The 57,671-nt window shown below is 68.2% G+C and carries 53 protein-coding genes, 1 tRNA gene, 1 pseudogene and 1 other annotated feature (1 of these 56 running past the window's edge); of the genes and pseudogenes, 34 read left to right on the top strand and 21 right to left on the bottom strand.

The window, feature by feature from the left end; genetic code table 11:
- Positions 1-124: 124 nt before the first annotated feature.
- The 17 genes from AC1Q49_RS07535 (at position 125) to der (ending at position 16,688) form a co-directional block, all read left to right on the top strand.
- Positions 125-289, top strand: a complete 165-nt coding sequence (locus AC1Q49_RS07535) for a hypothetical protein (RefSeq protein WP_191009711.1) — start codon at positions 125-127, stop codon at positions 287-289.
- Positions 286-1,113, top strand: a complete 828-nt coding sequence (locus AC1Q49_RS07540) for a TlyA family RNA methyltransferase (RefSeq protein WP_492491387.1) — start codon at positions 286-288, stop codon at positions 1,111-1,113. Before AC1Q49_RS07535 ends, AC1Q49_RS07540 begins: the two co-directional genes overlap by 4 nt.
- Complete coding sequence (locus tag AC1Q49_RS07545) at positions 1,110-2,063, top strand: NAD kinase (protein ID WP_492491389.1); 954 nt, start codon at positions 1,110-1,112, stop codon at positions 2,061-2,063. The genes AC1Q49_RS07540 and AC1Q49_RS07545 overlap by 4 nt, the downstream gene beginning before the upstream one ends.
- Positions 2,060-3,763: a DNA repair protein RecN gene (gene recN / locus AC1Q49_RS07550; protein ID WP_492491391.1), complete on the top strand. Its 1,704-nt coding sequence runs from the start codon at positions 2,060-2,062 to the stop codon at positions 3,761-3,763. The genes AC1Q49_RS07545 and recN overlap by 4 nt, the downstream gene beginning before the upstream one ends.
- A gap of 6 nt (positions 3,764-3,769) precedes the next feature.
- Positions 3,770-5,479, top strand: coding sequence for a CTP synthase (pyrG, locus tag AC1Q49_RS07555; RefSeq protein WP_492491393.1), 1,710 nt, complete (start codon positions 3,770-3,772; stop codon positions 5,477-5,479).
- Positions 5,472-6,128: an NUDIX domain-containing protein gene (locus tag AC1Q49_RS07560; RefSeq protein ID WP_060960705.1), complete on the top strand. Its 657-nt coding sequence runs from the start codon at positions 5,472-5,474 to the stop codon at positions 6,126-6,128. The genes pyrG and AC1Q49_RS07560 overlap by 8 nt, the downstream gene beginning before the upstream one ends.
- Positions 6,125-7,054, top strand: a complete 930-nt coding sequence (gene xerD / locus AC1Q49_RS07565; protein WP_492491460.1) for a site-specific tyrosine recombinase XerD — start codon at positions 6,125-6,127, stop codon at positions 7,052-7,054. The genes AC1Q49_RS07560 and xerD overlap by 4 nt, the downstream gene beginning before the upstream one ends.
- 55 nt (positions 7,055-7,109) lie before the next feature.
- Positions 7,110-7,724 carry a vitamin K epoxide reductase family protein gene (locus tag AC1Q49_RS07570; RefSeq protein ID WP_492491395.1) on the top strand — a complete coding sequence of 205 codons (615 nt, stop codon included), beginning with the start codon at positions 7,110-7,112 and terminating at the stop codon, positions 7,722-7,724.
- A gap of 80 nt (positions 7,725-7,804) precedes the next feature.
- Positions 7,805-9,064 carry an aminotransferase class V-fold PLP-dependent enzyme gene (locus tag AC1Q49_RS07575; protein WP_492491397.1) on the top strand — a complete coding sequence of 420 codons (1,260 nt, stop codon included), beginning with the start codon at positions 7,805-7,807 and terminating at the stop codon, positions 9,062-9,064.
- A gap of 1 nt (position 9,065) precedes the next feature.
- Positions 9,066-10,166: a hypothetical protein gene (locus tag AC1Q49_RS07580; protein ID WP_492491399.1), complete on the top strand. Its 1,101-nt coding sequence runs from the start codon at positions 9,066-9,068 to the stop codon at positions 10,164-10,166.
- Positions 10,167-10,304: 138 nt separating this feature from the next.
- Positions 10,305-11,138 carry a ParA family protein gene (locus AC1Q49_RS07585; RefSeq protein WP_061782522.1) on the top strand — a complete coding sequence of 278 codons (834 nt, stop codon included), beginning with the start codon at positions 10,305-10,307 and terminating at the stop codon, positions 11,136-11,138.
- Complete coding sequence (locus AC1Q49_RS07590) at positions 11,122-11,976, top strand: segregation and condensation protein A (protein ID WP_060960701.1); 855 nt, start codon at positions 11,122-11,124, stop codon at positions 11,974-11,976. Before AC1Q49_RS07585 ends, AC1Q49_RS07590 begins: the two co-directional genes overlap by 17 nt.
- Positions 11,966-12,574 (top strand): SMC-Scp complex subunit ScpB, encoded by a 609-nt coding sequence (gene scpB, locus AC1Q49_RS07595; protein ID WP_061782523.1) that lies wholly within the window; start codon positions 11,966-11,968, stop codon positions 12,572-12,574. Before AC1Q49_RS07590 ends, scpB begins: the two co-directional genes overlap by 11 nt.
- Entirely contained in the window at positions 12,574-13,344 is a 771-nt protein-coding gene (locus AC1Q49_RS07600; RefSeq protein WP_492491462.1) for a pseudouridine synthase, read from the top strand. The genes scpB and AC1Q49_RS07600 overlap by 1 nt, the downstream gene beginning before the upstream one ends.
- Before the next feature lie 11 nt (positions 13,345-13,355).
- Positions 13,356-14,477: a prephenate dehydrogenase gene (locus AC1Q49_RS07605; protein ID WP_492491402.1), complete on the top strand. Its 1,122-nt coding sequence runs from the start codon at positions 13,356-13,358 to the stop codon at positions 14,475-14,477.
- The gene (gene cmk / locus AC1Q49_RS07610; RefSeq protein ID WP_492491404.1) at positions 14,474-15,175 is read left to right on the top strand and encodes a (d)CMP kinase; all 702 of its coding nucleotides are present in this window, start codon (positions 14,474-14,476) and stop codon (positions 15,173-15,175) included. The genes AC1Q49_RS07605 and cmk overlap by 4 nt, the downstream gene beginning before the upstream one ends.
- Positions 15,165-16,688: a ribosome biogenesis GTPase Der gene (gene der, locus AC1Q49_RS07615; protein ID WP_060960696.1), complete on the top strand. Its 1,524-nt coding sequence runs from the start codon at positions 15,165-15,167 to the stop codon at positions 16,686-16,688. The genes cmk and der overlap by 11 nt, the downstream gene beginning before the upstream one ends.
- Positions 16,689-17,210: 522 nt before the next feature.
- On the opposite strand, the gene AC1Q49_RS07620 is transcribed toward der, so the two are convergent.
- Both AC1Q49_RS07620 and AC1Q49_RS07625 read right to left on the bottom strand, forming a co-directional pair.
- Positions 17,211-17,945: an anaerobic ribonucleoside-triphosphate reductase activating protein gene (locus AC1Q49_RS07620; protein WP_205283138.1), complete on the bottom strand. Its 735-nt coding sequence runs from the start codon at positions 17,943-17,945 to the stop codon at positions 17,211-17,213.
- The gene (locus AC1Q49_RS07625) at positions 17,915-19,828 is read right to left on the bottom strand and encodes a ribonucleoside triphosphate reductase (RefSeq protein ID WP_492491407.1); all 1,914 of its coding nucleotides are present in this window, start codon (positions 19,826-19,828) and stop codon (positions 17,915-17,917) included. The genes AC1Q49_RS07620 and AC1Q49_RS07625 overlap by 31 nt, the downstream gene beginning before the upstream one ends.
- Positions 19,829-19,995: 167 nt before the next feature.
- Here AC1Q49_RS07625 and AC1Q49_RS07630 point away from each other — a divergent pair, with 167 nt between their 5' ends.
- Positions 19,996-20,889: an NUDIX domain-containing protein gene (locus tag AC1Q49_RS07630; protein WP_492491409.1), complete on the top strand. Its 894-nt coding sequence runs from the start codon at positions 19,996-19,998 to the stop codon at positions 20,887-20,889.
- Positions 20,890-20,916: 27 nt separating this feature from the next.
- On the opposite strand, the gene AC1Q49_RS07635 is transcribed toward AC1Q49_RS07630, so the two are convergent.
- Together AC1Q49_RS07635 and AC1Q49_RS07640 are read right to left on the bottom strand one after the other, a co-directional pair.
- The gene (locus AC1Q49_RS07635) at positions 20,917-21,312 is read right to left on the bottom strand and encodes an RNA-binding S4 domain-containing protein (protein WP_492491411.1); all 396 of its coding nucleotides are present in this window, start codon (positions 21,310-21,312) and stop codon (positions 20,917-20,919) included.
- A 31-nt stretch (positions 21,313-21,343) separates the two neighbouring features.
- Entirely contained in the window at positions 21,344-21,922 is a 579-nt protein-coding gene (locus tag AC1Q49_RS07640) for a GNAT family N-acetyltransferase (RefSeq protein ID WP_492491413.1), read from the bottom strand.
- A 176-nt stretch (positions 21,923-22,098) separates the two neighbouring features.
- On the opposite strand from AC1Q49_RS07640, the gene AC1Q49_RS07645 reads away from it, so the two are divergent.
- Positions 22,099-22,172: transfer RNA gene (locus tag AC1Q49_RS07645), tRNA-Pro, on the top strand.
- Between the two features lie 323 nt (positions 22,173-22,495).
- Here AC1Q49_RS07645 and AC1Q49_RS07650 read toward each other — a convergent pair.
- From AC1Q49_RS07650 to AC1Q49_RS07660, 3 genes are all read right to left on the bottom strand, one after another.
- Complete coding sequence (locus AC1Q49_RS07650) at positions 22,496-23,509, bottom strand: hypothetical protein (RefSeq protein WP_492491415.1); 1,014 nt, start codon at positions 23,507-23,509, stop codon at positions 22,496-22,498.
- Between the two features lie 110 nt (positions 23,510-23,619).
- A complete protein-coding gene (locus AC1Q49_RS07655; protein WP_492491417.1) occupies positions 23,620-24,780 on the bottom strand; it encodes a DNA cytosine methyltransferase in 1,161 nt (386 codons plus the stop codon).
- Between the two features lie 31 nt (positions 24,781-24,811).
- Positions 24,812-26,827, bottom strand: a complete 2,016-nt coding sequence (locus AC1Q49_RS07660; protein ID WP_492491419.1) for an ATP-binding protein — start codon at positions 26,825-26,827, stop codon at positions 24,812-24,814.
- A gap of 229 nt (positions 26,828-27,056) precedes the next feature.
- Here AC1Q49_RS07660 and AC1Q49_RS07665 point away from each other — a divergent pair, with 229 nt between their 5' ends.
- The 15 genes and pseudogenes from AC1Q49_RS07665 to AC1Q49_RS07735 all read left to right on the top strand — a co-directional run bounded on the left by AC1Q49_RS07665 (position 27,057) and on the right by AC1Q49_RS07735 (position 44,889).
- Positions 27,057-28,049 carry a PD-(D/E)XK motif protein gene (locus AC1Q49_RS07665; protein WP_492491464.1) on the top strand — a complete coding sequence of 331 codons (993 nt, stop codon included), beginning with the start codon at positions 27,057-27,059 and terminating at the stop codon, positions 28,047-28,049.
- Positions 28,046-31,087: a Z1 domain-containing protein gene (locus AC1Q49_RS07670; protein WP_492491421.1), complete on the top strand. Its 3,042-nt coding sequence runs from the start codon at positions 28,046-28,048 to the stop codon at positions 31,085-31,087. Before AC1Q49_RS07665 ends, AC1Q49_RS07670 begins: the two co-directional genes overlap by 4 nt.
- 12 nt (positions 31,088-31,099) lie before the next feature.
- Entirely contained in the window at positions 31,100-31,534 is a 435-nt protein-coding gene (locus AC1Q49_RS07675; RefSeq protein WP_295778926.1) for a very short patch repair endonuclease, read from the top strand.
- 47 nt (positions 31,535-31,581) lie between these two features.
- Positions 31,582-33,519: a hypothetical protein gene (locus tag AC1Q49_RS07680; RefSeq protein ID WP_492491424.1), complete on the top strand. Its 1,938-nt coding sequence runs from the start codon at positions 31,582-31,584 to the stop codon at positions 33,517-33,519.
- Between the two features lie 105 nt (positions 33,520-33,624).
- On the top strand, positions 33,625-34,287 hold the full coding sequence (locus AC1Q49_RS07685) for a hypothetical protein (RefSeq protein WP_492491426.1): 663 nt from the start codon (positions 33,625-33,627) through the stop codon (positions 34,285-34,287).
- Positions 34,256-35,499: pseudogene (locus AC1Q49_RS07690) on the top strand (IS3 family transposase). The gene AC1Q49_RS07685 and the pseudogene AC1Q49_RS07690 overlap by 32 nt, the downstream one beginning before the upstream one ends.
- Positions 34,526-34,631, top strand: a sequence feature (AL1L pseudoknot). Its footprint overlaps the pseudogene before it by 106 nt.
- Before the next feature lie 131 nt (positions 35,500-35,630).
- A complete protein-coding gene (locus tag AC1Q49_RS07695; RefSeq protein WP_191008741.1) occupies positions 35,631-36,647 on the top strand; it encodes a hypothetical protein in 1,017 nt (338 codons plus the stop codon).
- 223 nt (positions 36,648-36,870) lie between these two features.
- A complete protein-coding gene (locus AC1Q49_RS07700) occupies positions 36,871-38,100 on the top strand; it encodes an ABC-three component system protein (protein ID WP_191008740.1) in 1,230 nt (409 codons plus the stop codon).
- Positions 38,097-38,597, top strand: coding sequence for a three component ABC system middle component (locus AC1Q49_RS07705; RefSeq protein ID WP_191008739.1), 501 nt, complete (start codon positions 38,097-38,099; stop codon positions 38,595-38,597). The genes AC1Q49_RS07700 and AC1Q49_RS07705 overlap by 4 nt, the downstream gene beginning before the upstream one ends.
- The gene (locus AC1Q49_RS07710) at positions 38,594-40,600 is read left to right on the top strand and encodes a DUF3732 domain-containing protein (RefSeq protein WP_191008738.1); all 2,007 of its coding nucleotides are present in this window, start codon (positions 38,594-38,596) and stop codon (positions 40,598-40,600) included. The genes AC1Q49_RS07705 and AC1Q49_RS07710 overlap by 4 nt, the downstream gene beginning before the upstream one ends.
- 96 nt (positions 40,601-40,696) lie before the next feature.
- Positions 40,697-41,635 (top strand): AbiTii domain-containing protein, encoded by a 939-nt coding sequence (locus AC1Q49_RS07715; protein WP_191008737.1) that lies wholly within the window; start codon positions 40,697-40,699, stop codon positions 41,633-41,635.
- Positions 41,636-42,192: 557 nt separating this feature from the next.
- Positions 42,193-42,432, top strand: a complete 240-nt coding sequence (locus AC1Q49_RS07720) for a helix-turn-helix transcriptional regulator (protein WP_167626542.1) — start codon at positions 42,193-42,195, stop codon at positions 42,430-42,432.
- A gap of 4 nt (positions 42,433-42,436) precedes the next feature.
- On the top strand, positions 42,437-43,618 hold the full coding sequence (locus AC1Q49_RS07725; RefSeq protein WP_060960683.1) for a tyrosine-type recombinase/integrase: 1,182 nt from the start codon (positions 42,437-42,439) through the stop codon (positions 43,616-43,618).
- Between the two features lie 82 nt (positions 43,619-43,700).
- Positions 43,701-43,931: a hypothetical protein gene (locus tag AC1Q49_RS07730; RefSeq protein WP_375992805.1), complete on the top strand. Its 231-nt coding sequence runs from the start codon at positions 43,701-43,703 to the stop codon at positions 43,929-43,931.
- Complete coding sequence (locus AC1Q49_RS07735; protein ID WP_060960681.1) at positions 43,924-44,889, top strand: hypothetical protein; 966 nt, start codon at positions 43,924-43,926, stop codon at positions 44,887-44,889. Before AC1Q49_RS07730 ends, AC1Q49_RS07735 begins: the two co-directional genes overlap by 8 nt.
- A 9-nt stretch (positions 44,890-44,898) precedes the next feature.
- Here AC1Q49_RS07735 and AC1Q49_RS07740 read toward each other — a convergent pair whose 3' ends face one another.
- The 14 genes from AC1Q49_RS07740 to AC1Q49_RS07805 all read right to left on the bottom strand — a co-directional run.
- Positions 44,899-46,152, bottom strand: coding sequence for an AlbA family DNA-binding domain-containing protein (locus AC1Q49_RS07740; protein WP_375992801.1), 1,254 nt, complete (start codon positions 46,150-46,152; stop codon positions 44,899-44,901).
- Between the two features lie 147 nt (positions 46,153-46,299).
- Positions 46,300-46,869, bottom strand: coding sequence for a hypothetical protein (locus AC1Q49_RS07745; RefSeq protein WP_174524690.1), 570 nt, complete (start codon positions 46,867-46,869; stop codon positions 46,300-46,302).
- Between the two features lie 8 nt (positions 46,870-46,877).
- Positions 46,878-47,306 carry a single-stranded DNA-binding protein gene (locus AC1Q49_RS07750; protein WP_060960679.1) on the bottom strand — a complete coding sequence of 143 codons (429 nt, stop codon included), beginning with the start codon at positions 47,304-47,306 and terminating at the stop codon, positions 46,878-46,880.
- A 53-nt stretch (positions 47,307-47,359) separates the two neighbouring features.
- A complete protein-coding gene (locus AC1Q49_RS07755; RefSeq protein WP_492491432.1) occupies positions 47,360-49,132 on the bottom strand; it encodes a type IV secretory system conjugative DNA transfer family protein in 1,773 nt (590 codons plus the stop codon).
- Positions 49,129-49,647 carry a hypothetical protein gene (locus AC1Q49_RS07760; protein ID WP_060960677.1) on the bottom strand — a complete coding sequence of 173 codons (519 nt, stop codon included), beginning with the start codon at positions 49,645-49,647 and terminating at the stop codon, positions 49,129-49,131. The genes AC1Q49_RS07755 and AC1Q49_RS07760 overlap by 4 nt, the downstream gene beginning before the upstream one ends.
- A gap of 68 nt (positions 49,648-49,715) precedes the next feature.
- The gene (locus tag AC1Q49_RS07765) at positions 49,716-51,209 is read right to left on the bottom strand and encodes a putative type IV secretion/conjugal transfer ATPase (protein WP_060960676.1); all 1,494 of its coding nucleotides are present in this window, start codon (positions 51,207-51,209) and stop codon (positions 49,716-49,718) included.
- Positions 51,206-51,685 (bottom strand): hypothetical protein, encoded by a 480-nt coding sequence (locus AC1Q49_RS07770; protein WP_060960675.1) that lies wholly within the window; start codon positions 51,683-51,685, stop codon positions 51,206-51,208. The genes AC1Q49_RS07765 and AC1Q49_RS07770 overlap by 4 nt, the downstream gene beginning before the upstream one ends.
- 53 nt (positions 51,686-51,738) lie before the next feature.
- Positions 51,739-53,202 carry an SCO6880 family protein gene (locus AC1Q49_RS07775; protein ID WP_060960674.1) on the bottom strand — a complete coding sequence of 488 codons (1,464 nt, stop codon included), beginning with the start codon at positions 53,200-53,202 and terminating at the stop codon, positions 51,739-51,741.
- The gene (locus AC1Q49_RS07780) at positions 53,199-54,590 is read right to left on the bottom strand and encodes a conjugal transfer protein TrbL (RefSeq protein WP_082808095.1); all 1,392 of its coding nucleotides are present in this window, start codon (positions 54,588-54,590) and stop codon (positions 53,199-53,201) included. The genes AC1Q49_RS07775 and AC1Q49_RS07780 overlap by 4 nt, the downstream gene beginning before the upstream one ends.
- A 33-nt stretch (positions 54,591-54,623) precedes the next feature.
- The gene (locus tag AC1Q49_RS07785; protein ID WP_060960673.1) at positions 54,624-54,893 is read right to left on the bottom strand and encodes a DUF6112 family protein; all 270 of its coding nucleotides are present in this window, start codon (positions 54,891-54,893) and stop codon (positions 54,624-54,626) included.
- A 95-nt stretch (positions 54,894-54,988) separates the two neighbouring features.
- The gene (locus tag AC1Q49_RS07790; protein WP_492491436.1) at positions 54,989-55,255 is read right to left on the bottom strand and encodes a DUF6112 family protein; all 267 of its coding nucleotides are present in this window, start codon (positions 55,253-55,255) and stop codon (positions 54,989-54,991) included.
- 10 nt (positions 55,256-55,265) lie between these two features.
- Positions 55,266-56,426, bottom strand: coding sequence for a M23 family metallopeptidase (locus tag AC1Q49_RS07795; RefSeq protein ID WP_060960712.1), 1,161 nt, complete (start codon positions 56,424-56,426; stop codon positions 55,266-55,268).
- A 12-nt stretch (positions 56,427-56,438) separates the two neighbouring features.
- Positions 56,439-57,119: a hypothetical protein gene (locus AC1Q49_RS07800; protein ID WP_231735175.1), complete on the bottom strand. Its 681-nt coding sequence runs from the start codon at positions 57,117-57,119 to the stop codon at positions 56,439-56,441.
- Positions 57,116-57,671, bottom strand: partial view of a ParB/RepB/Spo0J family partition protein gene (locus AC1Q49_RS07805; RefSeq protein WP_060960671.1) — the 3' portion only. It continues 452 nt past the right edge of the window; only the last 556 of its 1,008 coding nucleotides appear in the window; its start codon lies beyond the right edge, outside the window — the gene reads right to left on this strand; the stop codon is at positions 57,116-57,118. The genes AC1Q49_RS07800 and AC1Q49_RS07805 overlap by 4 nt, the downstream gene beginning before the upstream one ends.

Raw genomic sequence — 57,671 nt, forward strand, 5'->3', positions numbered from 1 at the left:
GGGAGAGTAGGACACCGCCGGACTTCATTTCAGGAAATGGCCACCCAACGCTGGGTGGCCATTTCCCGTTAACAGACGCGTCGCGTGACGCGGCCGTCGTCGTCGCGGCGACTATCGTGGAGGTATGTCGATGGATGGCGACGACCAGCAGCTGCGCCGCGAGGATCTGCTCTCCGCCCTCGAGGTGATCGAGGAGCAGCCCCTTCGCGAGCGCGCCGCCGCCTACGCCGCCCTGCACGACGAGCTGGCGCGCCGCCTCGAATCCGGCCCGCGCGACGGCGGCCAGTGACGGTGCGGTTGGATGCGGCCCTCGCCGCGCGAGGGCTGTCGCGTTCTCGCACGCAGGCCGCGCGGGACATCGAGGCCGGTCTGGTCACCGTCGACGGTGTGCCGCTCGTGAAGCCGTCGACGCCGGTCGCGGACGATGCGGTCCTGGCGGTGGCCGGTGCGGACCACTACGTGAGTCGTGCCGCGCACAAGCTCATCGCGGCCCTCGACGCCTTCCCGATCCGCGTCGACGGACGGCGGTGCCTCGACCTGGGGGCGTCTACGGGCGGCTTCACGCAGGTGCTCCGCGAGCGCGGGGCGGCGCACGTCCTCGCCGTCGACGTCGGACACGGGCAGCTCGCGGCCTCCGTCGCGGCCGACCCCGGCGTGACGGTCATCGAGGGCTTCAACGTCCGCTACATGACGCCGGCAGCGCTGGCCGCCGCATCCGGCGACGATCGTGTGCCCGAGGTGGTGGTGGCCGATCTCTCGTTCATCTCGCTGGGGCTCGTCCTCCCGGCGATCGCGACGCTGGTCAGCGCCGCCACCGACATCGTGCTGCTGATCAAGCCGCAGTTCGAGGTCGGTCGGACGGGGGTGCGTGAGGGCCTGGTCACCGACCCGGCCGCCCGCGCCGACGCCGTCGCGGGCGTGCTGTGGGCGGCGTGGGACGTGGGGCTCGGCACCGCCGGCCTCATCGCCTCGCCGCTGGCAGGCACGCACGGCAACCGGGAGTACCTCGTGCACCTCCGGCCGATCGCCGCCGCCTCTGTCGACCGCCCGGCGACGCCCGGCAATCCGACAGAATGGCTGAGGACGATCGATGAGCTGACGGGAGCGGTATGACCGACGCGACACGTACGCGCGACATCCTGGTGGTCGCCCACGCCCGGCGAGACGACACCGTCGCGGCCGCTCGTCGCGTCATCGCCGCGCTGACCTCGGCCGGTGCGCGGCCGGTGCTCGCCGTGGACGATCCCGAGCTGGTCGCGGCCCTGACCGATCTCGGTCCGCTGGCGGCCCTGGGCACGGATGTGCACGTCGCCGACGTCGAGCTCGCCATCGTGCTGGGCGGTGACGGCACCATCCTGCGTGCGGCCGAACTGGTGCGCGACGGCACGGCGCCGATCCTCGGCATCAACATGGGCCATGTCGGCTTCCTCGCCGAGATCGAGCCGGATGACATCGACGACGCCATGCGCCGCATCATCGCGCGCGACTATCAGGTCGAGGAGCGGATGACCCTCGCCGTGCGCGTGAAGGATGCCGACGGCGCCGTGATCTACGACACGTGGGCGCTCAACGAGGCCACCGTCGAGAAGGCCGCGCGCGAGCGCATGATGGAGGTCGTCATCGAGATCGACCGCCGCCCGCTGTCGAGCTTCGGCTGCGACGGCGTGGTCATCGCGACTCCCACGGGCTCGACGGCGTACAACTTCTCCGCCGGAGGGCCGGTGATCTGGCCCACCGTCGAGGCGATCGCGGTGGTCCCGCTCTCGGCGCACGCCCTGTTCGCGCGCCCCCTGGTCGTCGGCCCCGAAGCGACGGTGGCGATCGAGGTCCTCGCCCGCACCGACGGCACCGGCATCCTCTGGTGCGACGGGCGGCGGTCCCACGACCTGCCGCCGGGCGCGCGCGTGGTGGTGAGCCGATCCGCTCAGCCGGTGCGGCTGGCGCGTCTGCACCCGGCACCGTTCACCGATCGGCTGGTGCGCAAGTTCCAGCTCCCTGTGACCGGCTGGCGGGGCCCCGCCGAAGGGTCGGCGGCCGTCGCGACGGGGGAGGGCTCGACGTGATCGAGCAGATGACGTTGCGCGATCTGGGCGTGATCGCTCAGGCGACCCTCCCGATGGGGCCGGGGTTCACCGCGATCACCGGTGAGACCGGTGCGGGCAAGACCATGGTGGTGACCGGACTCGGGCTGCTCCTCGGCGCCCGCTCGGACTCGGGCGTCGTGCGCGCGGGGGCCGCTCAAGCGGCCGTGGAGGGCGTGTGGGTCGTGCCGGATGCCGGTGCCGTGGCCGACCGCGTCGCGGAGGCGGGCGGCGAGGTGGAGCCGATCGGCGACGGCCTCGCCGAGCTCTACCTGGCGCGCACCGTGACGGCGGAGGGTCGCAGCCGCGCCAGCGTCGGCGGGCGTACGGCGCCGGCCGGCGTGCTCGCCGACCTCGCCGAGCAGCTCGTCGTGGTGCACGGCCAATCCGATCAGCTGCGTCTGCGCTCCGGCGCCGCCCAGCGCGACGCCCTCGACCGCTTCGGCGCCGCGGAGATCCTCCCCGCGTGGGAGGCGTACCGCGAGGCATACACCGCGTTGCGCGAGCTGTCGGCCCAGATCGCGGACATCACCGGCCACGCGGCGGAGCGCGCCGCGGAGGCCGAACGGTTGCGCGCGGAACTCACGGAGATCGAGCAGGTCGATCCGCAGCCCGGCGAAGACCTCGAGCTGGCGCAGCGCGCCGAGAGACTGGCCAACGTCGAAGAGTTGCGACAGGCGGCCGCGATCGCCCACGATGCCCTCTCCGGCGGCGGTGAGGCGCCGGATGTCACGCTGCTCGTCACGGAGGCGCGGCGCGCACTCGACCGGGCCGCGCGCAGCGACACGATCCTCGCGGGTCACGCGGCGAGCCTCGACGACATCTCGTACCGCGTGGCCGACCTCGCCACCGAGCTGAGCGCGTACCTCGCCGACCTCGACGACTCGGGGCCGCACGAGCTCGCCGCGGTCGAGGAGCGCCGGGCCGCCGTCACCGCCCTGGTGCGCGCGCACGGCACCCTCGACGCCGCGCTCGAGCTGGCGCGCACCGGTGCGTTCCGTCTCGCCGAGCTCGACGACGACGGTGAGCGCATCGCCCGCCTGCGGGAGGAGGAGGCCGAGGCCTCCGCCGCCCTCGATGCCCTCGCGTCCCGCCTCACCGCCGCGCGCCGCGCCGCGGCCGTGCGCCTGGCCGACGCGGTCACGGAGGAGCTGCACGCGCTCGCCCTTCCCGACGCGCGCGTCGTCGTCGCCGTCGAGGAGGCGGCCCCCACGGCATCCGGCCGCGACGACGTCACGATCCTGCTCGCGCCGCATCCGGGCGCGGAGCCCCGTCCCGTCGCCAAGACCGCCTCGGGCGGCGAGCTCAGTCGCGTCATGCTGGCGATCGAGGTCGTCATCGCGGGCTCCGGCGGGGTTCCGACGTTCGTGTTCGACGAGATCGATGCGGGCATCGGCGGCGCGGCGGCGATCGAGGTCGGTCGACGCCTCGCGCGGCTCGCCGAGACGAGCCAGGTGATCGTCGTGACCCACCTCGCGCAGGTCGCCGCGTTCGCCTCCAACCACCTGAGCGTCGTGAAGTCCGGCGACGGCTCGGTGACGGCGTCGAGCGTGCGTGCGCTCGTGGGCGCCGATCGGGAGGCCGAGATGGCGCGCCTGCTGTCCGGCCTGTCGGATTCGACCACCGCTCTCGACCACGCCCGGGAGCTTCTGAGCCTCGCCCACTCCGGGCTGATAGGATGAAAGCCCGTGACGGACACTCATTCAGCAGGTAAGACGGCGGGCAAGACTTCGAACGACACCACCAAGCACATCTTCGTGACGGGCGGTGTCGTTTCGTCGTTGGGGAAGGGCCTGACCGCCGCCTCCCTCGGGAATCTGCTGACGGCGCGCGGATTGCGCGTGGTGATGCAGAAGCTCGACCCGTATCTCAACGTCGATCCCGGGACGATGAACCCGTTCCAGCACGGTGAGGTCTTCGTCACCGACGACGGCGCGGAGACCGACCTCGACATCGGCCACTACGAGCGCTTCCTCGACATCGAGCTGAGCCAGGCGGCCAACGTGACGACGGGCCAGATCTACTCCCAGGTCATCGCGCGCGAGCGCCGCGGCGAGTACCTGGGCGACACGGTTCAGGTCATTCCCCACATCACCGACGAGATCAAGCGTCGGATGCGCCTGCAGGCCGACGAGACGCCGAAGCCCGACGTGATCATCACCGAGATCGGCGGCACCGTGGGCGACATCGAGTCGCAGCCGTTCATCGAGTCGGCGCGCCAGATCCGCCACGAGCTCGGACGCAAGAACGTCTTCTTCGTGCACGTCTCCCTCGTGCCGTTCATGGGCGCCTCGGGCGAGCAGAAGACCAAGCCCACGCAGCACTCCGTGGCGGCCCTGCGCTCCATCGGCATCCAGCCGGACGCCCTCGTGCTGCGCAGCGACCGTCCCGTCACCGAGTCGAACAAGCGCAAGATCGCGCTCATGTGCGACGTCGACGAGGATGCCGTCGTCAACGCGATCGACGTGCCCTCGATCTACGACATCCCCACCATGCTCAACGAGCAGGGACTCGACAGCTACATCGTCGACGCGCTGGGTCTGTCGGGCAAGGCCGCCGAGGTGGACTGGACGCGCTGGAGCAAGGTGCTCGACGCCGTCCACAACCCCAAGCACGAGGTGACGATCGGCCTCGTCGGCAAGTACATCGACCTGCCCGACGCCTACCTGTCGGTCACGGAGGCGCTCAAGGCCGGAGGCTTCGCACAGGAGACGAAGGTCCAGGTGAAGTGGATCGCCTCCGACCTCTGCGAGACGCCGGAGGGCGCCGAGAAGGCGCTGGGCTCCCTCGACGGCATCGTCGTGCCCGGCGGTTTCGGCATCCGCGGCATCGAGGGCAAGCTCGGTGCGCTGCGTTTCGCGCGCGAGCAGGGCATCCCCACGCTCGGCATCTGCCTGGGCCTGCAGTGCATGGTGATCGAGTACGCTCGCCACGTCGCCGGCATCGAGGGCGCCTCCTCGAGCGAGTTCGACCCCGACACCACGCACCCCGTGATCGCCACGATGGCCGAACAGGTCGACATCATCGACCGGGGCGACCTGGGCGGCACGATGCGTCTCGGCCTGTACGAGGCCGAGCTCGCCGAGGGGTCGCTGGCCGCCGAGGTCTACGGCGCGGGCCGCGCGAGCGAGCGCCACCGGCACCGCTACGAGGTCAACAACCGCTACCGCGACCAGATCGCTGAGGCGGGCATGTGGTTCTCGGGGCTGTCGCCCGACCACGGGCTCGTCGAGTACGTCGAGCTGCCGCGCGACGTGCACCCGTACTACATCGCGACCCAGGCCCACCCGGAGCTGCGCTCGCGCCCGACCGAGGCCAACCCGCTGTTCCGCGGACTCATCGCCGCGGCGCTGGAGCGGCACCGCGCCAGTGAGCTGTTCGAGGTCGAGCGTGACTGACGCGTCACCGCTCGCGGACGACCCGGTCGAGGCCGCGGTCGTCCGCACCGAGACGCCGTTCGTCGGACGGGTGTGGAACATCCGCCGCGACGAGGTCTCCTACAACGGCGAGTCCATCGTGCGCGAGTACATGGACCACACCGGGGCCGTCGCGGTGCTCGCGCTGGACGATGAGGACCGCGTGCTGCTGATCAAGCAGTACCGGCATCCGGTGCGTCTGCGCGACTGGGAGATCCCGGCGGGCCTGCTCGACATCGCGGAGGAGTCGCCGCTGGTCGCGGCGCAGCGCGAGCTGGCCGAGGAGGCCGACCTCGTGGCGGCATCCTGGCACGTGCTCGGGGAGTTCATGACCTCGCCCGGCGGCAGCGACGAGGCCATCCGCATCTACCTCGCACGCGACCTGCGCGCGGCCGACGAGACGTTCGCCCGGGAGGCCGAGGAGGCCGACATCGAGGTGCGCTGGGTCGCGCTCGACGAGGTCGTGGACGCCGTCCTCGACCGGCGCGTGCAGAACCCGTCGCTCATCGTGGCTGCCCTCGCGGCGCAGGCGTCGCGCGCGCGGGCGTGGTCGACGCTGGCGGCGGGAGACGCTCCGTGGCCGCGTCGCCCGCGGGCCATCGGCGAGAGCGGACCCGCGGTCTCGCGGTGAAGGTCGACCGCGCGATCGACGCCTACCTGAGGCACATCACGATCGAGCGCGGCCTGTCGGAGCACACCGTCGCGGCGTACCGCCGCGACCTGTCCGGCTACCGCGCGTGGCTGTCCGCGCAGGGGGTCGAGGAGACGGCGGAGGTGACGCCGGCGCTCGTGGCGGCCTTCGCCGCGGAGCGTGCGTCGGCCGTGCCCCCGCCCGCGGCGACGTCGCTGGCGAGGCTGCAGTCGTCGGTGCGTGGGCTGCACCGCTTCCTGGTGCGCGAGGGGGTCGAGCAGGCCGACCCGAGCGATCGGCTGCGGCCGCCGAAGACGCCGCAGCGACTGCCGAAGGCGCTGTCCATCGACCAGATCGAGGCGCTGCTGGATGCCGCGGGCCCCGCGCCCGGAGCCACCGGCGACACCGACATCATCCGGCTGCGCGACCGCGCCTTGCTGGAGCTGCTGTACGCGACCGGCGCGCGCGTCTCGGAGGTCATGCAGCTCGACGTCGACGACGTCGCGGGCTCGGGCGGCGAGGTGATCCGCGTGCGCGGCAAGGGGCGCAAGGAGCGGATCGTGCCGGTCGGCTCGTACGCGCGGGCGGCCCTCGACGCGTATCTCGCCCGCGCCCGCCCGGAGCTGTCGCGGCGGGGTCGCGCGACCGCGCGCCTGTTCCTCGGTGCGCGCGGCGCGCCGCTGTCGCGGCAGGGGGCGTGGCTGATCATCCAGGACGCGGCGGGGCGCGCCGGTCTCACGGCGCACGTGTCGCCGCACACCTTCCGACACTCGTTCGCGACGCACCTGCTGCAGGGCGGCGCCGACGTGCGGGTCGTCCAGGAACTCCTCGGCCACGCGTCGGTCGCCACGACCCAGATCTACACCCACGTCACGGTCGACGCACTGCGCGACGTGTATCTCACCTCCCACCCCCGCGCCCGCTGATTTTCTCCGGCGCATCGGGCGCTTCCCGCCGCGGACAGCGAGGGACGATGGCGGGATGAACCGCGAGAGCATCCCCGCCGTGCACCGTCCCGGACGCGCGCTGTCCGTCTGGTGGATCGTGGCCGGTGCGACCGGCGGCATCGTGGCGTTCCTGCTGTACCTGGAGTACATCGGCCAGCTGACGGGGGCCACGCCGCTGATCAGCTGCAGCATCAGCCCGATCGTCACGTGCGGCCCCAACCTGCTCTCGCCCGGTGGCAACCTGCTGGGGTTCAGCAACTCGATCATCGGCATCATGCTCTTCTTCGGCCCCATCTACGCGGGTGCCGCGGCGTTCGCCGCCCCGGCGGGTCTGCGGTCGTGGTTCTGGCGCGTGTACGGGCTGTTCGTGGCGGGCGCCTTCGTGTTCGTGCACGTCCTGGCGTACCGGAGCGTCTTCGAGTACGGCTCGCTGTGCCCCTGGTGCATGGTGATCTGGCTCGTCACGATCCCGCTCTTCTGGACGGTCGCCGGCTGGACGCTCCGCGACGGGGTGTGGGGGAGCGCGCCCGGTGCGCGACGCGTCGGAGCGGCGGTGCTGTCGTGGCTGCCGCTGATCGTGGTGGTGGACTACCTGGTGATCGCCGTCGCCGCCCAGCTGCGGCTGGACGTCATCGGCAGCCTCTTCTGAGGCCGGAGCCCGGTCGGCGCTCGATCTTTCACGGCGGAAGAGGCGGCGCACGGCCGGGTGGTCCGACCACAATGGGCCGCATGGATGCCGCCGGTCGCCCCGAACGCAAGGGCCTGTTCGGCAGACGCGGTCGCGGCGCCGACGCGCAGCGAGACGCCGCCGCCGAGGCCCGACCCGGGTTCGCCTATCTTCCCGAGGGCGAGGTCTACCTCGATTCCGCGTGTCAGACGCTGCGGCCGCAACCGGTCATCGACGCCGTGCAGGACTACTACCTGCACAGCAACGCCTGCGGCGGGCGCGTGCGGTACGACGCCGGCCGGCGGGTGGATGCCGAGGTGGCGCGCACCCGCGAGCGGACCCTGGCCGCGCTCGGGCTCACGTCGCGGCGGCACGCCTGCGCCTTCACGCTGAACACGACGTACGGTCTCGGGCTGCTCCTGGCGAGTCTGCCCGCGGGAGGGTACGCCCGGATCGTCACGACGGCCACCGAGCACAACGCCGTGTTCCTGTCGACCATCGCGGCCGCGCGTCGCCGCGGCATCCCGCGCATCGTCCTGGAGCGCGACGACGAGGGCCGCGTGCTCACCGACGAGGAGGGCCTTCGGGACGCGATCGTCGTCGTGTCGGCGATGGACAACGTCGCGGGCGTCGTCACCCCGGACCTGCCGGAGCTGATCGCGTCGGCGCACCGCGTCGGCGGCATCGTCATCGTCGACGCCGCCCAGGCGGCCGCCCATGCCCTCGAAGCCCTCCGCGGTCTCGACGCCGACGCGGTCTGCTTCTCGGCGCACAAGATGTACGGTCCCTCGCTCGGCGTCGTCGTCGCCACGCGGGAGCTGCTCACCGCGTTGGATCCCGTCATCGTCGGCGGCGGCCAGGTGAGCGCCGTCTCGGCCGACGACTTCACCCTGCTGCCCGATCCGCACACCCGCCTCGAGCCCGGCCTGCAGGCGTGGGCCGAGATCATCGGTTTCGGCGCCGCCCTCGATTGGCTGGCCGGGTTCCGCAGCGCCGCCGGCGAGTCGCTCGAGGTGCACGAGCAGCGTCTCGCGACGCGCCTGTACGACGGGCTCGCCGCTCTGCCGCGGCTGCGCATGATCGGCGACGCGCCGACGCCGGTGATCTCGATCCTCCCGGAGCGGGTCGACGGACACCGGCTGGCCGCGTTCCTGGCGCACGCCGGCATCTCCGTGCGCAGCGGAGCGTTCTGCGCTCACCACTGGCTGATCGAGCGGCGGGGGTTCGGACCCCTCGTGCGCTTCAGCCTCGGGGCGCACAACACCGACGCCGACGTCGATCGCACGCTCGAGGTCATGACCGCGATGATGGCGGGGTTGTGACGTGGTCTGCATCGTCGCCTTCATCGTCGTCCTGGTGCTGTCCGCGGTCTCCGCGAAGTACCGCCGGCTGCTCGGCAAGGCGTGGGGGTGCGCGTGGCGCCGGGTGACGCTGCGCCCGTGCGACACCACGTTCCGCGACGACGTCAAGAACTCGCTGCTGGCTCCTCTGGCGGTGCGCGCGCCGCGGCTCGTGCGCCCGGCGAGCATCGCCATCGAGGTCGTCGCCTGGATCATGGTCCTGAGCCTCATCGTCAGTCTCTATCTGCTCGGCCGCAGCGGACTCAACCTCTTCGTCTACGGGACGTGCGACAAGCAGAACGCCCAGGCGTGCACGCTCGCCGCGCAAGCCTGCTCGATCGACGCCGTCGAGCCGGGCTTCTGGGAGTCGATCGGCACCGGCGACGTCCTCGGCGCGTTCGGCCGCGAGTTCGCCTCGGTCGGCGACACGATCGCCACCGTCCCGAGCCGGCTGCGCACGTGGGATGCCGCGGACTTCGCGTCGCCCGACGCCACCTACCTCGGTGGTCGCGTCGACGGACGGCCGACGGCGCTCGACGTCCTCGACCCCGGATGCCGCTTCTGCGCCGAGCTCTTCCGCAACATGCGGGAGGCGGGCTTCGACGAGACGCACAACGTGACCTACCTCGTCTATCCGATCCGCGGCGGCTTCGGTGACAAGTTCGCCAACTCGCACCTCATCGCGACCTACCTCACGGCCGTGCGCGCCTTCGAGGCGCAGCGGACGGCGGCGGACGCCGCGGCCGACACGGCGGAGGTCGAGACGGGCGACTGGTTCATCCTCGAGCAACTGTTCACGACCGAGACCGCCGACGGTCAGCCGACGCAGGAGTGGATGAACGCCGCGTCCGCGGAGGCGGCGACCGCCCGCCTGCACGAATGGCTCGGCCTCGACGGCTACACCCCCGCGCAGATCGAGCAGATCGCGCAGCTCACCACGTCGCCCGAGGTCGCGGCATCCCTCGCGCACACCCGCGACGTCGTCGAGGATCAGATCCGCACCGTCTCGATCCCGTCGCTGATCGCGGGAGGCGGCTTGCACGCGGGCCTCATGGACGTCGACACCCTGCGGGGCCTCGGCTGAGCCGACCCCACCCTGTGCGAGAATCGAGGAGCACGGCGGCGCACGTCCGCCAGGCCCTGGGAAGGGCATCACGGAGCAGGAGTGTCGGTGGCGGATAAGACGCGGGGGACGAAGAAGGCCCTCTCGGAGGACGTTCCGATGGGACCGACCGGTCGGCCGTACCACGGCTTCCCGACCCCGCCCGCGCTCACCGGTCACGGACCCGCCCGCATCATCGCGCTGTGCAACCAGAAGGGCGGCGTCGGCAAGACGACGACGACCATCAACCTGGCCGCCTCCCTCGCGCAGTACGGGCGCAAGGTGCTCGCGATCGACTTCGACCCGCAGGGTGCGCTGTCGGCCGGTCTCGGCATCGCCACCCACGACATCCCGACGATCTACGACCTGCTGCTGGACACCAAGCGCGACCCGCACGAGACGATCGTGCACACCTCGGTGGACGGTCTCGACGTCATCCCCGCCAACATCGACCTGTCGGCCGCCGAGGTGCACCTCGTCAACGAGGTCGCCCGCGAGACGATCCTGGCGCGCGTGCTGCGCAAGGTCGCGGGGGAGTACGACGTCATCCTCATCGACTGCCAGCCCTCGCTCGGCCTGCTCACGGTCAACGCCCTGACGGCGAGCCACGGCGTGCTCATCCCGCTGGAGTGCGAGTTCTTCGCGCTGCGCGGAGTGGCGCTGCTCATCGAGACGATCGACAAGGTGCGCGACCGCCTCAACCCCTCGATCGAGCTGGACGGCGTGCTCGCCACGATGTACGACCCGCGCACGCTCCACTCGCGCGAGGTGCTCGAGCGTGTCGTCGAGGCGTTCGGCGACGACGTCCTGGAGACGGTGATCGGGCGCACGGTGAAGTTCCCCGACGCGTCGGTGTCGGGCGTTCCGATCACGACGTTCGCCCCCGAGCACGCCGCCGCCCAGGCCTACCTGCGCCTGGCGCGGGAGCTGGTGGCTCGTGGCGCCGTCGCCTGACGAGCCGGACGTCGCGGCGGCCGCGCCGGTCGCAGATGCGGCCGCGGAGGCCGACGACACCGGATTCCGCGTCTCGCTCAGCAACTTCGACGGTCCGTTCGACCTGCTGCTGACGCTGCTCGGCAAGCACGAGCTCGACATCACCGAGATCTCGCTCAGCAAGGTCACCGACGAGTTCATCGCGTACCTGAAGGGCCTCGACTCCGATGACGATCTCGATCAGGCCTCCGAGTTCCTGGTCGTCGCCGCGACGCTGCTGGACATGAAGGTCGCGGGGCTCCTCCCGCAGGGCGAGCTGGTGGATGCGGAGTCGGTCGCGCTCCTCGAGGCACGCGATCTGCTGTTCGCCCGTCTGCTGCAGTACCGCGCGTTCAAAGAGGTCTCGGCCTGGTTCGAGCGCAGCCTCCGGCGCGAGGACCGGCGCCACGTGCGCGCCGTGCGCCTCGACGAGAAGTACCGCCGCGCGGTGCCGGAACTGGTCTGGACGCTGTCGAAGGAGGACTTCGCGGCGCTCGCGATGCTCGCCTTCGCGCCCAAGGAGATCCCGCACGTCGGGCTCGACCATCTGCATGCGCCGCTGGTGTCCATCCGCGAGCAGGCCGCGATCGTCGTCACCCTGCTGCGCGACGCGGGAACCCTCAACTTCCGGGAGCTCGTCGCCGGGGTCGCCCAGACCGGCGTCGTCGTCGCCCGCTTCCTCGCGGTGCTGGAGCTGTACCGCCACGCCGCCCTCTCGTTCGAGCAGCTGGAACCGCTCGGCGAGCTCACCCTGCGCTGGACCGCCGAACGCTGGTCCGAAGAGAACCTCGCCACCCTGGGAGCCGATTATGACCGCTGACACCGAGACCGACACGAACGCGCCGCCGCGCTCGCAGGAGCCCGCCGACGTCGCGCGCCGGATCGAGGCGATCCTGCTGATCGTCGACGAGCCGCAGAGCCTCGTCGCGCTCGCCGCCGCCGTGGGAGCGCCCGTGCCCGCCGTCCGGCAGGCGGTGGCGGGCCTGGTCGCCGACTACGACGGCGAGACCGGCGGTCCGCGTCGCGGCTTCGAGCTGCGCGAGGTCGGCGGCGGCTGGCGCCTGTACGTGCGCGATGAGCACGACGACCTGATCGCGGACTTCGTCGGCGGACAGGCCCCGTCGCGCCTGTCGCAGGCGGCGCTGGAGACCCTCGCGGTCATCGCCTACAAGCAGCCGGTCACCCGCAGCCAGGTCGCCTCGATCCGCGCGGTGAACGTCGACTCGGTCGTGCGCACCCTGCTGGCACGAGGGCTGATCACCGAGCTGTTCACCGATCCGGAGACCGGTGCCATCAACTACGGGACGACCGAGGCGTTCCTCGTGAACCTCGGCATCAACGGGCTCGACGAGCTGCCGCACATCTCGCCGCTGCTCGACGACGGATCCGACGGCTTCGACGCGGAGGTGCTCCGATGATGACGAACACCCCGGATGCCGAGGGCGTGCGGCTGCAGAAGGTGCTCGCGAACGCGGGCGTGGCCTCGCGCCGCGTCTGCGAGCAGTACATCGTCGAGGGGCGCATCCGCGTCAACGGCGAAGTGGTCACCGAGCTCGGGCGGCGCATCGACCCGGCATCCGATCTGGTCGACGTCGACGGCACCGCCATCCAGCTCGACACCACGAAGCGCTACGTGATGCTCAACAAGCCCACCGGTGTCGTGTCGTCGATGAAGGATGAGCAGGGCCGCCCCGACCTCCGCCGCTTCACGAAGGACTGGGACGAGCGGCTCTACAACGTCGGGCGACTGGATGCCGAGACGTCGGGGCTGCTGGTGCTGACCAACGACGGCGAGCTCGCGCACGTGCTCGCCCACCCGTCGTTCGGCGTCACCAAGGTGTACATCGCCAAGGTGACCGGTCGCGTGACCCCGCAGACCATCGCGCGGCTGACGAAGGGCGTCGAGCTCGACGACGGCCCGATCGCCGCCGACAAGGCGCGCCTGCTCGACACCTCGGGCGACACGTCGCTGGTCGAGCTGACGCTGCACTCGGGCCGCAACCGCATCGTGCGGCGCATGATGGCCGCCGTCGGTCACCCCGTCGTCGAGCTCGTGCGCCGACAGTTCGGACCGCTCCACCTGGGAACCCTCCCGGCGGGGCGGGCGCGGGAGTTGACTACAGTGGAACGCGGCGCGCTGCTCACGGTGGCGCGTCAGGCGGCGCCCACGCCGCCCGGGGACAGCTGAGGCGGAGAACAGTGACCGAACAGGCCGTTGCCGATGCACGCGCGCGTGCGGCTCGCACCTCCGGCACGGTCCGGATCGTCGGTGCCGGGCTGCTCGGCGCCAGCATCGGCCATGCGTTGCGCGCGCTCGGTGTCGACGTCGCGCTCGCTGACGCGTCGCCGGCGCAGCTGCGGCTCGCCGTCGACTACGGCGCGGGTCGCGCGGCCGCCGACGGTGACCGCCCGCTGCTCGTGGTGGTCGCGGTTCCGCCCGACGTCGTCGCCGACGTCGTCGAGCGCGAGCTCGCCGCGTTCCCGGATGCCGTCGTCACCGATGTCGCGAGCGTGAAGCTCGACCCGCTCCGCGAACTGCGCCGACGCGGCGTCGACCTCACGCACTACATCGGCTCGCATCCGATGGCCGGGCGCGAGCGGGGCGGCGCCATTTCGGCGCGCGCCGACATCTTCGTGGGCCGCCCCTGGGTCGTGTGCCGTGACGAGGAGACCCCGGCATCCGATCTCGCGCTCGTCGAAGGGCTCGCGCTCGACCTCGGCGCGACGCCCATCGAGATGACGCCCGACGAGCACGACCGCGCGGTCGCGCTCGTGTCGCACGTGCCCCAGCTGGTGGCGTCGCTGCTCGCGGGCCGGTTCGTCGACGCGCCCGACGGCTCGTTGCGGCTGGCCGGACAGGGCGTGCGCGACACGACCCGCATCGCGGCCTCGGCACCGGAGCTGTGGGTGCAGATCCTCGGTGCGAACTCCGCACCCGTCGTCGACGTGCTCGACGCTCTCTCCGACGACCTGCGCGCCGTCGCGGACGCCCTGCGCGCCCCCGAGGCCCCCGGCGCGCGGCGTGCCCTCGCCGACACCATCCGCCGCGGCAACGACGGCGTAGAACGCCTGCCCGGCAAGCACGGCCAGAACCGGCGTTTCGAGAGCCTCGTCGTCATGGTCGACGACACCCCGGGCCAGCTCGGCCGCCTGTTCGGAGAGCTGGGGGAGCTCGGCGTCAACGTCGAGGACCTGCGGCTGGAGCACTCGCCGGGCGCCCAGTTCGGTCTCGCCGAGATCAGTGTCGACCCGACGATCGTGCGTCAGGCCGAGGAGGGCCTCGTGTCGCGCGGCTGGAAGATTGCGAGCCTGCCCTCATGACCGTCACGATCGCCATCGACGGGCCCGCCGGCTCCGGCAAGTCGAGCGTCTCCAAGCAGGCCGCGCGCGCCCTCGGCTACGGCTACCTCGACACCGGGGCGGCCTACCGCGCCCTCGCGTGGCACGTGCTGACGCGCGGCACCGGGTCGGCCCAGGACACCGCTGACGAGACGGCCGTCGTGGCCGCCGCATCCGACTTCCCCTACGCGATCTCGCTCGACCCCGACGACTACTGGGTGCGTGTGGGCGACGCCGACGTGACCGCCGCGATCCGCGAGCCGCGGGTGACCGACGCCGTGAGCGGCGTCGCACGCGTACCCGCCGTGCGGGAACAGGTCAACGCGCTGTTCCGCCGCCTCGTGCGCGAGTCGGGTCGCCCGGGCGTCGTGGTCGAGGGCCGCGACATCACCACGGTCGTCGCGCCCGACGCCCCGGTGCGCATCCTCCTCACCGCCGCCCCCGAGGTGCGCGCCGCGCGCCGCAGCGCGGAGCTGAGCGCGCACGACGCCGACGCGGTCGCCGCGGCGCTGCACCGACGGGATGCCGCCGACAGCACCGTGGTCGACTTCCTCACCGCCGCAGACGGCGTGACGGTCGTCGACTCCACCGAACTCGATTTCACGCAGACCGTGGAGGCCGTCCTCGACGTGATCTCCGCGGTCGCCCCCACTGCACAGGAGAATCCCGATGGCCGCTGAAGACGACTACGAGGCCGGACCCGACCAGATCGAGGAGAAGCTCGCGAACCTCGATGAGGAGCTCGCCGAGCAGCGGGCCGCGGCGCTGCGCGCCTCCCTGTCCGACTACGAGCTCGACGACGAGGACGATGAGCTGCTCGCGGGCTTCACCGCCGGCGGCGAGGTCGTCGAGATGCTGCCGGCGCTGCCGGTCGTCGCGATCGTAGGACGGCCCAACGTCGGCAAGTCCGCGCTGGTCAACCGCATCCTGGGCCGTCGCGAGGCCGTCGTGGAGGACACCCCCGGTGTCACGCGCGACCGCGTGACGTACAAGGCCGAGTGGATGGACCGCCGCTTCAGCCTCGTCGACACCGGCGGGTGGGAGCCCGACGCGCGCGGCATCGACCGCTCCGTCGCCGCGCAGGCCGAGGTCGCGATCGAGCTGTGCGACGTCGTGCTGTTCGTCGTCGACGCGATGGTCGGCGCGACCGCGACCGACGAGGCCGTCGTCAAGCTCCTGCGCACGACGAAGAAGCCGGTCTTCCTCGTCGCGAACAAGATCGACGACGCCCGGCAGGAGCCCGAGGCCGCGGCCCTGTGGAACCTCGGTCTGGGCGAGCCGCACCCCGTCTCCGCGATCCACGGCCGCGGCGTCGCCGACCTGCTCGACGAGGTGATGAAGGTGCTGCCGGAGGTCTCGGCGGTCGCCAAGGGCGAGCTCGGCGGGCCGCGTCGTGTCGCCATCCTCGGTCGCCCCAACGTCGGCAAGTCGTCGCTGCTGAACAAGGCCGCCGGCGAGGAGCGCGTGGTCGTCAACGAGCTCGCGGGCACGACCCGCGACCCCGTCGACGAGATCGTCGAGCTCGGCGGCAAGCTGTGGCGCTTCGTCGACACCGCCGGCATCCGCCGCCGCGTGCACCTGCAGCAGGGCGCCGACTTCTACGCGTCGCTGCGCACGTCCGCGGCGCTGGAGAAGGCGGAGGTCGCCGTCGTCGTGCTCGACGTGTCGCAGTCGATCAGCGTGCAGGACCTCAACATCATCGACCTGGTGCTCGAGTCGGGCCGTGCGCTCGTGCTGGCGTTCAACAAGTGGGATCGCCTGAACGACGACGACATGGAGAACGCCGACCGTCGCCGCTACCTCGAGCGTGAGATCGAGCAGGACCTCGCCCACGTCACGTGGGCGCCGCGCGTCAACATCTCGGCGCGCACCGGCCGGCACCTCGACAAGCTCGTCCCGGCGCTCGAGACGGCGCTCGAGTCGTGGGATCAGCGCATCCCGACCGGCAAGTTCAACGCGTTCCTGGCCGAGCTGGTGGCCGAGCACCCGCATCCGCTGCGCGGCGGCAAGCAGCCGCGCATCCTGTTCGGCACGCAGGCCGGCACCCGTCCGCCGACGTTCGTGCTGTTCACCACTGGCTTCCTCGACCCCGGCTACCGGCGCTTCATCCAGCGCCGTCTGCGCGAGATCTTCGGCTTCGAGGGCACGCCGATCGTCACCAACATGCGGGTGCGCGAGCGTCGCCAGCGCTGAGCCGGCTGGGCTGCTGCGGGCGGTCTGCGCCGGGGACCGAACTGCAAGGCCTCTGCGCCGACACGCGGTGTGGGGCGCGGATGCCGCGGCGTGTCGCCCCGCATCCCTTGCAGTTCGGGCGGGTGGGCGGACGAGCCGCGCCCCGAGCGGGTTCGGCCGAGCCGGCTGGCCTGTCGGCTCGCGGGGGTTGATCACGACTGGTGGGTCGTACCGGTCGTCGAGTGGACGGCGCCGGCCGGTCCGACCCGAACTGCAAGGCCTCTGCGCCGACACGCGGTGCGGTGTGCGGATGCCGCGGCGTGTCGCCCCGCATCCCTTGCAGTTCGGGAGGGTGGGCGGACAGGCGTGCGGGCGGACAGGCGGCCGGGCGGAGGTCAGGCAGTTCGGGCGGCGCTGACCCGGTACGCCGGCCCGCGCCCGCGCCCCCGCCCGCGCCCGGCCAGCGCGACGGCGCCACGCGCGCTCGACCCCGGTCCCGGTCGTTGAGCGAGCGGCGCAGCCGCGAGTCGAAACGCGGTCCCGTCAGCGGATGACCAGCGAGCGGAACCGCTCTGTCGGCAGGTCGTCGAGCCGGAGCGCCGGTGCCTCGGCATCCGCCACGCGGGGGAGCGGCTGTCGGGCCCCCGTCTCGCGGAACCGCTGCACGGCCCAGTGGTCGACGCCCGCGTCGGCGAGCCGGCATCCGAGCTCGCGCAGCCCCGCGTCGTCGATCGCCGCGGGGTGCACCGTGGTGCGCACCTCGTAGTCGAGCGGGTGGTCGGAGCCGGCCCGCAGCAGCCGATTGCCCAGCACCAGCTCGAGCGAACGCCACGCGTGGCCGCCGCTGGGGCCGCGACCGGTGACGGCGGCGTAGTCCTCCCGCGAAGCCTTGATGTCCAGGCCCACCCAGTCCACGAACGGCAGCGCCTGCGCGAGCAGCCCGGGATACGCCCCCGCCGTGTGCAGCCCCACCCGGAACCCGAGCGCGCGCACCATCCGCATCGCCGGGACGAGGGCGCGCTGCAGCGTCGGCTCGCCGCCGGAGAACACGACGCCGTCGAGCAGCCCGATGCGTTCGCACAGCAGGTCGGTGACGTCGGCCCAGGTGACGGCGCCCTCGGCGCGCGGGTCGATGAGGGCGGGGTTGTGGCAGTAGAAGCAGTTCCACGGGCAGCCCTGCAGGAACACGGTCGCGGTCATCGTGTCGGGCCAGTCGACGGTGGAGAACGCCGTGACCCCGGCGATGTTCAGCTCACTGGCTGCAGCGGTGCGGACCATGACCCCTCCTGCGGTGTCGCGGATGCCGTCGCCGGGCCGTCGTGGGGCGCGACGAAGTACGTCCTCTCCTGAGCTTCGCCCTTCTTGCCGATGTTGAACCCGGCGATCGGCCGGAAGTAACCCATGACGCGCGTCCACACCTCGCACACGGCGTCGCAGTCGGGGCAGGTCTCGTGCTCGCCGGAGCGGTAGCCGTGGCGCGGGCAGATCGAGAAGGTCGGGGTGATCGTCAGATACGGCAGGCGGAAGCGCTCCAGCGAACGGCGCACCAGGTCACGGCAGGCGGATGCCGAGGGCAGCGCCTCGCCGAGGTAGAGGTGCTGCACCGTGCCGCCGGTGTACTTCTGCTGCAGCGGCTCCTGCATCGCCATCGCGAGGAACGGGTCGCTCGTGTAGCCGACGGGCAGCTGCGAGGAGTTCGTGTAGTACGGGTTCGCCCGGGTGCCGGCGTGCCGGATGCCGGGGTCGGTGCCGTCCGCGCTCGTCGCGGCATCCTGAGCGGAGCCGAAGCGGGCGATGTCCTCCTTGGCGAAGCGGTACGTGGCACCCTCGGCGGGGCTCGCCTCCAGGTTGTACATGTGTCCGGTCTCCTGCTGGAACGCGGTGATACGTGCGCGCACGTGGTCGAGCAGGCGCGTGGCGAGGGTGGCCCCGGCATCCGTCGTGATGTCGTGCGCGTCGCGCGTGAGGTTGCGGACGTACTCGTTCACGCCGTTGACGCCGATGGTGGAGAAGTGGTTCTCGAGGGTGCCGAGGTAGCGCTGCGTGTAGGGGAAGAGCCCGCCGGAGAGATGGTGGCCGATCACCTCGCGCTTGGCCTCGAGGCTGTCGCGGGCGATGTCGAGCAGTTCGTCGAGGCGGGCGAGCGCCGCGGTGTCGTCGCCCGTGCCGGTGGAGTGCAGGAAGCCGAGGCGCGCGCAGTTGATCGTGACGACGCCGATGGAGCCGGTCTGCTCCGCCGAGCCGAAGAGGCCGTTGCCGCGCTTGAGGAGCTCGGTGAGGTCGAGCTGCAGGCGGCAGCACATGGAACGGATCATGTGCGGGTCGAGGTCGGAGTTGAGGAAGTTCTGGAAGTAGGGGAGGCCGTACTTCGCGGTCATCGCGAACAGGGCCTCGACGTTCTCACCCTCCCAGTCGAAGTCGCGGGTGATGTTGTAGGTGGGGATGGGGAAGGTGAAGGCGCGGCCGTCGGCGTCGCCCGTGGTCATGACGTCGATGAACGCGCGGTTGATCATCGCCATCTCCGGCGCCAGCTCGCCGTACGTGAACTCCTGCACCCGGCCGCCGAGGAGCGGATGCTGCGCGCGCAGGTCGTCGGGGCACACCCAGTCGAACGTGAGGTTGGTGAAGGGGGTCTGGGTGCCCCAGCGGGAGGGGACGTTGAGGTTGAAGACGAACTCCTGCATCGCCTGGTGCACGTCGTCGTAGCTCAGCGCGTCGACGCGCACGTACGGGGCGAGGTAGGTGTCGAACGAGCTGAACGCCTGCGCACCGGCCCACTCGTTCTGGAGCGTGCCGAGGAAGTTGACGAGCTGGCCGAGCGCGCTGGAGAAGTGCTTCGGCGGGGTGCTGGAGATCTTGCCCGCGACACCGTTGAAGCCCTGTTCCAGCACCATCCGCAGCGACCAGCCGGCGCAGTAGCCGGCGAAGACATCGAGGTCGTGGATGTGCAGGTCGCCCTCGCGGTGGGCCGTGCCGGCGGCGGAGTCGTAGACCTCGTCGAGCCAGTAGTTCGCGACGAGCTTTCCGGCGGAGTTGAGGATCATGCCGCCCAGCGAGTAGCCCTGGTTGGCGTTCGCGTTGATGCGCCAGTCGGAGCGGGCGAGATACTCGTCGATCGTGGCGCGGGCCGAGACGACGGTGTCGCTGGGGGAGGAGGACATGGGGATCCTGCTTTCGATATCTCGTGGGGTGGGCTTGGTCTGACCACAATATGTGGGGTCTGCGGGGGCTGTCGCGCCCAGATGTGGGCGTGTCGGAGAGTGATGCACCGTGCAAAATCTCGTCACGCGGAGGCGGCGGGATGCCGGGGGTGTGACAGGCTGAACGGGTGACGATCGTGCCTCCTGCTCCCGGCGAGCCGCGCCGACCCGACGGGCCGCGCGATCCCGGCGACGCCTGGGTCGTCGCCGACGACGGCGCCCGGTACTGGGGCCGGTTCGGGGCCGCGGGTCTGCTCGCGGTCGACGCCGAGCGAGGGGTGTTGCTGCAGCACCGGGTGGCCTGGAGCCACTTCGGTGACACCTGGGGGCTCCCGGGAGGCGCGCGGCACGAGGGCGAATCGGCGTGCGACGGGGCGTTGCGGGAGTCGGCGGAGGAAGCCGGGGTTCCCGCGTCGGCCGTGCGGCCGCGGTTGATCAGCGTGTACGACGTGGGCGTGTGGACGTACGCGACGGTGGTCGCCGACGTCGTCGAGCCGTTCACGCCGGTGATCAGCGATCCCGAGAGCCGCGAGCTCGCGTGGGTGCCGGTGCAGGCCGTGGACTCGTATCCGCTGCACCCCGGCTTCGCCGCGTCGTGGCCGATGCTGCGCGGACTGCTCGACGTGCGTCCGGCTGTGGTGGTGGATGCCGCGAACGTGGTGGGATCCGTGCCCGACGGCTGGTGGAAGGATCGTGCGGCGGCGACGGGGCGACTGCTCGAACGGTTGCGTCCGCTGGTCGTCGAGGGCATGGCTGCCGCTCGGCTGGAGCTGCCGGGAGATGTCTGGTTCCCCGAGGTGCGCGTCGTGGTCGAGGGTCAGGCGCGGGCCGTCGACGACGTTCCCGGCATCGCGGTCGTGCGCGCGGCCGGAGAGGGCGACGACGCGATCGTCGCCGAGGCGGCGGCGCTCGCCGCGGCGGGACGGTCGGTCGTCGTGGTCACGAGCGACCGTGAGCTGCGCGAGCGTGTCGCCGCCCACGGCGCGGTCAGTCGGGGACCGTCGTGGCTGGACGCCGTCTGACCGTGCTCCGTCTGACGCGCGCCGCGGTCAGGAGTCGCTCTCGTCGTCGGGGCCGCTGAGCGCATCCCGCCCGCGGAGGCGATCGATCTCGCGCCGTTCGCGCTTGGTGGGACGGCCGGCACCGCGATCGCGGACGGCGAGCTGGGCGACGGGCTCGCGCGGCGGTGTGCGGTCTTCGGCGGCGAGTGCCGCGACGGGCGCGCCGACGCGCTTGGTGAGCAGCTGGCGCACCACGAGGATGCGGTCGAATCCCGCGATCCGCACCCGCAGCTCGTCTCCGACGCGCACGGCTTGCGCGGCTTTGGCCTTCTCGCCGCCGATGCGGACGTGGCCGGCGCGGCAGGCGGTCGTCGCGGCGGAGCGGGTCTTGTAGACGCGGACCGCCCAGAGCCACGAGTCCACGCGGACGGACGGTTCGCTCACCTCTCGATTCTGCCGTGTCGAAGCCGCGAGGTCACGCCACCGTCAGCGAGACGATCGGGCGCGCCGGTTTCGGGCGGGCGACTTCGACGAATCCGGCATCCACGAAGCTCGAGAGGGCGCCGTGGAACAGGTTGTTCGACGACGTCTTGCCGGCATCGGTGTCGACCGGGTAGCCCTCGATGACGCGCGCGCCGTGTGCGCGGGCGTGGTCGACGGCCGCGTCGAGCAGGCGGTTCGCAAGGCCGTCGCCGCGGAACTCCCGTCGGACGACGAAGCAGGTCACCGCCCACACCGACGCATCGTCGAAGGGCTCCGGCGACTGCTGGAACGCACGCGTCGCGGCGAGGCGGGGCTGCGCCGGGCGCGGCGACACCTTGACCCAGCCGGCCGCCTCACCGTCGACGTAGGCGATGAGCGCGGAGGCGGGTGTGGCGGCGAGGTCGCCGCGGAGCAGCTCGCGCCGCTCGGCGGACGTCGCGGACTGGAAGTCCTTGTTGCGCAGCATCCACCACTGGCACCAGCAGGAGGCGCCGTCGCCTCCGCCGGTGAGGGCGTGCTCCACATCGGCGAAGCGATCGGCGGATGCCGGGACGATCTCGATCTGGCTCATGACCAGACCGTACTCCCGGTCACGGACACGCGTTCGCGAGCACTCCGGGAAACCGGTAGGATAGGGGAGTTGTCCGCGAGCGGACGACAGACCGGGATGTGGCGCAGCTTGGTAGCGCACTTGACTGGGGGACACGTTGTCCTCGACGGTCACGAACAGCCTCGAAAATTCAACAACGGGATGTGGCGCAGCTTGGTAGCGCACCTGACTGGGGGTCAGGGGGTCGCAGGTTCAAATCCTGTCATCCCGACAGAAAAGCCCAGGTGAGAGCACGTTTCTTGCCTGGGCTTCGTCGTTGGTGTCTGAGGGTTCACGGGGACCTTCGGGGGCCGGGTTCCGTTGCGTCGCGATAGGCATGAGCGAGTGCGTTGCCACGCGCCGGGACACAGCCGGGACACCGGGGCCCTGTTCGACGCTCGCGAGACGGATCAGCGCTGCGGTGTGGGGCGTGCCTTGCCGGAAGGTCGGGAGGGCGCCTGCCGCTGTTCTTGGGCGTCGAGGAATGCGTGGGTTCGGTCAGGTCGCTACAGCTGACCGAGCCGGGTGCGCCGCCGCTTCCGGGGCGGGGCGAGTTCACCTCCTCTCGACGTGTGCGGTGGGGTCGGTTACCGCTTGCCCGGATCCGTCGGGGGCGGCGCCGCTGGTGGTGGTGAGGTGCGTGGCTCCGCCGCGGCCTGCGGGGACGGTGACGCCTGCTGCGCCGGCGCCGACGTGGTCGGCTGGGAGGGGGAACTTGACTGGGACCGTCGCTGCGCGGGCGGCTGGGACGGGGCGTTCGCCGGAGGCTGCGAACGCCACCTCGTCGCGTCGAACCTCGACGTAACGCCGCCCGTCGTCGATGCCCACCCCGACGGCGGCGCGCACGGCGATGCCCTCAGACGCCGCTCCTTCGACCAGCGCGTCGACCAGCCGCAACGCACGCTCCCGCGCCGCACCCCGGACTTGGAACTGCTCGCTTGCATCCAGCTCGACGGCCGGCGTCGTGTGCTCGCCGCCGCCGCGCCGCGACTTCTGCGCCTGCCGGAACCAGCCCGGGAGCCTCTCCATCCGGACAAGCGCTCCGTGCTGCGCCTCGCGACGGAACGGGCAGACCGCGACCCTCATCCGAACGGGGATGCGGGCATCGCGCTCCGCGTCAGCCACCCGCCTCCGCAGCAGATTTAGCTTCTCCGTTGGGATCTCCACACCGGCAGGACCGGCTTCGACAAGCTCGTCGATGAAGCGCTCCGTCACGCCCGGCTTGTGCGGACGGTCATGCCGCTTCCGCGGTGCCTCCTCCACGGGTGGCGCAGCCGCCTCGCTCGGCATCGGCGACGCCGGATCGGTCGAGGAGAGAGCTACTACGACGGGTTGTGAGTCCGGCTCCGGAGGATACCGTCCGTGCTCGATGTAATAGACCCCGTCCGGTTCGATCGATGCCCTCCACTCGGCGCCGTGGCCGGACACGCGTATGAGACCTCTGCTGTGCAGGGCGCGCGCGGTCACCCGATGAGACCAGCCCTCGCGCACGCCGGACTGGCAGCCGTCTCGAATCCAGGTGAGCACCTCGAGCTGAACGGAGTTCAAGGGCACGGGGGGAGCGGCCATACTTCGATTCTGCACACCCATGCACGCCGACCGCTCAACGTGCGCCAGCGTCGGCGGTACTAACCGGTCGAGGCCGGGTGGGTCACTGGCCAGGGTGGCTCGAAGCGGTGTCAGAGGGCGTTTGCGAGCATGCCTGCGATGGCAGCCCCCAGGGCGATCGGCACAGCATTGCCGATCTGGCGGGCGATCGCCGTACGTGAACCGATGAAGCGATGATCAGGCGGGAACCCCTGCAGCAGCGCCGCCTCATAGTGGGTGATCGCTCGGTCTTCTGTCGGATGAAGGTATCTGCCCTTCTCCGGTTTGAAGAACTCTGTCCTGATCGTCACGGAAGGTCGCTCCCAACGCAGTCGACCCATGACGTCAGCCGATCCCGTCTTGTGGTTCACCCAGCACGGTGCCAGCAGGTCTTCTGGGAGATCGAAGCGGTTCCCACCCTCGGGGATCGCAGCGAACCGGCGGCGGGAGATGTCCGCGTAGTTGCGACTCCAGTGAAGCTGTCGCGGATGGAACGAGCCAGCGAAGGTCTTGCCTGAGAACGTGGTCCTGTATGTGTCGAACTCATCGTCGCGGTCCGGCACGAGGGGCACGCCCGCCAGGGCGTCGGCGACGGTTCGGTACGGAAGCTTGCCGTCGGTCTCCGGTGAGGCACTGTGGCTGGGCGTGGGGAATCCCGGGAAGCCCAGGTCGCGCCTGTAGCCGATCAGGACGGCGCGTTTGCGGGCTTGCGGGGCGCCGAAGTCTGCGGAGTTGAAGATCGCGTGTCGGAAGCTGTAGTTGCGCAGTTTTCCCTGGCCGTAGGTTGCCCGCTTGAACCGCTGGAACTGTGGTGACCGTGCGAATTCGGCGACGTTCTCGACGATGAAGTACTTGGGCTGCGTGCGGACGATCGTGGTGGCGTACTCACGCCACAAGTGGTTGCGTTCGTCCTCGATCTCGCGTTTGCCCAGTGTGGAGAAGCCTTGGCACGGAGGACCGCCGACGATCACATCGATCTCCGGTGACTCACCTGTCGCGAGCCAATCCTGGATCGAACCCGCGTACACGATGCCTTCGCCGAATGTGGCCTCGTACGAGGCTGCGGCAGCGAGGTCCCACTCGACCGCTCGGACAGAACGGAACCGTGTGGACGCCTGATGGAACCCAGCCGTGAGCCCTCCCGCTCCGGCGAACAGATCGAGTACGCGGATCGCGCCTTCGGTCGGGGCGTTCTCGGGCACGGTGGTGTCGCCATTCGAAACGGCGGCATCATACGCCAGAGGGGTGCTCATTCTAGTGAGTTTAGCCGGCTCGACCCGCGCCTCAGCCATCATGGTCTCCATCCGGCGTGGCGCGGCGCAGGCGCCGGATCAGAGACCGTTTGACGAAGACGGGTCGGCTCGGGTGGTCGAGGAGCTGCCAGCCCACGGCGAGCGGTGTTCTGCCCGTGTCCTGAGCGATCCGCGCGATCGGGGTTCCTGACCGGTACGCGGCGACGATCCGGTCCCGTTCTCCGGGCGTGTACACCAAGCCGTGCCGAGGAGACAGGGACTCGTCATCCAGTGGTTCGTCCAGACCGAGTACATGCAGACACAGGACACGGGCGACCGCGCGGCCATCCGCGGAGAGCTGCTGCGCTGTCTCGGCGATCGTCGCACCTTTGCTGTAGAGCTCCGCGATGATCGAAGGGTCGGCTCTCGTGACTTCGGGAGAGCTCTCCGCTGTCTCGCCGACTTGTTCCGGTAGGAACGCCAGTGCGGTGTGATCGGCTGGCTCCGCCGAGACGGGGAAACCATCCGATGCGGCGGAGGTGAGATGCCCGACTTCGTCGAGTCCGCGAAGCGGTGGCGGCGAGGCATTGTCATCCACTGATGGGGTGCTTCTGTAGCCGTCCTCACCGATCTGCTCGAGCAGGGCGTCCATCAGGATTGACTGCCAGGCTTCGATCTCCTCCTTCGTGCCTCTTCTCACATGCTTGCTGGCGAAGCGGTCTTGGAGCAGGAGGTAGGTCAACGTCTTCAGCAGCGGCGCGTCGCCGGTGACACCGCCGATCGCGGTCCGGTAGCCGTCGTTTAGCCAGATTGTGCGGGCTTCCGGGTCGAAGAGGAACACCCGTCCCTCTTCGAGCTGACGCCATCGCATCGCGATGGGCTGGACGTCTTCGCGCTCGCCGATGCGCTCTCGGACGTTCTCCGTCAGGCTCTCAGAGAGTCCTTCGCTCATCGGGATGAGGGGCTTGATGCCGGTCCTTCGCTTGTTCGCGCGTTGGAACGTGTCTCGCGCATCCTCGAGGAACCGTTCGAAGCCGATCCCGTTGGTCGATCGTGCCCGTTGGAGGGCGAGTCCGAATCCTTCGAACGGCCTCACACCGTGCTTCTCGTGGTTGATGCGGAGGTGGGTCTCGAGGGCGGGGGTGAGGTCGATTGCTACGCGCGCGAGTTGGAGTCGGCGATCGGAGTGGGCCTGCTCCAACCATCCCGCGGCGTGGAGGAGACGATCGTTCCGGTAGATGTAGAAGCCCTGCCATTCCCGCCGAGGGCGCCCGAGTAACTCGGCCGAGGCCGACTTCGAGTTCGGCGGAAGTATGTGCAGGGCCGCTGTGAGCTCACATCCGTCGTCGGTCACCCCGGTCACAGAGACCGGGTAGTCGGCGTGGCCCGAGGTCTGGAAGCCGAACGGATCGACCGGTTCCACATTTCGTCGCACGCCGACGAGTGCGATGGCATCGTCGAATACCTCCACACCGATCCGCAGACGACCAGCGGACAAGAGCCGGTGGAACGTGAGCCCGAGTTCGGTCCGCAGAGAACCCACGAGCCGTTCGAGCCACGTCTGCCGTTCGGTCGGGCTCGACGCCCGGGACACGTTCTCCACCCCGCTCCACTCGACGACCGTTCCGGTGCTGTCGAGAGATCCGGGGTCGTCCTCGAACCCGGTCCATGCCGCCTGGTCCGTCAGTACCTCGCCCTGGAAGCCTTGCCGTCCGATGCGTATCGCGCGCGGTACGTCACCTTCGCCCAATGTGAACACGGTCAGCGTTCGCGATTGACTGAGGGAAGCGGCCTTCAAACCCATCCCGAAATGACCGTGGTCGGTGGCGGCGTACTCTCTGCGTTCACCGAGACGCATCGCGAGCTGAAGCTCATCGCCGGACATCCCGTCGCCGTTGTCCCGCACTCGAACGGTGTGCAGTAGCGAGTCGGTAGTCACGAGACGGATTGTGACCGTGCCCGCATGGGCGTCGATGCTGTTGTCGATGAGGTCCGCGAGCGCTGTGGTGAGGGTGTGATCACGGCCGATCGCGGTCAGTACGCCCTTCTCCGGGGGCAGCTCGACCACGCGCGACACGTCGTCTGCGCGGGTCGTGCTTCGTTCCCCCAGCATGCTTCGTCATGGTACCGCCCACCGGCGACATGCCCCTGTCCGCCCGACTCGACACGTGCGCCAGCCCTCTACTCTGGATGGTGTGGGCGGCGACGCCCGCGCCCTGCCTCACGGGTCGCTCCGACTGTAGCCCCTCGGCGGGGTCAGAACGCCATGGGCGACCGCGACGAACGAGGTGGAGCAGATGATCGGTGGAGAGGAGATCGGCCACCTCACCGCCGATGACGTCGAGAAGTACTTTCACCAACCCCTTCCGGCGATTCGCAGGCTGTCCGCACAGCCACCCACCTACCTGCTGATCGACCCCGCGACTGAACGGATCCGACTCAGAGTCCCGCCGGAGTCCGGAGTTCCCGACGTGACTACTTTCGATCGGATCACGTTCGACGTCGTCCAGGAGCTCGGTGAGGACGATGAATGGTTCGAGCTCACCATCGACGCTACGGAGAATCATCACGAGGCGTACCTGGTGATCGCCGCGATTGTCGATCTCGTCGTCAACGGGACCTCATTCACCGACGCCGTTGCAGACGGTCTCCGTTCGTTCCAGGAACTGCTGCTTCGCAAGCGACGGCTGACGGACGAACAACAGATCGGCCTCTTCGGCGAACTGCTCTTTCTCGAGCACGCCCTCACGCACGTCACCGCGCCCGATGTCGTCAACGCATGGGCCGGCGCCGACCGGGAGGAACACGACTTCCTGTTCGACGGGTTCAGCGTCGAAGTCAAGTGCACCCGAAGCGAGGGCAGAATCCACCTCATCGCATCGGCGTCGCAGCTGCAGCCCTCGCCTGATCGTCCGTTGTATCTCCTGTCCGTCCAGGTCACCGCTGCAGGTGCCGCATCGCAGGGGAGAGCGCTCGGCGACCTCGTCGCCGGCATCCGAGAGGATCTCTCCGAGCAGAGCCGGCACCTCTTTGACAAGAAGCTCGAGGATGCCGGCTGGCGCGACGACGACACCGAGCTGTACCCACGACGCTGGTCTCTGCGTTCAATCCCACGCACCTTCCTCGTCGACGATGACTTCCCGGCGCTCACCTCGAAGCGCATCGCCGACTTCGTGCCTCAGTCATCGCATGTCGTCGGTGTGCAATACCGTCTGGATCTCACCCAGTTGGAGGCCGCGGCCGCAATCCCCGAGCTCGTCGACGAGTTCTGCAAGGAGCCACAACCATGAGCGACGAAGAATTCAGACCCGCGATCGAGGGCGCGCTTGCCGGCATGGCACCGCTCGGCCCGCGGGCGCTCCTGGCGGACGTGAATCGCAACCTGGAACCGTTCCAGGTCACGCTCGACGAAGACGGCCTGCTCGCACGGATCCTGGCGGAAGGAGCACCGGAGTCCACCACCTTCCATCTGCAGCTCCTCCAATGGGACGCGGCCGAGGCCACGATCTGGACCGGCGAGACCGCCAAGGACACGGTCGAGCGCCGCTCACTGATCTTCGATCGCCTCGGTCTGAGCCACACCGCGCGAACACATATCGATGAGACCTTCCCCGTGCGAGGACTCGGCGCCGTGCTGATCGCCAACCCGGAATGGGAACCCTGGTACACGACCGAACGAGCCACCCGCCACCAGTTCTACTGGAACGCGTACAAGAGCACGTTGACCATCCCCGCTGAGTCGATCAAGGAACTCGATGCCGCGACAACAGCCATCGTGGCACGACTCAACGACCCCACATCCGCATCCCCCTACCAGAGCAAAGGGCTCGTAGTCGGGCACGTGCAGAGCGGAAAGACCGCGAACTTCACCGGTGTGATCGCCAAAGCCATCGACGCCGGCTACCGGCTCATCATCGTCCTCACCGGCACCTACGACATCCTCCGCAATCAGACCCAGCGACGACTCGACAAGGAACTCATCGGCCGGGAGAACATCCTGGGTGGCGTCGACGAGAAGGACACCGCCGCCATCATCAAGGTCGACTACGCGAACACCGAAGACCGCGACTGGCTCGAAGACAAGTTCCTCCGCCACGGCGTCCGCCCCATCGACGTCCCCGACGTGCCATCCATCCGCAGGCTCACTACCTCCTCTGGCGACTACAAGGCGCTCGCCGCCGGCCTGCCAGCCCTCGACTTCCAGCAAGGGCACGAGATCCAGCACCGCGCGAAGCCGCTATGGCATACCGACAACCTGTTCGGCACCGACGTGCGACTGGCCGTGGTCAAGAAGAACAAGGGCGTGCTCGAAAAGCTCGTCTCGGACCTGACCAAGCTTCACATCAATCTGGGTGACATCCCCACGCTGATCATCGACGACGAGGCCGATCTCGCGTCCGTCAACACCACCATGCCCGGCAAGATCGACTCGGAGGGCAGACAGGCTCGCACCGCGATCAACAAGAAGCTCTCCGAGCTGCTCGCGCTGCTCAAGCGATCGCAGTACGTCGGCTACACCGCGACCCCGTTCGCCAACGTGTTCGTGGATCCCACCGACACCGAAGACATCTTCCCCCGAGACTTCATCCTCTCTCTCCAGCCGCCGCCGCAGTACATGGGAGGTGTGTCCTTCCACGACCTCCGCGCCCTACCGGAGGGCAGTGAGGACGATCCCGCCCTCTCGAACCGTGCCGCGTTCGTGAGGGACCTCGACGACAGGGACGAGGATGAAGAACTCGCGGAGGCACTGGACGCGTTCGTCGTCACCGGCGCCATCAAGCTCTGGCGCGAAGCCAACGGACAGGGAACCTTCTATCACCACACGATGCTCGTCCACGAGTCCGTGCGAACCGAGGAACACAGGGAACTCCGGGAGCGCATCGACGCGCTCTGGCTCAAGAACGCGTACAGCTCTCCGAAGACGAAGGAGCGGCTCCGTGAACTGTACGAAAACGACTTCCACAGGGTCTGGGCGAGCCGAAATACCGCCGAGTGGGGCGCCACGCTCCCGGACGACTTCGACGCCGTCTGGACGTACGTCGGACAGGCAGTCGACCGGATGACCGTGAAGCGCTCTCCCGTGGTCGTCGTCAACGGAGATAAGAACGCCGACTATGAGCAGCTCGACTTCCAAGGCGAGCGGGTGTGGCGCATCCTCGTCGGCGGTGCCAAGCTCAGCCGAGGGTTCACCGTCGAAGAACTCACCATCACCTACTACCGTCGGCGCGCTCTCGCGGCCGACAGCCTCATGCAGATGGGCCGATGGTTCGGCTATCGCAAGGGATACCGCGATCTGGTCCGTCTTTACATCGCCCGCAGGGCCACCGACAACCGCGGACGAGAGTACGACCTCTACGGCGCGTTCGAGAGCATCCTCCGCGACGAGGAGGACTTCCGTGCTCAGCTGCGGACGTTCGCTCAGATGACGAACGACGGACACCCCGTGGTCCGCCCGATCGACGTCCCGCCCCTGGTGTTTCAGGAACTCCCGTGGCTCAAGCCGACAGCACGAAACAAGATGTACAACGCGGAGCTCGACGTACAGGGGCAGGGCGGAATCGTCCAGGATTTCCCTCGTCAACCCGACAGGGACGCGAACGCCAACCCGACGCACTTCAACCTCGTACGCGACTGGGTGGAACGGCTTTCGGAGCCCGTGCAGTTCACCTACCGGGAGTTGTCCAACGGGCTCGAGGCGTTCGACAACGACCAGCTGGACGACACGAACTCCGCCGAACGCCCCTTCCTCGCACGATATGCGATCGTCCCCGCGGCTGAAGTCCGCGAGCGCCTCGCCGGCTTCCAATGGACACCCGGCTTCAACTTCGCGCCCCACCTCCGCTTCATGGACCAGGCGATCGAAACCGGAACCCTGACCGACTGGGCGGTACTCGTCCCCGAACTGTCTGGCAATCAACACCGGAACGTCGACGGCGTCTCGGTCGCAATGGTGAACCGCATCCGCCGCGGAGATCGCGCCGGATTCTCCGGAAGCTCCTTCCGGCAACGTCACGCGCTGCAGCACATCGCGGGACACCCTCGACTCCGATTTGGCGGGCCTGTCGCGGACGATCTGTCGCAGCCCGGGACTCGTGGAGCAGTCCTCCTTACCTTCGCCGCCGATCCGGTCCAGCCCGCCGGGCTCAGCCCAGCGGAGAAACGAGAACGCGCCGACCACAAGAAGTGGCCGCAGGATGTGGCGTCCGCCGACGTTGCAACCCTGTTCTCGATGGTGCTGCCTTACGCGTCGGCACCTGAAGGCAGGCTCGGCTTCCGCGTTCGACAGGAAGGCAACATCCCGATCGTCGACGTTCCGAAGAAGAAGTAAAGGGGACTCACCATGGGCGGCACGTCATGGGCCTCGTCAGAGGGTGTGCGGCGCTCGATGGTCGCGAACCGCGGACGCGACACTGGTCCCGAACTCGCAGTCCGACGGATTCTCCACGCGAAAGGTCTGCGCTATCGCGTCGACTTCGCCCCGCTCGGGGGCCGTAGACGAGCCGACATCGTCTTCACACGTCCGCACATCGCGGTCTTCATAGACGGATGTTTCTGGCACGGCTGCCCCGACCACTACACCGCGCCTGTCCGCAACGGCGATTTCTGGGCGGAGAAGGTCCGGTCCAACGTGTCGCGAGACGCGGAGACAACTGAGGTTCTCAGCGCGGCGGGGTGGTTGGTGCTCCGATTCTGGGAACACACAAGTGCACCGGACATCTGCGATCGGATCGTCCTGAGTTTGGACCATCGTCCGCCCGCCCGGACACTCTCGTGACGCTGCCACCACGCGCCATTGAGAGACTCTTGGCGCCGATACGCGGTGTGTCGGCTCTGCCTCGCTCCGCCCGTGATTATCACACCGTTCCTATTGATGAACCGCCCTGGCGGTGGCATGCGGATGCCCTTGCGGACGCCATCACATCGCTGAGCCAGGACCTCCTACCTCCCGGAGATGGTTACAAACAACTGCAGGGCTGGGTCGATCAGTTGTTGCAGCGACGCGACCGTGCTGTCAGTCTGCTCTTTTCGCTCGAACCGTTCGCACCATATGATCCGCTCCGGGCAGATGAGCTGCTGGACCTGCTCGACGAGCTCCCGGCGCACCTGATCACCGCGATCGAAGCCGATGGCCCGGTCAGTGCGGGTATCGGAAGCGCACTTGCCGACGCAGCCGACTGGTGGTCCTCCCGCAAGTCCGGTGGGGACGGCCAGTGCCTGCGACGAGCTTTCGGAATGGATATCCCGCCAGCCGGAACTCAGGGTTCCTTTCGAGCGGAACGGGTCCTGCAGCACTATGCGTATCGAGGCTCAGACCTGCTCATCCAGCTGATCCCACACCTTGTTTCACTAGGCATACCGCACGTGACTGACGTGCTCGCCGGCGTGTACGCAGTCGGCCAGATCGTCGACTGCGACGACCCGATCGCTGCGTACGTCGCCACAAACACGTTGGTCAACAGGTATCTCGCCGCCGATCCCACGATTGCTGATCAATTCCGAGAGCATCTGCGGGCGGCGGAACCCGCACTGCACCGAGCTCGCTTGGCCGCTACCCGCGCTTATGAGAGCGTGCTCACGCAGACGGACGACTCGGAAGCGCGAGCTCTGGCGCTCGCCGATGCTTACAAGAGGACGATTGAGGGTCCCGTTCGTCAGTACAGCTGGGCGGCCCACTGTCTCCGAGTAGGGGAGTGGAGCACGCCTCCAATGCTCGCGAACCTGAGGGAGCGGCTGGTTAGTGAAGGTGGGGCGTTGGGGGCGCTCGTGAGTAGTGTCGTGTTGCCCGACATGCGAAACAGCGAAACCCACGAGACCCTCATTTGGGACGGATTCACCGACCAGTTCGTCACCGAAAGCGGCCGCGTAGACGTCGTGCACGTCGCGGCAGCTTTGAGCCTTGCCACCTCGTTCGTGCAGGGTTCGGAGGCCGGGCTCGCAGCCATTCGCGCTCTCCACATCAGAGCCGATGCCGGGACTCTCCCGTCCGCGGAAGAGGAAGGCAGGATGCCGGCCTGGGATCGTGCGCGTGCGTTTTTCGGCACCAACCGAATGACTCTCCTCGAGGCGCGGCTAAACACGCCCCATGCCCATTTCCGCGTCCAGCAGGTCGAACACCGCGACATCAACCCGTGTTTCCAGGCGCTTGTCCTCGCTCGACGCCTCCTTCCCCGAACGGAGAGATTCGAAGTCAGCACGGTCGAGAGCACCGGTCCACTCATTACGGTCGACGCAAGCGCACTCGACGCAACGATGCCGTCCTGGGACTTCGCCGTGTCCCACCTCGATCAGATGCCACTCTCGACCTTCCTGCCTGCGAACCTGGACGCGCGCACGAGACTGGAGCCGAAACCCCTTGCGTTGCGGTCGGCCTCATGGATCGCAGTCGACGACGCTGTCGGCGTAATCGACGGAAGCCCGGAACGCTGGGATGATGACATCAGACGATTGATCGACACTCGCCTTCGAGTTGTCGAGATCGCCGTCGCATCCACAAGGCGATGGATCGATGTGCCGAACACGAGACTCGAAAGCGTTCAGCATTCGATCGCGGAGCTACGCATCTGGATCGCCGACGAATCTCCCCTTCAAGCCGCGCTGGCCGATGAGCAGCCATCCATGTCTCGACTCCGTACACAGTGGAATCAGTGGGGCCCTGTAGTGCGCCATCCGCTGATACCCGAGGTGCCGCCCACCGGTGAGTTCCAAGCGCTGCCCGCGCTCCGATCGACACCGGACTCGATGCACTATCGCACCCTTTGACGACCAAGGGAGTGGCTTCGTGTGGGCGAGCCGCCTGGTGCGAAGCATCACCTTCGTCAGCGGGGTTCGTGGAGAATCGAAGGACACGGTCCTACGGTTAGACCTGTGATGCTGAAGGCGCCAGTTGCTGACGAGATGGTGTGGGCCAGTGTCACGCGCCCTCCGGTTCCGCTCGTTTACCTCGACCTGAACCACTACATTCAGCTCGCGAAGGCGCGACTCGCCGAAGCGGGCCACGTGAGCGAGAACGGGCGTCCCGTCGTCGTGCTCGCCGGATACGCAGACCTTCTGGCCGCCGCCCGTCGCGCGAAAGAGGAGGGGCGAGCGCAGTTTCCGCTATCCGGCACCCACTTCATGGAAGTCGCGCACCGCGTCCCGAGCCCACGGCAACGTAGCCACGTAGCCGACGTCATGGCGGAGCTCTCCGACTTCACATACCTCCTCGGCCGTCCCTGGTTGGTGCAGATGGAGATTGCGGCGGGCCTGGACAACTTGTACGGGACCGAGCCGAGTTACGCTCCCACCCCACTCCTTGAGGGCTCCGCGCTGTGGGCATTCGGTCAGCAGGGCGGGTTCAGATTCATCGACAAAGCCGGCAACGACCTCGGACCCCAGATCCGTAAGGATCTCGGCGACGCCGCGTACGAGGCGCAACTGGCCAAGATGAACCACATGCGCGAACGCAAACTGAATCGGCCTGACTTTCGTTCCGTTCTTCAAGCAAGGATGGAACTCGATGAACAGGAAGTACTCGCCGGAGATGCGTGAGCGGGCGCTCAGGATGCTCGCGGAGACGCGGCCGTGGCACTCGACGATGATGAGCGCGGTCCGTCACGTGGCCGGTCTGCTCGGGATGAGCCCCGAGACGCTGCGGCTCTGGCAGCGTCGCTACGAGGTCGACGCCGGCGTGAAGCCCGGGCTCACGACCGATGCGGCGGCGGAGATCAAGCGGCTGCAGAAGGAGAACGCCGAGCTGTGGAAGGCGAACAAGATCCTCAAGGCTGCGAGCGTGTTTTTCGCGAAGGAGCTCGACCGTCCCTGACCGAGATGATCCGGTTCATCGACGAGTACCGGGATCGTTTCGGGGTCGAGCTCATCTGCCGTGTCCTCCGACCGGCAGTTCAAGGGTTCCTCACTTCCCGCGGCTATCGCGCCGCCGTCGGTCGTGCGCCGTCAGCGCGTCGGCTGCGCGACGACCTCCTCGTGCCGGAGATCGCCCGGCTGCATGCGGAGAACTACGGCGTCTACGGGCGGCGGAAGATGCATGCGCTGATGCGCCGGCAAGGTTGGGACATCGGCCGCGACCAGACCGAGCGGCTGATGCGGCTGGCCGAGGTGCGCGGGGTGAAGAAGTCGAAGCGGGTGTTCACGACGAAGACCGATCGGACGCAGTCGCTGCCGCAGGATCTCGTTAACCGGAGATTCACGGCCGACGGCCCGCGCCGGCTCTAGGTCTGCGTCTGCGACGTGACCTACGTCGCGACATGGTCTGGGTTCGCCTACGTCGCGTTCGTCACCGACGTCTACTCGAGGCGGATCGTGGGATGGAACGTCGCCGCCACGCTCAAGGCCGAGATCCTGCCGCTGCAGGCCCTCGATTTGGCCGCGTGGGACGCTGGCGGCGAGCTCACCGGGCTGACCCACCACTCGGACCACGGCTCGAACTACATGGCGATGGTCTACACCGACCGTGTCGTCGAACTCGGCGCCGTCCCCTCCACCGGAACCGTCGGCGACTCGTTCGACAATGCGATGGCCCAGGCAGTGAACAACCTCTACAAGACCGAGCTCATCCGTCAGCGCGGCCCCTGGCGGACAGTCGAGCAGGTCGAGCTCGCGACCCTCGAATGGGTGTGGTGGTGGAACAACCAGCGCCTCCACGGAGAGCTCGACATGCGCACCCCGATCGAGGTCGAGGACGCGTACTACGCTGACCAAGAATCAGGCCAACCGGCACCTGCCGGACAAGCCTCCCGATAGGAACGAAAGTCAGGCCGATTCAGATCGCGTTACCGGCGCCAGCGGGCGGCGAATCAGATATGTATCCGAGAGGCTGAAGACGTCGGCAAGTCTGACAGCAGAGCCACGGTTGCGGACGTCAGTATAAGGGCGTGCTGCGCGTCTACCTCGACCAGAACAAGTGGATCGACCTCGCTCGCGCAGCGACAGGTCACCCCCAGGGCACAGCGTTCATCGAGGCTCTGGCTGCCGCACGCGCCGCGGTAGTAGCAGGCACGGTGGTGTTCCCCCTCGATCTGTACCGCTACTGGGAGACGAGCAAGCGTAGCCACGATCGATCTCGGAATGACGTCGTAGATGTGATGCGCGAACTTGCTCAGCAGCAGACCATGGCGCTCCCTCTGGGGATCCTGGATATGGAACTGGATGCTGCGCTACAGCGCCGCTTCGGACGCCCTGAAAGCTTGCGCCAGCAGACGGTCTTCGGAACCGGGCTACGGCACATCACCGGAGACCGGATCAACTGGCCCGAGCCCGACTACAGTGCCTTGCCGGGCGGTGGTGCATCGATTCCTGGCGATCGACGATCGCACTTGGAACTCGCTCTCATCGAAGTGATCGAAGAACACCTGCATCGCGCTGGTCCCGACACGTTCCGCGCTGCGGGCTTCGATCTTGCCGCCGCCGACCACGGCAAGCGCTTCGTCGAGTTCGAGAACAAGGTTGCCGCCTCCATCGCGGAATACGGGCTGACGGGAGGAGCCGTCGACCAAGCGGTTCGCGGCGCAGACCTCGGAGACATCCGACCGGCGGTGACCCAGGCGCTCGGGCGCATCGGTGTTACCTGGGACGAGTTTGTCGACCACGCCACCGTTGCTGACCTGATGAGATTCATGGACGACCTGCCCACTCGTTACGTCAGCAACGTCATGCGCTCCGATAAGCACCGCCAGACCGAGCAGAAGTGGGAGCCGAACGATTTCATCGATGTTGTTGCCCTTCCTGTCGCGGCGGTGTACTGCGACGTTGTCGTCACCGAGCGGCAGTGGGTCCACCGGCTGCGTCAGGGCCACGTTGATCAGCGTTACGACACCGTGCTGCTCAGCAACACAGCGGACCTCGTCAACGTCCTCGCAACGGAGGCTGACTCCACGCAAGCTTCCGTCTAGCGCGATCTCATGCACGCGTGCCCTCGCCGCAGATCGTGAGGATCACCCCTCCGGTGTCGGCGATGGTCTCGGCATGCTGTGTGGGAGTCGAGCGACACGATGAAGCGACCGCGGAAGCAAGAAAAGGGACGCTAGGGGAGCTGTCTGCAATAGTTCGGGGCGGCAGCGACACGCACCAGTGAGGGACCGCGGCATGACGGAGCTCGCTGCTACCGTCATGCTCATGAGCATCGCCGCCCCCAACCGATTCAGCGCGGCCGGGTCTGCTCTCGGCTATCTCGCGCAGGTTGAGTATGCTCTGCTGATCCCGCTACAGCGAATGGAGGGCGAGGTCAGTTTCCGCATCTCGCTAGAGACGATCGACGACATCACCTTCGAAGATGACGGCGACGCTCGCGAGCTCTGGCAGATCAAGCACCATGTCAATAGCCGAGGCTCCCTGAGCGACGCCAGCACCGACCTTTGGAAGACCCTGCACAATTGGATCGAGTCCGACGGCGACAACGCGGCCTTCTTCCTCCTGACTACCACGACCGCGCCACCCGGATCCGCCTCCAGTCTGCTCGCCCCTGACCGTAGCGATCGCGACGTCACCGCGGCGCGGGCGAAGCTTGATACGGTCGCCCGCGCGGGGGGCAATCAGGGGCACGCCGCTTACCACGCTAAGTATCTCTCGCTGAATGAAGATCAGCGGCGGGCGTTGCTGGCCCGGGTCACCGTGCTTGACGCCGCCGTCGACGCTGCGACCCTCACCGAACGGCTTCTCGGCACAGTGCGAAAGACCACAACGGCGCCGCGACGACTGCCGCTCGTGGAGCGCCTGCGTGGCTGGTGGCACGGACGGGCGATGAACCATCTCACCCGTGTCGCCGGTGGGACGGCGGATTGGATCGACTTGGAGGAGATCGAGGCACGTCTGCTGCTGATCGCCGACTCCCTGCGCGACGACAACCTTCCGCTCGACTTCGGGGATGCCCCTCAGCCGACCGAACAGGAAGTCCACGAGGATGACCGGATCTTCGTCGAGCAGCTCAAGCTCATCCTGCTGCACCATGACCGGATTCGGCATGCCGTCTACGATCACAACCGCGCCTTCCTGCAACGCTCCCGCTGGCAGCGCGAGCAACTGCTGAACATCGGAGAACTCGACACCTACGACCGACGCCTTATCGAAGAATGGAACCGGGTGTTCCTCCCAGTTAGCGAATCCGTCCCGGAACAAGCCGACGCCGACGCCGACAAGCACCGCCGCGCTCGAGAGCAATACATGATCCTCCAGGGACGCGACCTCCCCGAGATTCGCAGGGATGTCCGCTCCGGCTACATCCCGCTCGGCTCGCTCCACATCCTCGCCGACAGGCTCGAGATCGGCTGGCACCCCGACTGGGTCGAGCTGCTCCGTCACCGCCTCGATGAAGTCCGCCTCGCTGGCGCAGCCGAGGGTGCCGCATGACCGTCGCTGCCGTCCCCGCCGCGCTGGACTCCGAATCCAGCGCGCTATTCAACCCCGCTTTCTGCTCGGTACTACTCCAGCGTGCGTGCACCGAGTACGCGGCGAAGGCGCAGCAAGCGCTCCCCATCGTCTACGCCTTCCTGATCTTGCCCAGCGCATTGCACAAGCCCACGCGGGACGCCCTTCCTGGGAGGACCTCAGCATCGATGTGGCCGTGGCTGCGTGACCACCCGCTGCTGCTGATGGACCTTCCCGACCGGGCTCGCAGCTTCCGCCCCTACACCGCCGCCGCTATCATCTATGGCCTTACTCACACGATCCTCAACAGTGGCCCCGGGACGATCGCCGCGGGGACGCTCAGTCGCCGGCGCGCTAATCTTCAGCCCACCGCGGACTGGATCGCGTGTCAGAAGGCTGCTGGCTTCCTCGGCAAATGGTTCGCCGGCACCGATGCCGACGAGCCCACGACCCTCGCCCAGTGGGGAGTGCGACCATGATGCAACTGGACACCCTCGTCCTCTACAGCCGAACCGGGCAAACCCGAGAACTCCAATTTCGGCCCGGCGAGCTCAACATCATCAGCGGCGAATCCGGTACCGGAAAGAGCAGCCTGATCGGCATCCTCCGCTTCCTCCTCGGAGGCGACAGCCCCCACGTGCCGCTCGGTCCCATCCAGAGCGCCGTCGCCTGGTACGGGCTGCTCGCTAACGTCGATGACACCAAGTTCTTCATCGGACGCCCCGCACCTGCGCACGGGGCAACCACCGCACAAGTGATGCTCATCGTCGGCCAGGACCAAGCCCCGCCCTTCGAAGAGCTCGACACCAACTCGAACACCGACGACCTGGTCGACTACCTCGGCGGCCTCATCGGCATCGAGGAGAACCTGCACGTCCCTGCCGAAGGGCAGACTCGCCGAGCCTTGGCGGCCAACCTGCGCCACGCGCTCTACTACGTCTTCCAAGGTCAAGGGGAAGTCGCTAACCCCGACATCCTTTTCCACCATCAGAACCGCGAATTCCAGAAGCAGGCCATCCGCGACACCCTGCCGTACTTCCTCGGCGCACAGGACCCAGACGCGCTGCGCAAGCGAGAGGATCTCGCCGCACTGCGCCGCGACATCCGGCGACACAGCCTCCAGCTCGACGAAGCCCGCCTCACCCGGCAGCTCGGCGTAGGCCGCGCCGCCGGGCTCATCGCCGACGCGAAAGACGCCGGACTGCTCCCTATCGACACCGTCCCCACCGACGCCGGTGAGGCGTTCCGGCTGCTCACCGAGATCCTGAACGCCGAGGAACCGCCACCCAGGGTGGACACCGTCGACAGTGCCTCCGAAGCCAACGGCCTCCTCGAACGGCGCACCACGCTGCGGAACAGTGTGCGCGAGCTCAACGACAAGATCCACGGCCTCGAGGAGTTCGCCAGAGTCGACTCCGACTACAGCGACGAGCTCAACGAGCACCGTGCCCGTCTGGCCTCCATCGGCTTGATCCCCGACGCGATCGACGAGCACCCCGCGTGCCCGATCTGCCAGACACCGCTGAGCGATCCCGGCGTCCATGATGCCCTCGAGCACAACCTCGGACGAGTCTCCCGCCGGCTCGAGCTCGCTCAGCGCGACCAACCCCGCGTCAGCGCCGCGCGCGCCGGCCTCGTCCAAGAACGCGCGCAAGTGCGCGCCGAGCTGACCGACATCGAGGCCGCCCTTGACGCCCTGGCCCGAACCGATGACATCCGCGCGGCAGCGCAACGCGCCTGGGACCACCAGAGCTTCGTCCGCGGCCGCATCGCCCAGTACCTCGACACCACGACCCTGGAGACGGACGACACCATCCAGTCGCTGGAGCGCACGATCGAAACCCTCGAAGCGCAGGCCGAGCGGCTCTCAGACGCCCTCGACCCCGAGGCGCTGCGATCGCGAGTGGACTCACAGCTGGCCATAGTCGGACGGCGGATGACAGAGCTTGCGCGATCCCTACCTCTCGAGCATTCCGACCACAGCGTTCGCATCGACCCCTACCGGCTCACGGTGGTCGCCGACACACCAGAGGGCCCGGCCTACATGGACGCCGGAGCCATCGGCAGCGGCATGAGCTGGGTCGGCTACCACCTGACCGCCTACCTCGCCCTTCAGCACTTCTTCATCGAAACGAACCGCCCAGTGCCTCGCTTCATCGTCCTGGACCAGCCCAGCCAGGCGTTCTTCCCCCGCGACCGCGAAAGCGGCGGCGACCTCACCGAACTCAACGACACTGACCGCCACAACACGCGCAAGCTCTACAAGTTGATGTTCGACACCGTTCAGGAGCTGGATGGCAAGCTCCAGATCATCGCCTTCGACCACGCCGACTTCAGCGACGACTGGTTCCAAGACTCCATCATCGAAGCCTGGCGGGACGGTGACGCCCTCGTCCCTCGCGACTGGATCCAGACCGCCACCACCGAGCAGCGCGCCCTCCCAGAGGGAGTCAGCGATGAAGAGACCTTAGCCGACGGATGAGCGCAGAACTCCACTTCGCGCGAAGGGCAACACCGTGCCCCAGGACTCGAGTCTGCCGATAGAGTCAGCCTCGACTCACAGAGGGAGGAAGCCGACATGACCGACTCTCTGCTGCGTGCCCTCCGCGAGACGGCGCTCGATGAGTCCGAGCCGCTCGCCGGCCTGCTGCGCAAGTGCCTGCTGCTCGGCGCCGAGACGGGGTCGGACTCCCTGCGCCAATGGGCACGGAACGAGCTGAATGGCTACGAAGAAGGCGTCGACGTACCGCCCTACCGGAGCCTCCCCACTCCGCCGATCTCCGTCAACTCGATCAGCGGCAACACCCACGTCCAGGGCCAGAAGTTCCATCGCATCGAGCTGCCTCAGAAGGCTCAGAAGGGTGTGCCCGAGCACTTTCCGTTACGGCAACCCGTTGAGGAGCTCGAACGACTAGTGACCCTGGGCGATGTCTCATTCACGAGCGCCGGCCTGGCGTATGCGCAGATGGTGTGGAACCAGGAGCTCGAATCGCCTTTCCAACAAATCATCGGTATGTCCTTCACGATCTCCGGATCGGCCATCGCTGGCGTGCTCGGCCAGATTCGAACCCAGCTCGTCGACGTCATAGCCGACCTGACGGCCTCCACCCCGCTCACCGAACTGCCTCGCAAGGATCAGGTTGATGCCGCCGTGAGTCAGCACATCGGCACGCAGTACAACACGACGATCCACGCTTCCAACGGCCCGACGGCGATCGGTACCGAGGCTCGTGCCAGTACTAAGGGGATCAGTCTCAAGGAAGCGATTCAGCTGCTCGACGGCGTGCGCGCAGCCGCCGAGCAGGTCCCCGGCACCGACAGTGCCGAGCTGCTCCGTGCGGTTGAGGAACTGCGCGCTGCAGCCGAGCATGAAGCGCCGGAAACGGGTGAGGTTGTCAGGAAGGTCGGCAAACTGCGGGCCGCCGCCGACAAGATCGGGCTGCCCGTGCTCACCGCTGCCGTCGGCGGAGTCGTGGAAGCCTTCACATCGCTCGCCGTCGGCGGCGCCTTCGGCTGAGCGGCTTTCAATCGTCGCGAGACCTTGGCACACCTCTGTGTAAGCGGGCGCGAAGGGGAACCTCCCTATTCACCGCTCTCTATAGAAGAGGAACAGGAACGCGCGCGAACTCCTCTGATCACGCGCGACCCGGGACGCACCTTCCTGTGTGACGCTCTTCGAGAGTTCCTCCATAAACCCCCCGAAAACGCCGACGGAGTTGTTGCCAGCTGCCAAGAGCCGGGACCTGGCCGGGACCTGAAGCATGCAAACCATGCAATCCATGACGTGAAATGACGCCGTTTGAGTCGCAGGGGTCCCCGGAAAATCAAGGAACCAGGCCGAACCGTCTACCTGGGGGTCAAGGGGTCGCAGGTTCAAATCCTGTCATCCCGACCGGAGAGTCCCGGGAACCTAAGGGTTCCCGGGACTTCTTAGTTGGTGAAACATGACCCTGTCACCGAATTCCTACCTAATTGACCGTCTTCGGCGCCTCGGCAATCAGTCGGCATCGGCACGCGCGAGTTCGCGGCGGTTGTCTCCGATTGATCGTGCGACGCCCGGCGCACCTATCTGGTATGAACGCAGACGACAGCCTCTCCCTCGAGATGTGGGGCTTGGAGCAGCTTCTCGACATCAACGAGCTCGCCGCCTATCTTCGCGTTCCCGTCTCGACGATCTACGAGTGGCGGATGAAGGGTCGTGCACCGCGAGCTCACCGATACGGCAAGCATCTGACGTTCGCTGTCTCGGACGTGCGTGCTTGGGTCGACGCTCAGCGAGAGCCCGAAGCGTCGCCACTCGCCGATCGGCGGTGACCCGATGAGCCGGCAGCGGCTTGCGATCGGTACATTCGGTGAGATCGGATTTCTGCCGGCCGCCGGGGGCCGCGTGGTCGCGCGGGCTCGCTACCGCGACTGGGACGGCCGCACGAGGCAGGTCCAGGTCACTGCCGCGACGGCTGCTCTCGCCGAACGCACGCTGAAGGTGAAGTTCTCAACGAGAAGCTTCTTCCAGCCCTCTACTTCCGTGCTCACGCCCGACAGCCTGTTCTCACAACTCGTCGACTACTGGCTTGACGACGTGGATCAGGAGGGCCGGGTGTCGACGACCACACGGCAGTTGTACGAGCGCAACATGCGAACCCTCGTCATGCCGGCGATCGGCAACCTGACGCTGCGCGAGATCGGCGTCGCACGTTGCGATCAACTCCTCAAGCAGCTGAACAAGCGAAGCTACAGCCGAGCGAAGCACGCGCGCGTCGTGCTTCGCCTGGCGTTCGGCCTGGCGGTGCGACATGAGGTCCTGCCGCGCAATCCAATGGACCACGTCGCTCGACTGACTCGGCAGACAAGCACGCCCGATGCGCTGACCCCTGTCGAAGTGACTGCCATCCGCACGGCGATCGCCGTGTGGGAGGCTGGCCGCGCGATATCCGGACCAAAGCCCGACGGGCAGCTCAGCGCAATCGTCGAGGTCATGCTCGGAACGTCCGCGCGCATCGGCGAGGTGCTCGCCATTCGACGCCGCGACGTCGACATCACGAGCGCGGTGCCCTCAGTTCGCATCGCTGGCACGATCGTCAGCAACAAGGGTGAGCCCACCCAACGGCAGGACCACCCGAAGACCGCGAAGTCTCGGCGCACAGTCGCGATTCCGACGTTCACGGCCGAGGCCGTCCGTCGACGTCTGGCCCGACTCAGCGATGCGTCGCTCGACGCGCTGCTGTTCTGTACCCGAGAGGGCACGCCCCTCACGACGAACAACGTGCGACGCCAGCTTCGACGGGTCATGGAGCTCGCCGGCATCACCGGGGTCACGCCGCACGCATTCCGCCGCACGGTCGCGACGGCGATCAATGAGCGGGCCGGCGTGGAGCTTGCGGCGGAGCTACTGGGCCACACAGATCCAAAGATCACCGTCCAGCACTACATCCGGCGCAACGAGATGGTGAACCCGGCGACGGCTGAACTTCTGGAACGTGCGTTCTCGAAAGAGGCTTGATCGCCGCAGGGTGGGAGTGGTTCGCGCACCTACAGGTATGACCGATCGAGAGCATGTCGACGCCGTCCTCGAGCACGTTGCGGTGCTCGCCTTCCTCTACTACCCGGACATCGAGGTCGACGACCCCACGTACCATCTGGGCGAAGACATTGAGTGGTGCATGGCGCGACTCGGCGATGTGTCTGACGTCGAGCGGGCGCGGATGCGGGTGTTGGTCGCGCGCGCGATCATCGACCCGACCGCGACGCGCGAAGAACTGTTCACCGCCCTCGCTGAACTCAGCGGCGTACTTGCGGTGGGCCACGATGAGTGACCCGCTCGATCCAGACGAGCGCTCGGCCCGGCTGGCCGCGCAGAGGAGGGCATGGAACGACGCTCACCCGACCTACTACGCCGACTACCGGGAGCGAAACCGTGAGTACATCCGCAAGACGAACCGCGAGCGCGAGCGTCGGCGCGCGCAACGCGAGCGAGATGAGAAGGAGCGGCGGCAGAAGGGCATCGAGCGGGCAAAGGAATGGGCACGACAGCATCCGGAGGAACGTCAGCAGGCACGCGAGCGCTATAAGCAGAAGCATCCAGAGGCGTACAAGCAGGCGCAGCGCGAGTACTACTACCGAAACCGTGAAGCGATCGCCGAGCGGCGGCGGGAGCGAGAGGCCGCGGATCCCGAGAAGGCTAACGAGGCCCGTCGGCGCTCGGTCGCTCGGGCGCGCGCAGCCGGGCGCGCAACCGAGTGGTCACCCAGTCCCTCCCAGCAGGAGTCGTATCGACAGCGTGAGAACGAGGCCAGGCGTCTGCAGCGTCGTCGCGCTCGTGCCGGACTGCCAGACCGACGGCTCCACCGCGTCCTGGCAGCGGAGCGGCGCCACAACGACAGCGCCGCAGATGCGTTCTTCGCCCGCAGGCGCACCGGGGACGAGATGGCGCGGATCAGGGATCAGGACGTGCCTACTCCACGAGAGTTGGTGCACGCACTACAGCAACACTCAGAGGCGCGCCGGGTGGCCCGTGAGATTCTGGCCATCGCCGACGTGTACTTCGCAGATCACGAGCTTGAGCTGCGGGCGCGAGTCGCCGAGGTTTCGCGGGCGCGCTTTCGGGCGGGGCTGCTCCCTCTCGACGTGTATACCGAGCCGCGCCGCCGCGCCCTTGAGGTAGCGAATGCCCATTATCGCGGCGGCGTCGTTTCTTCGCTCACCTCATCGCTCCCCATGTTCCAGTGGATGACGGCGGACTTGGCCAAGCGCGACCACGACATCCAGCTCTGACGGAGCCGACTATGCAGGCTCGTCGCGAGAAGGTGGCTGGATCATGAGCACGTTCGTGATGCCGCCCTGATTGACGCAATCCTGGGCGAAGTCGTGCACGTGCCAATAGAAGTCCGTTGGCGGCTCGAGGACATTCACGGTCGTTTCGACCCGGGTGTAGCGGTGCAGTGGCACCGACACGCCCTCATAGGTGAAACCCATGTTGTCCGTCGTCAGGATCGTCAACGGTTGACCACCCGTCCACTGGATCCCGAGACGCAAGTCGTACTCGTCGTTGTCGATCGTCTCGGCTGTGGTCCGCGTGAGGGCCATGAGGTCGGCGATGGCGCACTCAATGGCGGCAGATTGCACCTGCCAGCCCTCGAAGTAGGCGTCGCTGCTCATACGATGCCCGCCGACCGCCGCGGCGATCGTCACGGAACCATCGTGGTGAATGCTCACCCAAGCTTCTTTCCAGAGAGAGCGTTCATCGCTTGCCTTGTTCATGGCGACCCAGCGGCGCAATCCGGGACGCGGGTTGTCGAGGTCGACGTTTTCCAGAGGGTGGACGCCTCCGCGCCCGGCGTAGATGAGGGCCAACCCTACGGTCTTTGTTAACACCGCTCGTGCTTCCTCGCGCGTGAGTCGGTCGCGGAAGCGAGGGATACGTGGGTGAGCCACCGCGATTAGCCATGCGCGGTTGTCGGTATCCCGTCCTGCTGCGGCCTCGTCGAACAGCGCGTCCAACGCCTCAGTGGCGTGTCGGCGTTCCTCGAAGCGAGCCCGGTACATCGCTTCTATCTGGCGTTCCTTCATCCACACGGTGTCAGAATCGTTCCGGACTGGGGCTGCGAAGTAGTCGTTCTTGAAAATCAGGTGTGGCCCGTCGATGCTCGCGGGCACTTCCACCACCACGGCGCGATTGCCTTCCACGCCGAGGCGATGGACGTTGAGTCCGAAGACAGGGGGCGAGATGGCGGTGATCGCCGCGCTCCGTATGGAACGCTCGTATGCCTCGTCGAGCTCTCCTACATCGACTCGCTCGGTAGCAGCCTTCTGCGACTCGCGCACGCCGAACACGATCACCCCGCCGCCGCTGTTCGCCATCGCCGCAACGTCCTTCGGAAAGTCCGTCTGCGGCAGGCCTTTCGCCGGCGGTAGCTCCGACTTCCAATCGAGATCGTTCGCTTCGGCGACCCCCGCCGCGATCGCACCATCGAGGATTTCGTCGGTCAGCGGGCACGGCGTGAGGCCGAGCGCCCGGTGCAGCGCGGTGAACGTCATGCTCCCAGCGTAGGGACGAGCGCCGACGCTTCTCAGACTTCGAATGCGTGAGCGACTCGCCCTCCTGCGCCGCCACCCGCCGCATCACGAGAAGCGTCGCATGCCACTTCCCGTTGATACGCCGGAATGGCGAGGAGGCCTCGGAAACTACTCTGGACGGTGGGTCTCAGCCGCGATGAATGCGTCCTCAACTGCGCGCCGACGCGCGACGTCTTCGACGACGAATCGGCGGAAGTCGGCTGCCCGGTCGTCGATCGTGATCTCTTCCACCGACGGCGTTGGATCCTCGCCTGGCCACGCCGTCTGACGTGTCGCCCGATCGCGATCGAGGCGGGAGCCGCAGGCGGCGACCCAGTCGTGCAGGCGATCGCGAGCCTCGCTGAAGTCACGGTGCCAGCCGAGAGGGGCGGAACCGTGCTGCTCTTCGTCGTAGGCGCACAGCCAGTGCAGGTGCAGGGCGGACAGCTCCCAGACGAGTTCTGCGTGGCGATGCCACAGCGGCGGGATGATCGATGGTCCGATGCCGTACGTGCGGCGCAGCCAGTTCACCCAGCGGTCGAGCTCGACCCACTCGAATGCGGCTTGGTCGGAGGTGAGTAGATTCCAGTTCACCGGGCGGGGGACGTTCGGCAGGCCCTCGGGCTCAGCGTCGGGGCCGTCTGGCAGCGGTGGCTCGAACTCGTACCCGGGGAAGCTGAGAGGCTCGTCGACGGTCATCGGGTGTCTCAGCGGGCGAGCGGTTGGACAGCTGGCCTTGCGGGCGCAGGCGCGGCTGCCGCCACGGGCGGAAGCGTGTTGCGGCGGCGCTGCAGGGTGTAGTTCGTGCGGGCGGAGTCGTGTCCGAGGCGCTTCGCGACGAACTCCTCGGATTCGACCGTGGTGCCGTCCACTTCCCGGGTCGACGTGTGCGTGTAGCCCTCGGCGATGAAGGCATCGCCCTTGTTGAACATCGCGTAAGCCCGTTCCGCGTTTCGCCGGAACATGACGAGGTCGTGGTAGGTGGTCTCGGTCTGGGTGAACGTGCCGTCGTCGTTGCGTTCGAAGTGCTCCTGGCCGATGCGCGCCCAGAAGCGTGCTTCGCCTTTCGCGTTGAACGCGAGCTGCGGTTCCGACGCGAGGAACCCGGAGAGTGATTGCTGGGTGTGGATGGTCATCGGATGCTCCTACGAGAGGCGGCTGGTCGGCGTTTAGCGGGAAGGTGCGTCGGCTATCCCCGCTGAAGTTGTTCTTCGACTTGCGCCCGTTCGGTGCGCAGTGATGTCGCGTCGGGGCGCGCGGTCCACTCGCGCATGCGCGTGACGATCGGTGGTGCCGACCTCAGCAGCAGCAACGCCGTGCCGTATGGCAGCGTGCGGATGACGTCCGGCGGCATGATGGGCACCCGGCGTGTCGAGCGCTGGTTGGAGCGCATGCCACGTTCGCCGACGGTGATCGAGTCGGTGATCTCGTCGCGGTCACCGATCAGGGTGGCGATGTCTTGGAGATCTCGCGATCCCGACGCTCCGCCGAGCACGACCTTGGCGATACTGGCATCCCAGATCGCGGTAGCGGCGTTGTCACCCCACCGTTGCCGTGCCTGGGCGAGGGACTGGAGCACGGGCATCGTGGTGATGCCGGTGCCTCCACCTTCCGCCATTAGCACGGGGAGTGAGGGCAGGGGCGCGAGGTTGCCGACCTCGTCGAGCGCGAGCAGCAGTGGGGGGTCGAGGCGCGCGCCCGGTGATCGTGCGGCGACTTGGCGGGCTGTTTCGACGAGGTCTTCGACGAGCGCGGCAACGAGGGACGAGGAGGCCCCGGCGCCAGCTCCCGTTGCGAGGAGGTACAGGGTCCCGTTGTGGCGGAGGAAGCTCTCCGGATCGAACTGTTCGTCTTCGCTCGGGCTGACGGCGTCGAGGACGCGTGGGTCGGCCAGCGCACCCAACGCCAACGACACGCCTTGCCAGATCGAGTCTCGGGTTCGTGGGTCTGCGTCGATCATCGCCGCGAGCGACTCGGCCCATCCCGTCGCGGCTGCCGGGTGGGAGGTCAGGACAGCGACGGCATCCTTCGCCGCGGCCGGGTCGAGCGTCCAGCGGAACAGTTCTGCGGGTGAGCGCCCGTCGAGCGCCGCGGCATGCAGGAGCGCCTGCAGGGCGGTGCGAGTCTTGCCTTCCCAGAACCCGCCGTTCTCCACACCGGCGCCCGACAGGCCTGTACCGGCGGCAAGGCCGGAAGCGCGGATCATCGCGGTGAGGGGGAGTTCGCAGCCGCGCACTGGCGACCACCGTAGGCCTGCTGGTACGCCCGGCGCGAGGTGTTGCGGGTCGAACACCGCGACCGGGCCGCGTCTCATCCGTGCGCGAATGGTGGTCGTGAGGTTGTCGGGCCTGGTGGAGGTCGTGACGACCGCGCCGGGTGAGTCGAGGATCGAGTTAATCACGATGTGGGCGCCCTTGCCCGAGCGGGGCGGGCCGATCACGAGGATGGAGTCCTCCACCGATGTCCACACCTTCGTTCCCCGCGCGGTGCCGACGAGGTAGCCGACGTCTTCGGGCCGTGGCGTTGCGACAGATGCCCGGAGGTGCGCGGCCCTCGACAGGAGAGAGTGATCGGAGGCAGCGCGGCGAATCTCGGCCGCGGAGGCGATGCCGGCGATGTGGTTGGGGTCGGGCCCGGTGTGCCGCATGTGATTTCGGATGCCGCGCCACGCCCACCATCCCACGGCGGAGATCAGCGTCACGAGAACCGCCACGACGGCCCAGTAGGCCGCGGCATTGAGTCCGGGGGAGCCGAGCGCAACTCCCGGATCAGCGGCGGAGCCGAAGACACCCAGCCCGGCGGCAAGGCCCCCGGTCGGCTGCGCGGCACCTGAGAGGAACGCGGCGATGTTGCCCGCGACACGCAACACGCCGGCGACGGCGACGACCCCGACGAGGGCGAGGAGCGCGAGGTTTGTCAGGCCGTCGCGGCCAGAGATATTGACACCGCCACTGCCGGTCATGTGATGCTTCCGAACACGCACGTGCCGGAGATGCGCCCGGCCAGGACGACCTCGCCAGTGGCGCTCGCCCGGCAGAGGTCCGGTTCCAGCAGTGCGCGTGCGGATCCGTCTGCGGATGCCTTGACGTGCCGCACGATGATCGCGACGGCAACCTCTTCGCCGGCGAGGAAGCCCTCATTGCCCTGCACGACGCGAGGCGGCGCGATCAACGGCGCCGCCTCGATGAGCGGTTCGGGAGCGCAGACGAGCTCGCCCGTTGCTCTTCGCGCATCGCCCCGAGAACGCGGCGGTGCGCTCGACGTGATCGAGCCCCGCAGCGGCCGGGTGATGAGGTCGGTGAAGACCGCGCCATCCGTCTCGTAGATGACGACGCGCACCGGCGACCCGTGCGCCCGCAGCACCGTGTCGATGATCTCCGCGAAGGACGCGCGGTTCCAGGATGGTCCGAAGCGCGGCGGTTCGAACGGTGTCCCGTCGACGGCGACGGTCATCGTGCCGTCCGGCGCGATCGTCATCTTGATGACCGGAAGAGCCGCGGGGGCGCGGATGACGTCCGATCGATCTCGTACTGCGTGTGCTGTGCTCATCTCACGCCCTCCGTCATGCGGCTCGTTGTGTCGAACGCGGCGAGCTCTGCGGGATGCATCTGGTGCTGCACCACGAAGCTGCGGTCCTTTATCCGCCAGAGACCCTGACCGGTAGCCAGGCCCGGCAGCAGGCCCTGCTCGGTGCTCGTCAGGCCGAGCGCGGTCGCTGTCGCCCCGAGCTGATCCGCTTCCTGCCGATAGATGATTCGGGTCTCCGCGTTGGCGAGAAGCGATGAGGCGATGGCGCGCATCGCGGAGCCCTGGTCGCCGACGTTGTCGAGATCGGAGAGCTTGTGGAACACGAGGAGGTTCGCGATCCCGTAATGGCGGGCGAGGCGCCATTGCGCATCCATACGGCGCAGCAGCGCGGGATGTGACATGAGTCGCCAGGCTTCGTCGTAGACAACCCACCGCTGCCCGCCGTGCGGGTCGAGGAGAGCGGATTCCATCCACGCGGAGGAGCAGGTCATGAGCACCGAGACGAGCGTCGCGTTCTCTGCGACGCGCGAGAGGTCGAGCGAGATCATCGGAAGGCTGGGATCGAAAGTGACTGTGCTGGGCCCGTCGAACAGCCCGGCCAGGTCGCCAGCAACAAGCCGACGCAGCGCGTGCCCGACGACCCGGCCGTCCTCGACGAGCCGATGGTCGGCGCGTTGGGAGGCGTCAGGAGAGAGGATGCGTTCGACGACCATCGGCAGGATCGGTGTGTCGCACGAGCGGACGGTCTCGGCGAGAGCGAGGTCGATCGCCGTGTGCTCGAGTGGGCTGAGTGGTCGATCGAGCACTGTTTCGGTGAGCGCGCCGATGAGGTCGCGGCGACGCGCGGCGACTTGCCCGGCCCAGCTCTCGTCGGACAGGCCAGCTGGGCGATGCCCTTCATCGAGAGGGTTGAGCCGGGTCGCCATGCCGTGCCCGAGCACGATCGCCTGTCCGCCGACGGCTTCCGCCACGGCGGTGTGTTCGCCTTTCGGGTCCCCCGGCACGTAGACCCGGCGACCGAAGGGGATAGAGCGCGTGTACAGGCTCTTCACGAGCGACGACTTGCCTGAGCCGACGATCCCGGCCAGCACGATGTTCGGCGCGGTGATGATCCCGAGTGAGTAGAGCACCCACGGGTCGTAGACGAACGAGGCACCCGAGTAGAGGTCTTGGCCGACGAAGACGCCCCGCGACCCGAGGCCACCTTCGGCCAGGAACGGGTAGGCGCCCGCCAACGTGGCGCTGGTGTCTTGATGGCGTGGCAGACGTAGGTGCCCAGGAGTTCGAAGCGCTGCGGGCCGCGCCTCGCCGGATTCGGGAAGGTAAGTGGTTGCGCGCTGCTCCGCGCGTAATGCGTCCGCTTCGGCACGGCCCTCGGCGGTTGTGGCGGCGCGTGCGGTGGCGTTGAGGCGTCGGGATGCCTTGCGCCGGGCGTGACGCTCCTTTCGGCGTTCGCCCGCGGGATCCACGAGCACGGTCGTGTGGACGCGTTCGCCTTCGTGCGCGTTCATAGCGTCATCCCGTCGCGACGGTGCGGTCTCGGAACGGAGTGGTGGGTACCGAACAGGCCGGTGGGCTGGAACGAGTCGGCGGCGTTGACGCGCGGCACGAGTGACTCCGAGACCGGCTCGGGGGTCGAGAGGGAGTCCCACGCGATGCGGCCGGAGTGCTGCGATGCCCGGTCGAGGGCAAGGCCGGCTCTCGCGACCAGAGTGGATGCGCGGCGTAGCGCGAGGGCGGCGGCGTGGGCTTCCTCGACCCCTGCCCAGTGGTCGCCGTCGTCGGTGCGGGCGATCGCGTCGGCGTTGGTGTGCGCCAAAGCGAGCTGATCGAGCACCTGTTCGAGCGATCTGAGTCCGCCCAGCAGGTCGCCGACCACCTCGTACGTCTGTGCCGGGTTGTCGAAGGTGCGTGTGGCGTGGGCGAGGGCGCGCAGGGCCGTGCACGCTTCTGCGCCGTCGCTGACGGGGTCTTGGAATGAAGGCATTGCGTCCCCTTGCGAGAGAGTCGTCAGTCAGGTACTTCGTGCGTCCCCGCGCGTCACACGGATCGGCAGAGAGGCAGGGCGGCGGCGGCGAACGCTTGCGCCTGCTGCCCGACGAGCCGTCGCGTCTCGCAGGCGGCTTGCACGGCCGCTTGCTCGATGGCCGCGACCGCCGCATCGAGTTCGTCGACGGTCGGCGCCGACACGGCGATGAGCCCGGTGAATCGCAGCACGCCGTGTCCGGCCGTCAGATCGGACTCCTGCTGCAGCACGTCGTTGTACTCGGCGGTGCGCGCGGCATCCTCAATCTGGCCGATCTTCGCGCGCTGCGCGGCGTCCGAGAGCAGGCCCACCTTCTTCTTGCGGATGTCCCGGGCGGCAAGATCGGCACGGACCGGTGTGCACGTCAAGGTGAATGTGCGTTGGATGCCTGAGGTGAGCAGCAGCGGAGACAGGAAGCCGGGGTAGACCTGCGACCGCGGCCACTCCGAGATCCACAGCACCGCGTGATGGGCCGAGTCGCTGTGCAGCCGGTCCCAGGTTTCGGAGACCGCGAGGGGACCGGCGGTCGCGAGGGACCGGCCGATGTCACCGTGTCGCTCGAGCGCGGGAGCGGCTGCGGGATCGTATGCGGAACGCAGCACGACTGCGACCTCACCGGGTGTGAGCCAACCGGTGGGTGTCAGGTCTGCCGCGCGAAGGGCCGCGGCAAACGTCGTCATCTCCTGGCGGAGCACGCTCGCCGCACCCTTCATGCCGCCCCCGGCGGCGCGGATCTGCCGTGCGGCGGCCCTCATGTCGAGCGCGAGGGACACTGTCGTCGCGTGCCGTTCACCTGCCGGCCCGGCACGTTCGATGAGTTCCCTGTAAGTCACCGAGGGCCAGGATTCATCGTCGATGCCGTGCAGTGTCCACCATTCCGCCAGCCCGCTGCCAGAGCTGGGAACGGTCCGCTCCGAAACCTGGACGCGCGCGATGCGCCCCGAGCGGCACACCGTGGCGAGCACACGGCCCCAACCCGTCACGCGACGTTCCTGTTCGCCGCTGTCGAGCAGTACGAACGCCGGATGCGTGATGCCGGCGATCACCGTCAGCGTCTGAGCGTGAGGGTCTTGAATCATGGCAGCGCCCGTCTCAGGGTCGACCCACTCGCGTAGCGCCGCGGCGTCACCCGGGAGCGCGAGGGTGCCGGCAGGACGCGGCTTGACCAGGTCCGCACGGAAGTGCAGTTGCCCGCCGATGCTCCGCCACATCCATCGGACTGAGATCGGCACCCATTCGATGAGCTTGCGGCCGCCGACGGCGACAAAGGCGAGCACGACGCTGGTCACCCATATCGGGGCTGTGATGACGAAGAGGTTGCCGCCGCCCGTGTAGACGGCGCTGGTGAAGGCCACCAGTCCGATGGCGAGCGTCACGAGCTGCGCCAGCGAAAGCCCGAGCATCACGCCTCGCTTGGGGAGCCGCGAGAACTGAATCGGATGCAACTGGTTCGCCCGAGGGGCGTTGTTCGCTGTCATGCCGTCGTCCTTTCGAGCGGGGCGGGAGTCGATCGCGGAGGGGGTGTCGCGGTGCGGGGCGGCGCCGGTGTGCGCAGCTGTGCGGACGGTTGCTCAGCGACTCGCGTGCCCGACGGCAAGGGCGATGCCTGGACCGGGGCGGCGCCTTCGGCCTGGCCCATCGCTGATGCTCCGGCGGCATTGCCGAGCTTGGGGCCTGCGGCGGCTGCTTTGCCGACCACCTGGGCGCCGACGACGACCGCGGCGGCGGGGCCGGCCGCCGCCGCGGCGCCTGAGGCACCGGCGCCCGTAGCGGCACCGGATGATCCCGCACCGGTGGCCGCCCCCGACGCCCCCGCGCCGGCTCCGGACCCGGCGGCGGTGCCCCCGGCGCCGGATGCGGCGGTCGTGGACGCTCCTCCCGACTGGCCACCGCCGTCGAGGATCGACTTGGCCGACTGCGCCGTCCCGGGTGTCACCGGCACGGGCACGGGGCGGTTGAGTGCACCCTTTGCCTCTTGCTCGGTCGACATCGCGTGGTACATGTCGACGCCGACGAAGGAGATGAACTTGTAGGTCATATACGGGGCGAAGGCTGCGACGAGCATGAGCACGACGCCGGCGACCGGGTCGCTGATGGAGGCGAGGTCCAGATCGATCGGTGCGGCGGCCTGGTTGATCGCGACGAGGAACAGCACAACGAGGACGAGCTTCGAGAAGACGAGGGCGACGACGAACGCGACCCATTTGCCGAACCAACCGCGGGCAGCATCCCACGAGAATCCGGCGAGGGCGATCGGGGCGAACACGATCGCCACCAGCAGCAGAGCTTTGCGGATGAGGAGCGAGAACCACACGATCGCGGTCGCGGCGATCGCGAGCCCACCGAGGAATATGGTCATGATCGCGCCGACGCCGGGGCTTGCGATGTTGATCGCGACGAGCCCGGTCGCCATCAGAGCGATCCGGTCACCCATCCCTTCCATCGTGTTCCCCGTTGCTTGGACGATCCCGATCGCCAGCTGATCCGTGATTTCGAGCAGGGTCGCGGTGAGGGCGATCGCGACGAACGATCCGAGCACGGACTTGCCGAGGCCCACGGCAGCTCGTGACAGCGCGGTCGGGTCGCGGTGCGCGAGCCCGGTGATCAGTTGCAGGCAGAAGAACACCAGCATGACGAACAGGGCGACGCCAAAGAGCAGGTTGTAGACCTGCACGTACTGGGCTCCGGTGACGTCGACGAGGGTGGTCGTATCGAACACCGTCCAGACGGCTTGAAAGAACCACGCCGCCGTCGACGCGAGTGTGTGTGCGAGCCAGTCGAAGGGCGCGGCGACGAGAGAGGTGACCCCTGCTCCTACGGCTTGACATACCTCGGCGATTGCCGGGATGTCGCACACGCCATCCACGCGGGTCGTCCTTCCCGATCGGTCGCGCCCTGCTCAGACGGACTGGCCGACGCCCCAGAAGAAGTTCACGAGCGTGACCGACGCGCCGCAGATGATGGCCGCGCCGCACGCCACGAGAACGCCGAGCTTGCCGCGAGATGCGAGGTGCGGGTTCGAGGAGTTCGCTCCGTACCCCCACGCAACGGCGGCGATGATAAGGGCGAGGACCGCGAGGATGAGCCCGACGGTCATCACTGCGCCGACGATCACGCGGAGTTGCTCGATGCCGGGAAGTCCCGACGCGTTGGGGTCGATGTCGATCATGACGGTGCTCCTTGTCTGCGCAGAAAGAACTTGCGTACAAGGTGCGTGCGGCATCCCCGCGGTCGAGCGATCCCGCTTTCACGCGCGTGCTCGGCTCAGAGTTGTTGGCCGACCCCGAGGAGGAAGTTCATCCACCCGACACCCGCGCCGGCGAGCACTGCCGCGCCGATGGCAACGAACAGCCCCGCGCGGGCTCGCTGGGACGACTGGTAGTTCCCGCTCGCCGACGCTACCGCCCAGGTGACGGCACAGACGAGGATCGCGAGCACCGCGAACACGAGAACGTACATGAGGAGCGCGCCGACGATGGCGCGGAGCTCACCCGCACCGCCCACTGCTCCCAAGTCAGGGAAGATGTCCATTCCAATCACCTCACGCGCACACCGCAAGGCCAGAAGTGGCGGCATCCAGGCCTTCGGCGCCGTGCTGGGCGAGCCACGTGTTGGAGTCGATTGATGACTTGAATGAGCCGCCCGGGCGGATCTCGAAGTGCAGGTGCGACCCCGTGGATTTGCCGGATGATCCGACGTCGCCGATGTGCTCGCCCGCAGTGACACGTTCGCCGACTGACACGTGGATGCCGGTTGCCCACATGTGGGCGTATGCCGACGCGACCCGTTCGCCGCCGACCGTGTGTTCGATGAGGATCAGGTTTCCGTACCCGCCGTTCGGGCCGGCCCACGTGACCACCCCGTCCGCGATCGCCAGGATCGGCGTGCGGTCGGCTGCCGCGTAGTCGGTGCCCGCATGGAACGCCTGCAGGCCGGTCACCGGGTCGGTGCGCGTACCGAAACCACTCGCCCGCACCCACGTGTCACTTGGCAAGGGGAACACGACTCGGGTGGTCTCCGGCACCGAATCGAGCGGTGTGCTTCCCGTGTTCGACGATGCGGGCGGTCGGGTCAGCGCCGAGATGATCGCCTCGGCGACGGGCTGGTAACGCTGGTATCGGTCAGGGAACGCCGAGCGTTCGACGGCCTGCGCCGCTGCACCGGGATCTGCGGACTGCCAGCCCGCAATGTCGAGGAGCCCGGCGGGTGAGGGGAAGTTGGGTCCGGTTTCGCCGCCGAAGAACGCGCGCGCCTGGTACTTCGGATCCATTAGCTGGTCGACGCTGCCCCAGCCCGAGGTCGGCCGCATCTGGAACAGGCCGAGTGAGTCGTGGTCGCCCCCGACGCCGTCGTGGGGCAGGTCGAGGGATGCCGGGTGGGCGGCATTCGCCAGCATCCGCAGGGTCGACTCGGTGAGCGCGGCCATCAACGCAATGAGCACGCCCTGCCGTCCAACGCCCTCGATGCCGCTGCCTGTTGTAATGATCGTCGCGGCATGCGTGAGCTGCGTGTGGCCCAGCGTCACCGATACGCCGTCGCTGCGCACCGCGGTGAGTCTCTCCGGGACGCCTGTCACGACCAGCCCGCCACCGGCCTGACACGTTGCCAAAGCCGCAGTCGAGAAGACGAGCGGAACCGCGATCAGGCCAGCGAGCGGCAACGCAAGCACGGCGATACCGAGAAGGATCAGGAGCTTCTTCATGCTCATGCCCCGTCAAGGGAGCGGGTGGTCCACCTCAGAGAGCCGAAGCAGGCGGCACACGTCGAAGCTCGGCTCGCACGCGATGAAGAGCGTGAACGTGATCGGTCGCGACGACTCTTGCGGCTGTGTTCCCACGACGCCGGCGCGGTTTCGCGTTCCCTTGACCGTGTACGCGATCGTCCCCGGAAGCAGCTGCCCTGGTGCCGCTTGAGCTTCTGCCTCGGTCCAGGATGCCGGGACGAAGACCTCATCGATGGTGAGCCACTGCCGGGTGCTGTAGGTGCGCAGGGTCGACCAGGCCGCCGCGGTCGGCAGGTAGCTGCGAACGTCGGCAGCAAGTCCCGCGGTCTCCGTACCCGAAGGATCCCCGGCATCGACGACGACCTGCGCGTGGTCGGCCGGGGTGAAGTCGGTCGCAGTGTCCCAGTCGATGAGAGCGCGAGCGGCATCGCGTGCGAAGGACTCGGCATTCGTCGTCGATCGGATGGGGGGAAGTGTGGCGCTCGGGGATGTCGGACCCGCAACGCTGGTCGAGGGGGAAGAAGGCGTCGGATCACCGGCGGTCGCCGGCGTGGTGGGTGCCGGTGCCAGCACGAGTCCGTACAGGCCGACACCGACGAGGGCGGCCAGAACAGCGAACCCGATCGAGACGAGCACGACGAGACGCTTTCGGGGGCGATCAGTTGCGGTCATGAGGCGATCTCTTGTGTGAGCTGGGCGCGTGCCCTCCGTAGCGCCGCGAAGAACTCCACCGTCGCGGTGAGCGTCGATTCGAACCGCTCCAGCTGCTCGTCAGTCAGTCCGGTCGCCACAGCATCGACGTCGAAGTGGGTCCACCACTGATCGAGGTCCTCCCACACCCGCACGAAGGCCCGGACGGGGAAGACATGCGCGGACGCAGCACGAGCGCGGTTCGCTCGGCGACCGCGCTTGGCTTCCCTAACCCGTGCAAGTGCCGCGTTCGCCAATTGCTCGAGTTCGTCGGGAGGTTCGAAGTCGTCCGGTGCCTCGAAGTCCTCGAACTGCTGTGGCGGCTCGGGATCTATGAACTCACGGATCCGTGCGTGGGCCGCAGTGACGCTTCCGCCCTGGTCGATGAGTCGCAGCTCCTCGGCGGCCCTCTCCTTGAGCACGGGGTCGGCGACCGGGTTGGCGACAAAGCGTTGCAGTTCGGCGATGCGTTCCAGCGTCGTGTACGACGCGCGGCCCGTGACCATCTGCGCGGCTTGCGTGCGGGTCTTGCCG

This window comes from Microbacterium sp. MPR-TSA4, from assembly GCF_058792815.1.

Coding starts and splice junctions, on each gene's coding strand:
- AC1Q49_RS07710 (WP_191008738.1), top strand. CDS start 38,594: ATGATGCAACTGGACACCCTCGTCCTCTACAGCCGAACCGGGCAAACC.
- AC1Q49_RS07745 (WP_174524690.1), bottom strand. CDS start 46,869: ATGACCGTCGACGAGCCTCTCAGCTTCCCCGGGTACGAGTTCGAGCCA.
- AC1Q49_RS07735 (WP_060960681.1), top strand. CDS start 43,924: ATGAGTGACCCGCTCGATCCAGACGAGCGCTCGGCCCGGCTGGCCGCG.
- AC1Q49_RS07775 (WP_060960674.1), bottom strand. CDS start 53,202: ATGACAGCGAACAACGCCCCTCGGGCGAACCAGTTGCATCCGATTCAG.
- AC1Q49_RS07750 (WP_060960679.1), bottom strand. CDS start 47,306: ATGACCATCCACACCCAGCAATCACTCTCCGGGTTCCTCGCGTCGGAA.
- der (WP_060960696.1), top strand. CDS start 15,165: ATGGCCGCTGAAGACGACTACGAGGCCGGACCCGACCAGATCGAGGAG.
- AC1Q49_RS07535 (WP_191009711.1), top strand. CDS start 125: ATGTCGATGGATGGCGACGACCAGCAGCTGCGCCGCGAGGATCTGCTC.
- AC1Q49_RS07790 (WP_492491436.1), bottom strand. CDS start 55,255: ATGGACATCTTCCCTGACTTGGGAGCAGTGGGCGGTGCGGGTGAGCTC.
- AC1Q49_RS07760 (WP_060960677.1), bottom strand. CDS start 49,647: ATGACGATCGCGCCGGACGGCACGATGACCGTCGCCGTCGACGGGACA.
- AC1Q49_RS07715 (WP_191008737.1), top strand. CDS start 40,697: ATGACCGACTCTCTGCTGCGTGCCCTCCGCGAGACGGCGCTCGATGAG.
- AC1Q49_RS07700 (WP_191008740.1), top strand. CDS start 36,871: ATGAGCATCGCCGCCCCCAACCGATTCAGCGCGGCCGGGTCTGCTCTC.
- AC1Q49_RS07625 (WP_492491407.1), bottom strand. CDS start 19,828: ATGTCCTCCTCCCCCAGCGACACCGTCGTCTCGGCCCGCGCCACGATC.
- AC1Q49_RS07765 (WP_060960676.1), bottom strand. CDS start 51,209: ATGAACGCGCACGAAGGCGAACGCGTCCACACGACCGTGCTCGTGGAT.
- cmk (WP_492491404.1), top strand. CDS start 14,474: ATGACCGTCACGATCGCCATCGACGGGCCCGCCGGCTCCGGCAAGTCG.
- AC1Q49_RS07800 (WP_231735175.1), bottom strand. CDS start 57,119: ATGACCGCAACTGATCGCCCCCGAAAGCGTCTCGTCGTGCTCGTCTCG.
- AC1Q49_RS07655 (WP_492491417.1), bottom strand. CDS start 24,780: ATGAGCACCCCTCTGGCGTATGATGCCGCCGTTTCGAATGGCGACACC.
- AC1Q49_RS07570 (WP_492491395.1), top strand. CDS start 7,110: ATGAACCGCGAGAGCATCCCCGCCGTGCACCGTCCCGGACGCGCGCTG.
- AC1Q49_RS07740 (WP_375992801.1), bottom strand. CDS start 46,152: ATGACGTTCACCGCGCTGCACCGGGCGCTCGGCCTCACGCCGTGCCCG.
- AC1Q49_RS07600 (WP_492491462.1), top strand. CDS start 12,574: ATGACGAACACCCCGGATGCCGAGGGCGTGCGGCTGCAGAAGGTGCTC.
- AC1Q49_RS07650 (WP_492491415.1), bottom strand. CDS start 23,509: ATGGCCGCTCCCCCCGTGCCCTTGAACTCCGTTCAGCTCGAGGTGCTC.
- AC1Q49_RS07770 (WP_060960675.1), bottom strand. CDS start 51,685: ATGCCTTCATTCCAAGACCCCGTCAGCGACGGCGCAGAAGCGTGCACG.
- AC1Q49_RS07670 (WP_492491421.1), top strand. CDS start 28,046: ATGAGCGACGAAGAATTCAGACCCGCGATCGAGGGCGCGCTTGCCGGC.
- AC1Q49_RS07665 (WP_492491464.1), top strand. CDS start 27,057: ATGATCGGTGGAGAGGAGATCGGCCACCTCACCGCCGATGACGTCGAG.
- AC1Q49_RS07720 (WP_167626542.1), top strand. CDS start 42,193: ATGAACGCAGACGACAGCCTCTCCCTCGAGATGTGGGGCTTGGAGCAG.
- AC1Q49_RS07675 (WP_295778926.1), top strand. CDS start 31,100: ATGGGCGGCACGTCATGGGCCTCGTCAGAGGGTGTGCGGCGCTCGATG.
- scpB (WP_061782523.1), top strand. CDS start 11,966: ATGACCGCTGACACCGAGACCGACACGAACGCGCCGCCGCGCTCGCAG.
- AC1Q49_RS07620 (WP_205283138.1), bottom strand. CDS start 17,945: ATGGTCCGCACCGCTGCAGCCAGTGAGCTGAACATCGCCGGGGTCACG.
- AC1Q49_RS07795 (WP_060960712.1), bottom strand. CDS start 56,426: ATGAAGAAGCTCCTGATCCTTCTCGGTATCGCCGTGCTTGCGTTGCCG.
- AC1Q49_RS07785 (WP_060960673.1), bottom strand. CDS start 54,893: ATGATCGACATCGACCCCAACGCGTCGGGACTTCCCGGCATCGAGCAA.
- AC1Q49_RS07755 (WP_492491432.1), bottom strand. CDS start 49,132: ATGACCGGCAGTGGCGGTGTCAATATCTCTGGCCGCGACGGCCTGACA.
- AC1Q49_RS07575 (WP_492491397.1), top strand. CDS start 7,805: ATGGATGCCGCCGGTCGCCCCGAACGCAAGGGCCTGTTCGGCAGACGC.
- AC1Q49_RS07545 (WP_492491389.1), top strand. CDS start 1,110: ATGACCGACGCGACACGTACGCGCGACATCCTGGTGGTCGCCCACGCC.
- AC1Q49_RS07725 (WP_060960683.1), top strand. CDS start 42,437: ATGAGCCGGCAGCGGCTTGCGATCGGTACATTCGGTGAGATCGGATTT.
- AC1Q49_RS07640 (WP_492491413.1), bottom strand. CDS start 21,922: ATGAGCCAGATCGAGATCGTCCCGGCATCCGCCGATCGCTTCGCCGAT.
- AC1Q49_RS07705 (WP_191008739.1), top strand. CDS start 38,097: ATGACCGTCGCTGCCGTCCCCGCCGCGCTGGACTCCGAATCCAGCGCG.
- AC1Q49_RS07585 (WP_061782522.1), top strand. CDS start 10,305: ATGGGACCGACCGGTCGGCCGTACCACGGCTTCCCGACCCCGCCCGCG.